We start from the raw sequence: 57,671 nt of genomic DNA on the forward strand, positions 1-57,671 counted from the left end.
GGCGTGACCATGAAGCAGGTGTGGGTGAACAGATCGGCCTGGGCGGTCACCGCGTCGACCACCCGCGGCGCGGCGTTACCGATCGTCGTGACGGCGATGCCTGAACCGAGGTCGATCAGCCTGTTGCCGTCGATGTCCTCCAGGATGCCCCCGGCGGCACGGGCTGCGTAGACGGGCATCGTCGTGCCGACACCGCGGGCGACCGCGGAATTCTTGCGTTCGATCAGCGCCGAGGACTTCGGTCCGGGGATGGCGGTGGCGAGATGGCGGCTCTGTTCGACGGCAGGCACGGCTGACTCCTGTGGCGTTACGGGTGAAAACATCAACTCAGACGCGATCGAACTTCGAATCGCGTCGGTTCCACCCCATTGTGTCACGGTTTCCGTCGGTCCGGGCCGGGTTGTCCGGGTGACCGGCAAATCGGGGGAGCCGATAGTGGCACACTGGTGTGCCGTACCCGCTGACAACTGCGAAGGACAGCAGCTCCATGGATCTCGTCGTATTCCTGCCCCTCTTCATCATTCTGGGCGCCTTCATGTTCTTCGCATCGCGCCGGCAGAAGAAGGCCATGCAGGCCACGATCGATCTGCACGAGTCGCTGACCGTCGGTGACCGGGTGCACACCACCTCAGGTCTGCAGGGCACCATCGCCGGGATCACCGACGACTACGTCGACCTGGAGATCGCCCCCGGTGTGGTGACCACCTGGATGAAGCTGGCCATTCGCGATCGCATCGAAGACCTCGACGACGATGATGACGACGCCGATGACAACGAGACGTTCGAAGGCCAATCCGGCGCCGTCGAACTCACCGACCGCCCGACACCCAAGACTGACAGCAACTGAGCCAGGGTCACCGCGTACCCTCCCGGTAGCGCAGTCCCTGTCAACGCCGTCCTTAATCGTTTCGAGGAGACCCAAGAACCGTGGCTTCGTCTTCGGCGCCGGTCCACCCTGCCCGCTATCTCTCGCTCTTCCTGGCACTCCTCGTCGGTGTGTATCTGCTGGTCTTTCTGACCGGCGATAAGAAACCCGAGCCCAAGCTGGGTATCGACCTGCAAGGTGGCACCCGCGTCACACTCACCGCTCGTACCCCCGACGGGTCGCGTCCCACCCGCGATGCCCTGATCCAGGCGCAGGAGATCATCAGCTCGCGCGTCGACGGACTCGGCGTCTCCGGCTCCGAGGTCGTGATCGACGGTGACAACCTGGTCATCACGGTCCCCGGGAACGACGGAACCGAGGCCCGCAGCCTCGGCCAGACCGCACGCCTCTACATCCGTCCGGTGATCCACGCGATGCCCGCCCAGCCGGCCGCTGATCAGGCGCCCGCCGAGGGCGCGCCGCAGGGACTGCCACCAGGTGGTCAGATCCCGGGAATGCCGCCCGGTATGGATCCCGGTGGCATGCCGCCGTTGATCGCGCCGGCCGAGCCCGAGGCGCCGGTCCGGACGCCGGGTCAGCCCGGATCTCCTGCCGCTCCGCCGGCGGCCCAGCCGCGGCCATACCCGCTGGAACCGGCACCCTCGCCGACCCCGTCACCGACCCCCGCACCCTCGCCGTCACCCTCACCGGCTCCCGGCGCGCCACCGTCGCAGGCGCCCGGTGCGCCCAACGAGGACGCCTCGCTGGCCCAGCGAATCGCCGATGAGAAGCAGCTGCGCCAGAGCACCGACCAGAGCATCCAGCTGTTGGCGCTGCAGTTCCAGGCCACCCGGTGCAATGAGGACGACGTGCTGGCCGGTAACGACGACCCGAACCTGCCACTGGTCACCTGCTCGACCGATCACAAGACGGTCTTCCTGCTGGACAAGTCGATCATGAGCGGCGAGGAGATCCAGACCGCCGGTTCCGGTCTGGACCAGCAGCGCGGCGATTACGTCGTCGACGTCGAGTTCAAAAGCGGTGGCTCGAAGATCTGGGCCGATTTCACCGCGGCCAACGTCGGTACCCAGACGGCCTTCACGCTCGACTCGCAGGTGGTCAGCGCCCCCGAGATCCAGGAGGCGATCCCCGGCGGACGCACCCAGATCACCGGTCAGTTCACCGATTCCTCGGCCCGCGAACTGGCCAACGTCCTCAAGTACGGCTCGCTGCCTCTGTCGTTCGAATCCTCGGAGGCCGAGACCGTCTCGGCGACACTCGGTTTGACCTCGCTGAAGGCCGGCCTAATCGCTGGTGCCGTCGGCCTGGCGCTGGTGCTGCTGTACTCGCTGCTGTACTACCGGGTGCTCGGCCTGCTGACCGCCCTGTCGCTGATCCTGGCCGGCGCCATGGTCTACGCCCTGTTGGTGCTGCTCGGTAGATGGATCAACTACACCCTCGATCTGGCCGGTATCGCCGGTCTGATCATCGGTATAGGCACGACCGCAGACTCGTTCGTGGTGTTCTTCGAGCGCATCAAGGACGAGATCCGCGAGGGCCGCTCTTACCGGTCGGCCGTGCCGCGTGGCTGGGCCCGTGCCCGTAAGACGATCCTCTCCGGTAACGCGGTGACCTTCTTGGCCGCCGCGGTGCTCTACATCCTGGCCGTCGGCCAGGTGAAGGGTTTCGCGTTCACCCTGGGCCTGACCACGATCCTCGACGTGCTGGTGGTGTTCCTGGTGACCTGGCCACTGGTGTACCTGTCATCGAAGTCCACGACGCTGGCGAAACCGGCGTTCAACGGTCTCGGTGCCGTCCAGCAGATCGCCCGCGAACGGCGTGCCGCGCCCACGACAGGACGGGGTTAGTCAGATGTCGGCCAAGCATTCCTCCCCGGAGGCCCTCGACACCGAAACGGTCGCCGGATCGGCTCAGCAGCACGGCTTCTTCGTGCGCCTCTACACCGGTACCGGAGCCTTCGAGGTCATCGGTAAGCGCAAGCTGTGGTACGCCGTCAGTGGTGTGATCGTCGGGATCTCGCTGCTGGCCATGCTGATCCGCGGGTTCGCCTTCGGTATCGACTTCGAGGGCGGCACCAAGATCTCCATGCCGGTCGACGGCGCCAAGGGTCAGGCCACCACCGAGCAGGTCGAGACCGTCTTCGGTGAGGCCATGGGCGGTGCCCCCGAGACCGTCGTCATCGTCGGCAGCGGGCCGTCGGCCACCGTGCAGATCCGCACCGAGACCCTCAGCAACGAGGACACCGAGAAGGTGCGCGCGGCGTTGTTCGACGCGTTCGCACCCAAGGGCACCGACGGCCAGCCCAGCATCCAGGCCATCAGCGACTCGGCGGTCTCATCGACCTGGGGCGGCCAGATCACCCAGAAGGCGCTGATCGCACTCGTGGTGTTCCTGGTGCTGGTGTCGATCTACATCACCGTGCGCTACGAGCGATATATGGCGCTGGCGGCCCTGGCGGCGATGTTCTTCGACCTGATCGTCACCGCAGGCGTGTACGCGCTGGTGGGCTTCGAGGTCACGCCGGCGACCGTGATCGGTCTGCTCACCATCCTCGGCTTCTCGATCTATGACACCGTCATCGTGTTCGACAAGGTCGAGGAGAACACCGAGGGCTTCGAACACACCACCCGTCGAACATTCGCCGAACAGGCCAACCTGGCGGTCAACCAGACTTTCATGCGGTCGATCAACACCAGTCTGATCTCGGCGCTGCCGATCATCGCGCTGATGGTCATCGCCGTCTGGCTGCTCGGGGTGGGCACCCTGCAGGACCTTGCGCTGGTGCAGCTGGTCGGTGTTCTCGTCGGCACCTACTCGTCGATCTACTTCGCCACACCGCTGCTGGTGACCCTGCGTGAGCGCACCGATGTGGTGCGCAACCACACCCGCAAGGTCATGCGCAGGCGCGCGGCGGTGGCGGCCAAGTCCGAGGGTGCCGCCGAGCTCGACGATGACGATGCGGCACAGGATCTGACGGCCGAAGCCGTCGAGTTCAGCACCCCGGCCGGTCCGGCACCCGACAAGCCGGCGCCCGGTGCCAAACCGCTGCGGCCCAACCGACCGTCGGGCAAACGGCGGACATAGTGCCGAGCGTGCGAGGCGCCCGACTGACTGTGCCGAGCGTGCGAGGCGCCCGACTGACTGTGCCGAGCGTGCGAGGCGCCCGACTGACTGTGCCGAGCGTGCGAGGCGCCCGCCGTGCAGTGGCCGCTCTGACCATGTCGGCGGCGCTGGTCCTGGCCGGTTGCTCGGCAGGTTCCGACGGTGTCATCGACTACGCCGTCGACGGCACGTTGATCAGCTACAACACCAACACCGTCAGCGGTGCGGCCTCCGGCGGCCCGCAGGCGTTCGCCCGCGTGCTGACCGGATTCACCTATCGCGGTCCCGACGGGCAGACGGTCAGCGACCGGGACTACGGCACCGTGGCCGTGGTCGGCCGCGCACCGCTGATCCTGGACTACGAGATCAATGCGGCCGCCGTGTATTCCGACGGCAAGCCGATCACCTGTGACGACATGGTGTTGACCTGGGCCGCGCAGTCCGGGCGATTCCCGTTGTTCAACGCGGCCAGCACCGCGGGCTACCGCGATATCGCGACCGTCGACTGCGTCCCCGGACAGAAGAAGGCCCGGGTGACGTTCAATCCGGACCGCGGGATCGTCGATTACGGTTCGCTTTTCGGCGCGACCGCCCTGCTGCCCGCCCATGTGCTCGGCGATCAGCTCGGGCTGGGGGAGGCCGGGGTCACCCGCGCCATCCAGAATCAGGATCTCCCGGCGGTCGACCGCATCGCCGCGGCGTGGAACGCCAGCTGGAATCTCGGTCCCGACACCGACATCAAGCTGTTGCCCTCTTCCGGGCCCTACAAGGTGGAGTCCATCACCGACCAGGGCGCGGTCGTGCTGACGGCCAACGACAAGTGGTGGGGCGCGAAGCCGGTGACCCCGCGGGTGACGGTGTGGCCGCGCGGGGCCGATATCCAGGACCGGATCAACGACGGCACCTTCGACATCGTCGATATCGCGGCCGGCTCGTCGGGCATCATCAACCTGCCCGCGGGTTACACCCGCACCGACACCCCGTCGGCGGGTATCGAGCAGCTGATCTTCTCCGCGCAGGGCCTGATGGCCGCGCCGCCGAACCGTCGCGCGCTGGCGTTGTGCACCCCGCGCGAGAGCATCGCCCGCAATGCCCAGGTACCGGTGGCCAACGCGCGGCTGAACCCGACCGCCGAGGACGCCCTGTCGGCGGCCGAGAGTGCCGTCGCGGCAGGACAGTTCGTGGCTCCCGATATCGAGGGCGCCCGGGTGGCGCTGAACAATCAACCGCTGACCGTGCGCATTGGGTATCAGAGCCCGAACCCGCGGCTGGCCGCCACGGTGGGCGCCATCGCGCAGGCGTGCGGACCGGCGGGGATCACCGTCACCGATGCCGCGGGAGAGGGTGTGGGCCCGCAGAGCTTGCTCGACAATTCGATCGACGTTCTCATCGGCAGCACCGGCGGCGCCGTGGGCAGCGGTTCCACCGGTTCGAGCTCGCTGGATGCCTACGATCTGCACACCGGTAACGGCAACAACCTCTCCGGGTACAGCAACGAGCGCATCGACGGCATCATCGACGCGCTGGTGGTGACCGCCGACCCCAAGGAGCAGTCCCGGCTGTTGGGGGAGAGCGGCCCCATCCTCTGGGCGGACGTGCCGACCCTTCCGCTGTACCGTCAGCAGCGGACCCTGCTGACGGCCAAATCGGTGGGCGCCGTGAGCAGCAACCCGACCCGCTGGGGAGCAGGATGGAACATGGACCGATGGACGCTCTCGTGAGTGATGCTGCGGCACTGATCAACCGGCTGACCCGCGAGGTGGATGACTTCCCGAGCCCGGGTGTGCAGTTCAAGGACCTCACCCCGGTGCTTGCCGATCCGCAGGGTCTGGTGGTGCTGACCGACGCGCTGGCCGAGGCCGCCGAGGGCGCCGACCTGATCGCCGGTGTCGACGCCCGCGGGTTCCTGCTCGGTGCTGCGGTGGCACTGCGCCGCGGTACCGGGGTGCTGGCGGTGCGCAAGGGCGGCAAGCTGCCGCCACCAGTACACAGTGTGTCCTACGACCTGGAGTACGGGTCGGCGACGCTGGAGATCCCGGCCGACGGTATCGATCTGGCCGGTCGCAGCGTTCTGGTGATCGATGATGTGCTGGCCACCGGCGGCACGCTGGTCGCCGCGGCCCAGGTGCTGGAGCAGGCCGGGGCCCGGGTGATTGGTGCGGCCGTGGTGCTGGAGCTGGTGGGTCTCAACGGGCGCTCCGCGATCCAACCACTACCGGTCACCAGTCTCATCACGGGCTGAGAGATATCCTCGAAGTCTTGACGATGGCGAGGAGGTGAACGTGGCCGGCGACGACAACGTTGCGAGCGGCACCGGGCAGGTGGTCCAGACTCCGCCGTCGACCGAGGCCGCTGCCGCGGACACCGCGAAGATCAGCGCCTCGCGCCGGGTGCGGGCCCGGCTGGCCCGGCGGATGACCGCCCAGCGCAGCCCCGTGAACCCGGTGCTCGAACCGCTGGTGGCGGTGCACCGGCAGTTCCACCCGAAGGCCGACCTGGCCATCTTGCAACGCGCCTACGATGTTGCCGAACAGCGCCATGCCGACCAGATGCGCCGCTCCGGTGATCCCTACATCACCCACCCGCTGGCCGTGGCGAACATCCTCGCCGAACTCGGCATGGACACCACCACGCTGGTGGCCGCCCTCCTGCATGACACCGTGGAGGACACCGGATACTCACTCGACGAGCTCACCAACGATTTCGGCAGCGAGGTCGGACACCTCGTCGACGGGGTGACCAAGCTCGACAAGGTCGCCCTCGGCAGCGCCGCGGAGGGCGAGACCATCCGAAAGATGATCATCGCCATGGCCCGCGATCCGCGGGTGTTGGTGATCAAGGTCGCCGACCGGCTGCACAACATGCGCACCATGCGTTTCCTGCCGCCGGAGAAGCAGGCCCGCAAGGCCCGCGAGACGCTGGAAGTCATTGCCCCGCTGGCACATCGGTTGGGCATGGCGACCGTCAAATGGGAGCTCGAGGATCTGTCGTTCGCGATCCTGCACCCCAAGCGGTACGAGGAGATCGTCCGACTGGTGGCCGACCGGGCACCGTCGCGGGACACCTACCTGGCCCGGGTACGCGCCGAGATCGGCTCATCGCTGGCGGCCATGAAGATCAGCGCCACCGTCGAGGGTAGGCCCAAGCACTACTGGTCGATCTATCAGAAGATGATCGTCAAGGGTCGCGACTTCGACGATATCCACGACCTGGTCGGCGTCCGAATCCTGTGTGACGATATGCGCGACTGCTATGCCGCCGTCGGTGTGGTGCATTCGCTGTGGCAGCCGATGGCGGGCCGGTTCAAGGATTACATCGCCCAACCGCGTTACGGGGTATACCAGTCGCTGCACACCACGGTGATCGGCCCGGAGGGCAAGCCGCTGGAGGTGCAGATCCGCACCAACGATATGCATGACACCGCCGAATTCGGCATCGCGGCGCACTGGCGGTACAAGGAAGCCAAGGGGCGCAACGGCGTACCGGGTGGGCACACCGCCGCCGAGATCGACGAGATGGCGTGGATGCGTCAACTTCTCGATTGGCAACGGGAAGCCGCCGACCCCGGTGAGTTCCTGGAGTCGTTGCGTTACGACCTTGCGGTGCAAGAGATTTTCGTCTTCACCCCCAAGGGTGATGTCATCACCCTGCCGACCGGATCGACACCGGTGGACTTCGCCTACGCCGTGCACACCGAGGTCGGGCACCGCTGTATCGGGGCGCGGGTCAACCATCGCCTCGTCGCGCTGGAGCGCAAGCTCGAAAATGGCGATCAGGTCGAGGTTTTCACCTCCAAGGCCGCCAATGCCGGCCCGTCGCGGGACTGGCAGACCTTCGTCGTGTCGCCGCGGGCGAAGGCCAAGATTCGGCAGTGGTTCGCGAAGGAGCGTCGCGAGGAGGCGCTCGAGGCCGGTAAGGAAGCGATCGTCCGGGAGGTCCGCCGCGGCGGACTTCCGCTGCAGCGGTTGATGAGTGCGGACTCCATGACGACGCTGGCCCGCGAACTGCACTACGCCGACGTCTCCGCGCTCTACACCGCGGTGGGCGAGGGCCACACCTCGGCCCGACACGTCGTGCAGCGACTTCTCGCCCAGTTCGGTGGTGACGAAGAGGCCGAGGACGAGATCGCCGAGCGGTCGACGCCGGCCACCATGCCGGTGCGCCACCGCACCAGCGATGACGTCGGGGTATCGGTGCCCGGCGCGGTCGGGGTGTTGACGAAGCTGGCCAAGTGCTGCACGCCGGTACCCGGCGACGTCATCATGGGCTTCGTCACCCGCGGCGGCGGGGTCAGCGTGCACCGCACCGACTGCACCAATGCCGAATCGCTCCAGGAGCAGTCCGAGCGCATCATCGAGGTGCAGTGGGCGCCCTCGCCGTCCTCGGTGTTCCTGGTGGCCATCCAGGTCGAGGCGCTGGACCGGCACCGCCTGCTCTCCGATGTCACCCGTGTGCTCGCCGACGAGAAGGTCAACATCCTGTCGGCGTCGGTGACGACCTCCAACGACCGGGTCGCGATCAGCCGGTTCACCTTCGAGATGGGCGATCCCAAGCACCTCGGGCATGTGCTCAACGTGGTGCGCAATGTCGAGGGTGTCTACGACGTGTACCGGGTGACTTCTGCGGCGTGAGCCGCGGTCCGGCTTGGGCGGCGTGAGCCGCGGTCCGGCTTGGGCGGCGTGAGCCGCGGTCCGGCTTGGGCGGCGTGAGCCGCGGTCCGGCTTGGGCGGCGTGAGCCGGGTTACTGCACCACGACAGCTTCGATGGTCACCGTGGTCGCCGGTTCGCCGTCGTCACCGCCGTCGGCGACCCCGTCTGCCGCAATCTCGTCGAGCACCTTGAGCCCGCTGGGATCGATGGTGCCGAACACCGTGTACGTCGGCGGTAGCTGGGAGTCCTTGTACACCAGGAAGAACTGGCTGCCGTTGGTGCCCGCCCCGGCATTGGCCATGGCCAACGTGCCGCGCGGGTACAGCATGGGAGCGCGGATGGCGGGGTCGGTCAGCCGGAACTGGTTGGTCGGGTACTCGTTGGGAAATCGGTAGCCGGGTCCGCCGTCGCCGGTACCGGTGGGATCGCCGCACTGCAGCACCCCGAGCGTGTCGCTGGTGGTCAATCGGTGGCAGGTGGTGTCGTCGAAGAAGCCCTGCGCGGACAGGCTTGCGAAATTGTTGACCGTGCAGGGCGCCTTGCCGTTGTCGAGCTGCAGGCCGATATAGCCGCGGTCGGTGCTGATCTCGGCCTCGATCGTCGCCGGTGTCGTGGGGACCCGGCCCATCAGTGGCGGATCCACCGGTTTGGCGGCTTTTTCCGGGGTCGGCAGGTATTGGCAGTTGGAGCCGAGCGTCGCCGGCGCCTTGAACTCCGGAAGCGGCTCGACGACGCCGGGGCTGGCCGTGTAACCCGGTCCGGACGGGTTGTAGTGGCGGATGTCCTCCACGACCGCGCGGGTTGCCACGATGGCCACGATCAGCACCAGCACCCCGAAGGCGGTCAGCAGGTAGCCGAGCACCAGCCCGGCGATGGCCATGCCGCGGCCCTCGTCACCGCTGCGTTTGATCTGGTACAGCGAGATGTGCCCGAACACGATCCCCAGCGGAGCGACCAGGATCCCGCAGATCAGCGCCGCCACCGCCAGTGAGTTGGTCGGCCTCCGCCCCGGCGGGAAACCGTTCGGCCCCGGCGGGAAACCGTTCGGCGCCGGCGGATACCCGTACTGCGTTGACGGGTAGCCGTACGGCGGCGGGACGCTCATCGGATCGGTCGGTTGCTCAGTCGACCGCGATGGACTTGACCATCACCTTGGTGGCGGGTTCCCCGTCCTGTCCACCACCGGCGACCCCACCCGCGGCGATCTTGTCCAGGGTGGCCAGTCCGGTCTCGTCGATGGTGCCGAACACGGTGTAACCCGGGGGCAGCTGGGAGTCCTTGTACACCAGGAAGAACTGGCTGCCGTTGGTGCCCGCGCCGGCGTTGGCCATGGCGAGCGTGCCACGCGGGTACAGCACGGGCTGCTGCAGTGCCGGGTTGTCGGGCTGGTACTGGTTGGTCGGGTACTCGTTGGCGAACTGGTAGCCCGGCCCGCCGGTCCCTTGCCCGGTCGGGTCGCCGCACTGCAGCACCGAAAGGCTGTCGCTGGTGGTCAGCCGGTGGCACGGGGTGTCGTTGAAGTAGCCCTGCTGGGCCAGGCTGGCGAAGCTGTTGGTGGTGCAGGGTGCCTGTGCGTTGTTCAGCTCCAGACCGATATTGCCCTGGTCGGTGGACATGCTGACGCTGACCTGGGTCTCGTCCATCGGGATGGCGCCGGTCCGCGGCGGATTGACCGGCTTGCTGGCCTTCCCGGCCGCCGGGTACTGGCAGTTCTGGCCGAGTCCGGCCGGGGCGACGAAGGCGGGCAGCTTGCCGTCGGCGGCGGGCTGCGGGGCGTTGGGGTCGACCGTCGTGGTGGTGGACGCCGAGGCCGTCGTGTCGGAATCCTTGGTGGTGATCACGACCGTGGCCACCACGGCGCCGATGACGACGACCGCGCCCACCGCCGAGGCGACGATGGTGAGCAGTCGCTGCCGCTTGGCCTGTGCGGCCCGTCGCTCCAGCTGCCGCTCGAGCTTGCGCTTGGCCGCTGCCCTTCGCTGTTCGTTGGTCGGCACCGCCGCTGTCCTCCTCATTCGCCGAACACGTCGGCAACGAGTGTGCCAGGCGTTTCTGAGTGTCGGCCGTGCGACCCGCGCGAATACCGGTCCGCCGAGTGGGCATGGGAAACTGACCGGGTGCTGATCACCGGATTCCCGACGGGGGTGCTGGCGTGCAACTGCTACGTGTTCGCAGCGCACGCGGGGGCCGATGCCGTCATCGTCGACCCCGGCCAGTCGGCGTCGGCGCGGCTGCAGCGCATCCTTGACGAGCATCGGCTCACCCCGGCCGCGGTGCTGCTGACCCACGGCCACATCGACCACATGTGGTCGGCACAGAAGGTGGCCGACCGGTACGGCTGCCCGGTGTACATCCATCCCGCCGACCGGGCCATGCTCACCGACCCGGTGCAGGGACTGACCAGCGGCGGGTTGTGGGGGACGCTGGGTCGGCTGACGCTGGGCGCGGTGTTCTCCGAGCCCCGCCAGCTCGTCGAACTGCGCACCGACGGGCAGGTGCTGGACCTAGGCGGCATCCGGGTGAGCGTCGACCACACACCCGGTCACACCCGTGGATCGGTGTGCTTTCGCACCCCCGGTCAGGTGTTCACCGGTGACACCCTGTTCCAGGGGTCGGTGGGGCGTACCGACCTGCCCGGTGGCAGCGGCAATTCCCTGATCGACTCGATCATGACCAAACTGATGGTGCTCGACGACGACACCGTGGTACTCCCGGGCCACGGCCCGAGATCCACGATCGGCATCGAACGCCGCACCAACCCATTTCTCGAAGGCCTGGTTCTGTGACTGATTTCCGCGCCCCCAAGGGTGTGCCCGACTACTTCCCGCCCGACTCGGCGGCGTTCGTCGCCGTGCGTGATGGTTTGCTCGGGGCGGCCCGTCGGGCCGGCTACGGCGATATCGAGTTGCCGATCTTCGAGGAGACCGCGTTGTTCGCGCGCGGCGTCGGAGAGTCCACCGATGTGGTGAGCAAGGAGATGTACACCTTCGCCGACCGCGGTGACAGGTCGGTCACGTTGCGTCCGGAAGGCACCGCAGGGGTGATGCGAGCCGTCATCGAGCACGGTCTGGACCGCGGGGCGCTGCCGGTGAAACTCTGCTACTCGGGGCCGTTCTTCCGGTACGAGCGTCCGCAGGCGGGCCGGTACCGGCAGCTGCAGCAGGTCGGTGTGGAGGCCATCGGTATCGACGATCCGGCGCTGGATGCCGAGGTGATCGCCGTTGCCGACGCCGGATTCCGCGCACTGGGTCTGGACGGCTTCCGGCTGGAGATCACCTCCCTCGGTGATGACACCTGCCGCCCGCAGTACCGGGAGTTGTTGCAGGACTTCCTTTTCAAACTTGATCTCGACGAGGAGACCCGCCAGCGCGCCCGGTTGAACCCGCTGCGGGTGCTCGATGACAAGCGACCGCATGTGCGGGAGATGACCGCCGACGCCCCGGTGATGCTCGACCACCTCTCCGATGGGGCAAAGGCGCACTTCGAGACCGTACTGGCCCACCTGGACGCGCTCGGCGTGCCCTATGTGGTCAATCCGCGGATGGTGCGCGGCTTGGATTACTACACCAAGACCACGTTCGAGTTCGTGCACGACGGGCTGGGCGCACAGTCCGGTATCGGCGGTGGCGGTCGCTATGACGGCCTCATGAGTCAGCTTGGCGGGCAGGACCTTTCCGGAATCGGCTTCGGACTGGGTGTGGACCGCACGCTGTTGGCGTTGCGTGCCGAGGGCAAGACGGTCGGTGCCACCAACCGGGTCGACGTGTTCGGGGTCCCGCTGGGTGAGGCGGCCAAGTTGGAGTTGGCGAAGCTGGCAGCGGCGCTGCGCGCCAACGGTGTCCGGGTGGATCTGGCCTACGGGGACCGCAGTCTCAAGGCGTCCATGAAGGGCGCCGACCGCTCCGGTGCGCGACTGGCGCTGGTGGCGGGCGACCGTGACATCGAGGCGGGCACGGTCGGAGTGAAGGACCTGTCCAATGGCGAGCAGACTGATATCGCCGTCGATGCCGTGGTGGCCGAGGTGCTCTCCCGGCTGGGCTGACTCACCGGCCGAACACCGCGCTGTTGAGCACCGCGTCGAGGTCACCTAATCCGCCGCCGAACGGGTTGGCGCGCTTGAGCACATCGGTTCCGTACGGGGTGGTGACCACAAGTTTCGGGGAGCTGGACGTCAGCTGCATGCGGCGGTGGATGCTGATTCGGTCCAGCGGAATGAGCAGCCCGGTCACATCGCGGTAGGTGCGCCGGTCGCGGTCGAACACCGCGACCGGGGCGAAGGTGTCCAATGGAGCGCTGCGCGCGGTCCGAAGTGTGCGCAGGATTGCGTACAGGCCCGCGCCGGTGGCCAGTCCGACTGAGCACATAGCCGCGCCGATGATGCGAGGCACACCGATCGGTGTGAACAACACCAGTGCGCCGAACCCGCCGAACACCAGTGTGACGATCAGCAGGACGAAGGCGGCGATCTCGGCCGCGCCGTTGCCGCGATCGATGACGATGACATCCATGCCGTCCTCGGCCACCACCAGACCGCCGTGCTCGGCGATGATCCGCATCATGGGCACACTCTAGGGTCGGGGGATGCGAGTTCTGGTGCAACGGGTGAGGTCGGCGCGGGTGACCGTCGAGGGTACGACGGTGGGGGAGATCAACCCCACCGGTCAGGGGTTGCTCGCACTGGTCGGCATCACCCACACCGACGATGCGGCGCTGGCCGCGAAGATGGCCGAAAAGCTGTGGCGGTTACGCATTCTCGCTGACGAGGCCGCAGCGGCCGATGTCGACGCGCCGATCCTGGTGGTCAGCCAGTTCACGCTGTACGCCAACACCGTCAAGGGCCGGCGACCGTCGTGGAACGCGGCCGCGCCGCGTCCGGTGGCCGAACCGCTGATCGACGCCTTCACCGCCGCGCTGCGCGAGCTGGGCGCCCGTGTCAGCACGGGGGTGTTCGGCGCCGATATGCAGGTCGAGCTGATCAACGACGGTCCGGTGACGGTGCTGCTGGAACTGGATGCGTGATCCTGAACGGCAACCTCAGATGGCCATCGCCGCGCGCACCTCGGCCTCCGAGGACGACCCGCCGGCGCCGCTGGAGGTGACCCGGCCGGACTCGAGGATGTAGTAGCGCTGCGCGGATTCCAGCGCGAAACCGATGTGTTGTTCCACTAGCAGCACCCCGAGGTCACCCCGTTGGGTCAGCGCGGTGATGGCCTGCTCGATCTCGTGGACGACCGAGGGCTGGATGCCTTCGGTGGGCTCGTCGAGGATCAGGCATTTCGGTGTGGTGATGAGTGCGCGGGCGATCGCAAGCTGTTGACGCTGGCCGCCGGAGAGCAGCCCGGCGCGACGGCCCAACAGTTCCTTGAGTGCCGGGAACAGGTCCAGTTGTTCGTCGATGAGTGCCTTGCCGTTCTTACGGCCGTCGGCGACCACCTGCAGATTCTCGGCGGTGGTGAGCTGGCCGAAAGATTGCTGGCCTTGGGGCACATAGGCGATGCCGCGCGCGACACGGGCGCTCGGGCGCAGCTTGGTGATGTCCTCACCGTCGAACCGCACCGTGCCGGCACTGCATTTGAGCAAGCCGACGGCGGCCCGCAACAGCGTCGTCTTGCCTGCGCCGTTGTGTCCCATCACGGCAGCCACACCGTCGGAGGGCACCTCCAGGGACACCCCGTGGATGACCTCCGAGCGGCCGTAACCGGTACGGACGTCGACGAGTTCGAGCATCAGGATTCCTCTTTCAATTCATCGGGCACGCCCTCGGTGCCTGCCGCCGCGGTGCCCAGATAGACCTCCTGCACCTTGGGGTTGGCCTGGACCTCGGCGACCGAACCCTCGGCGATCACCTGGCCCCGGGCCAGCACCGTCACCGAGGTCGCGAACGCCCGCATGAAGTCCATATCGTGCTCGACCACGACGACGGTGCGCTCACCGCCGATGCGCCGCAACAGATTGCCGGTCTCCTCGCGCTCCTCGTGGCTCATCCCGGCCACCGGCTCGTCCAGCAACAGCACCTCGGCGTTCTGCACCAGCAGCATGCCGATCTCCAACCATTGTTTCTGGCCGTGTGCGAGCACCCCGGCCGGCTTGTCCGCCAGCGCGGTCAATCCCGTTGTCTCCAGGGCTTCTTCGATGGCGGGTAGGACACCCGCACGACGGCGTAGCAGGGTCCACGCCGAGCGACCCGCTCCCGCCGCGATATCGAGGTTCTGCAGCACGGTCAGCTGCTCGAAGACCGTCGCGGTCTGGAAGGTGCGGCCCACGCCGTTACGGGCGATCTGGTGGACCTTCTTGCCCAGCAGTTCCACCCCGGACTTGCTCACCGACCCGGTGGCCGGCACCAGGCCGGTGATCGCATCGATGACGGTCGTCTTGCCGGCGCCATTGGGTCCGATCAGAAACCGCAGGTCACCCTGGAACAGGGTCAGGTCGACATCGCTGACGGCCTTGAAACCGTCGAAATCGACTGTCAAGCCCCGTACTTCCAGGTACTGGGTGCCCATGCCGACGTTGCCGCCTGCGGCGGGCTCGGGATGGTCATCGGTCACGGTGATGCTCATGTGCTGGCTCCGGCCTTCTCGGATTCCGGTTCGGGATCGGGGTCAGGCACCGACACCGGGTCCGGCGCGTTGTCGCCCGGGGTGCCCTTTCTCTTGCGCCGCAGGAACACGGCCAGTCCGGCCAGACCCGCCGGGAAGAACCCGACGACCAGGATGAACAGCAGGCCCTGCCCGTAGATCCACCCCGAGGGGTATTGCTCGGAGAACAGGGTCTGCGCCCACGCCACACCGATGGCGCCGAGCACCGGTCCCAGCAGCGTGGTCCGTCCGCCGATGGCCACCCCGATCAGGAAGGCGATGGAGGGCAGGATGCCCACCTGCGACGGGCTGATGAAGCCCACGATGGGCGCGAACAGCGCCCCGGCGATGCTGGCGAACAGCGCGGCGGTCGTGTACGCCACGACCTTGATGTTCGCCGGGTCGTAGCCGAGGAACCGGACCCGCTCTTCGCCGTCGCGCACCGCAACCAGCAACTCGCCATAGCGGCTCTGCATCAACTGCCGCACCACGGCGACGACCACCAGCAGGGTGCCCGCCGCGATGAAGTACAGCATCTGCTTGTTGGCCGGGTCGGCTAGGCGGAAGCCGAAGAATGTCCGGAACCCGTTGAGCCCGTTGGATCCACCGAGGCTCATCTGACCGACGAGCAGGATGGCCAACGCAGCCGCAAGGGCCTGGGACAGGATCGCGAAATAGGCTCCCTTGACCCGGCGCTTGAACACGCCCAGTCCGAGCACCGCGGCGATGGCGGTCGGGATCAGCACGATCGACACCAGGGTCACCACGGGAGAGGCGAACGGCGCCCAGAATCCAGGCAGTTCACGAACGCCCTGGATCTGCATGAAGTCCGGCACGCTGTTGCCCGCGAACTGGGCATCGGCGATCTTGAGGTGCATCCCCATGATGTAGCCGCCGATGCCGAAGAACACCCCTTGCCCGAGCACCAGCATGCCGCCACGGCCCCAGGCCAGCCCGATCCCGACGGCCACGATGGCGTAGCACAGGAACTGTCCGAGCAGGCCGAGCCGGAAGGTCGACAGCGCCGCGGGCGCCACACCGAACAGCAGTACCGCAGCTACACCGAAACCGGCCCATGTCTGCCAGCGTCCAAGGATCGTTCTCACACCAAACTCCTTGTCCGGACGGTGAACAGGCCCTGTGGGCGGGCCTGCAGGAAGATCACGATGATGACGAACAGGATCACCTTGGCCAGCGATGCCGTGGTGTTGTACTCGATCACCGAGTTCAGGAAGCCGATGCCGAACGCGGCGATCACCGTTCCCTTGATCTGGCCGAGGCCACCGACAACGACCACCAGGAACGCATCGATCAGATAGGCCTGACCGATCGTCGGACTGGTGGAGCCGATCAGCGTCAGCGCCACACCCGCGACGCCGGCCAGACCCGACCCGATGAAGAAGGTCGTGATATCGGTCTTGCGTGACGAGATGCCACTGGTCTCGGCGAGATCGCGATTCTGCACCACCGCCCTGATCCGCCGGCCCATCGGGCTGGCCTTGAGCGCGACGGCCAGCGCGGTGACGCACGCGACGGCCAGCACCAGGATGAAGATGCGGGTCTTGGGCACGACGGCACCGAAGATCTCGAAGCCGCCGGACAACCAGGACGGGGCGATGACGTTGACCGCCGGCGCGCCGAAGATGTCACGCGCCAGCTGCTGCAGGACGAGTCCCACGCCGAAGGTCACCAGCAGGGTGTCCAACGGCCGGTGGTACATCCGCTGGATCAGGGTGACTTCCAGTAGGACACCGAACAATCCGCCGATGACGAAGCCGACGATCAGCGAGATGATCAGCGAAACACCGGCATTGGAGATGATCTGCTGCACGACGAATGTCGTGTAACAACCGGCCATGATGAATTCGCCATGCGCCATGTTGATGACGCCCATCTGACCGAACGTGAGGGACAGGCCGAGTGCAGCCAGCAACAGGATCGAGCCGAGGCTCAATCCTGTTGCCAGCTGTCCGATGAGGACATCCATACCGTTATTACCCGGACAGCCCGGCGGCCCACGGGTAGGACTTCAGGTACGGGTCCGGCTCGATGGGCGCGGGAGATTCCCACACGGTGTAGATCAGGCCGTCGGGCTTGATCTCACCGATGCGGGCGGTCTTGGTGATGTGGTTGTTCTCACCGTCGATGGTGACCTTGCCTTCGGGGGCATCGAAGCTCACGCCACCGGCGTTGTCCTGAATTGCCTTGACGTCGAACGACCCTGCCTTCTCGACGGTGTTCTTCCACAGGTGCACCGAGACGTAGGCGGCCTCCATCGGATCGGAGGTGGGCTTGTTCGCGCCGTACGCCTTCTTGTATGCGGCGACGAACGCATCGTTCACCGGGGTGTCGATGGTCTGGTAGTAGTTCCACGCCGTCAGCTGATCGGTGATGTTCTGCACCCCGATACCGCCGACCTCTTCCTCGGCGATGGACACCGAGACCACCGGCATCGCCTGCGGGGTAAGTCCGACGTTCTTGTACTCACGGAAGAAGGCGACGTTCGAATCGCCGTTGAGGGTGTTGAACACCGCATCGGCGTCCGCGGTCCGGACCTTGTTGATGATCGTCGAGAAGTCCGTCGAGCCCAACGGCGTGTAATCCTCGCCCTTGATCTCGATGCCGTTGGCCGCGGCGTATGCCTTGATGATGCGGTTGGCAGTCTGGGGGAAGACGTAGTCGCTACCGACCAGGTAGAGCGATTTGGTGCCCTTTTCCTTCAGATAGTCCAACGCGGGGACGATCTGCTGGTTGGTGGTCGCTCCGGTGTAGAAGATATTGGGGGAGGACTCCAAGCCCTCGTACTGCACCGGGTAGTAGAGCAGCGAGTTGTTGTCTTCGAACACCGGCAGCATGGCCTTGCGGCTCGAGGACGTCCACCCACCGAAGACGGCCGCCACGCAGTCACTGTTGATCAACTTCTGCGCCTTCTCGGCGAACACCGTCGGTTCCGAGGCGCCGTCCTCGCCCACCAGCTGGATCTGCTTACCGAGAACGCCACCGGCGGCGTTGATCTCGTCGACGGCCAGTTTGATGGAATCACGCACGGTGACCTCGGAGATGGCCATGGTGCCCGACAGCGAGTTCAGCGAGCCGACCTTGATGGTGTCACCGGAGGTGTCCACGCAGGATGCTGCGGCACTGCCACCCTCGTCGGTGGCCTTGCTACCACAGGCCGAGAGCAGCATCGAGGCGGTGACCACGACGCTTCCCGCTAACAGAAATGATCGCTTGGACGACGGTCGGAGGTGTGCCATCAACGGCCTTTCGTTCGAGTTCGGCTGCATGAGCGGAACTTTCGGACCCGTGTGGGTGTCGAATCGGCACGTTATGGGCGCTACGTTTCTGTGAAATTTCTGTATGTGACGAACAAATTAACCTCTTGCTCACACCCTGTTTTCTCGCGTCGGGCCGCGTCTGGGCGGCTGGTGTAACGATCCGGTAGCGTCCGGCGATGTGTTGGTCATGCGAAAAGCTACGAGCAAGATCGGTGCAGCAGCGGGCGCGGCCGCACTCCTGGCGGGTGCTGCTCTGGCATTCGGGCCGGCGGCCGCCCATGCCGAGCCGGAGGGCCAGTTGGTGCGCTACACCCTGACCTCGGGGGCGCCCTATCAATTCCAGGTGTTCTATCTGACGGCGCAGCCGCCCAATATGGGCGCCTACAACGCCGATGCCTACGCATACGCCAAGCGGGAGACGATCACCGTCGGGCCGGGGGCCCCGTGGGTCTTCGAGACCACGCTCGCCGATCCCCAGTGGGCGATCCTGCAGGTCAGCAGCACCACCAAGGGCAGCGTCGGCGCGCCGAACGCACATTGCGACATCGTGGCGGGTGACCAGGTCATCGCGGCCGCGGACAATCCCTACAGCCCGATCTGCCAGGGCACTCAGTGGTAGTTCGCTGACCGCTTGACAAACCCCATCGAACAATTGTTCGATGGGATCATGCGGTGGGACGGACAGGGGGTGCGGGTCGACGACGGCGCATTGCCCGGTCTGGCCCGTCTCGGTTTCGTGCGCAGCGTGCGAACCCCGGAGTTCGACGGGATCACCTTCCACGAGATCTTGTGCAAATCGGCGCTCAACAAGGTGCCCGATGCCGCCATGCTGCCGTTCCGCTACACCGTCAACGGCTATCGCGGCTGCGCGCACGCCTGCCGCTACTGTTTCGCCAGGACCACCCACGAGTACCTCGACTTCGATGCGGGCGCGGAGTTCGACACCGAGATCGTCGTCAAGACCAACGTGGCCGAGGTGCTCGCGCGGGAACTGCGGCGCAGGTCGTGGACCCGGGAACCGGTGGCGCTCGGGACCAACACCGATCCGTACCAGCGTGCCGAGGGGCGTTACCGGTTGATGCCGGGCATCCTGAGCGCGCTCGCCGAATCCGGAACGCCGTTCTCGATCTTGACCAAGGGCACCCTGCTGCGCCGTGATCTGCCGCTGATCGCCGAGGCGGCTCACGACGGCCCCGGTGCGCGGGTCTCGATCTCGTTGGCGATCGGTGATCCGGAGCTGCAGCGGTCGATCGAGCCCGGCACGCCGTCGCCGCAAGCCCGGCTGGCGTTGATCTCCGCGGTTCGAGATGCCGGGTTGGATTGCCATGTCATGGTGGCGCCGGTGTTGCCGCGGCTGACCGATTCCGCGGAACATCTCGATGCGCTGTTACGCCAGATCGCCGAGGCCGGCGCTACCAGTGCGACTGTCTTCGGCCTGCATCTGCGGGGCTCGACGCGCGGGTGGTTCATGCAATGGCTGGAGCACACCCATCCCGAGCATGCCACCGAATATCGGCGGTTGTACCGGCGCGGCGCCTATCTGCCGCCGGACTATCGCGACGAACTCCGTACCAGGGCGGCCCCGCTGCTGGCCCGGTACGGCCTGACCGGGCGGTCGGCGCGTGTCGCAATGTCGGCACCGCCGTCGCCGGCCCGCGCCGGTGCCGTTTCCTCCGAAGTCGCGGCACCGGCGCACCCCACCCTGTTCTGACATTCCCGCCCGCACGGCGCCGACCAGCAGTTTTCGCGGACAGATGGGCTTGTCGGGGCCGCGAGTATCATAGAACACATGTTCGAATACTCGGTATTGCGGGGGCTCAGCGACGAGGCGCTGACGTCCGCGATCACCGCCGAGACGCAGGCCGAATCGGCGGCCGCCGCCCGCCGATTGGCGTTGATCGCCGAGGCCACTGCCCGCTGGTGCGATGACGAGGACGAACAGTCCGCATCGAGGTTGATCGACGGCTGGGCGCAGGCCAAGGGCCAGATCGGCGCGGCCTGCAACCTCGGCCCGCACGCTGCAAGCACCCAGATGCGTATCGGGGTCGCGCTGCGTGAGCGGCTTCCGCAGACCGCGGCCGTCTTCGGTACCGGGGCGATCTCGGCCAAGGTGATCGGTGCGATCACCTGGCGCACCCATCTGGTCACCGACCCCGACGCACTCGCCTCGATCGATACCGGGATCGCCCAGAACGCTCACGGGTTCGGCATGCTGTCGGAGAACGCGTTGATCGCGGCCGTCGACTTCTGGGTCCACAAATACGATCCGCTGGCGGTCATCCGGTCCAAGGCTGCGGCCAGGGACCGTTATGTGGAGTTCGGTGACCGCGATGACCCTGACGGTGTCGTGTCGTTCTGGGGGCGCATGCGTGCCACCGACGCAAAGATCACCGAGGCCCGCGCCGACGAGTTGGCCGATGGTGTCTGCGACAACGATCCCCGCACGAAACGGGAACGCCGCGCCGATGCCATCGCCGCGCTGGCAGCCGGCTCCGACCGGCTGACCTGCCTGTGCGGGGATCCCGCGTGCGCCGGTTCGGGAAAAGACCCGCGTGCGGGTGCGGTCACCATCTACGTGCTCACCGGCCACCAGCCCGACATTGGCGAGGGCTCCGAACCCGCGGCGGGGCCCGATGGCGGGCCCGAGTCGGGATCGGTCGGACCCGATCGCGGGCCGAGCGACGGATTCGACGAGGACCATTCGGCCGATGAGCCGGCCGCAGAACCCGCGGCTGCGGAAGCCACGCCCCCGGCCGCACCGGCGGCGCGGTCCACCCCGCCCGGTGCCGGGGCCGGCATCTGCCTGGACGGCGCCATCATCCCCGCCCACCTGCTCACCGAACTCGTCAACACCGGCGCCACAGTCCGGCCCATCAGCAGCCCCGCAAATCTCGGCGCCGAGAACCGATACCGGCCCTCCGTCAAACTCAGCGCCTTCGTCCGGATGACTTCGATGACGTGTGCCTTCCCGGGGTGCGGGCGCCCCGCCCACCGAGCCGACCTCGACCACATCACCCCCTGGCCCGCCGGAGCCACGCATCCGGGAAACCTGAGGCCCTACTGCCGCGAACATCACCTCATCAAGACCCTGAAGATCGGCTGGACCCCCACCGCCCACGCGGACGGCTCGACGACCTGGACCGCACCCACCGGCCACGCATACACCACGAGGCCCCTGGGTCCAGTTCTGTTTCCACGCAACGCGTTTGATGTCGAGATTCCGCGAACCCGGCACATGAGCCTCATCGACCACGGCGACCGCGAGCCGACCTTGCCCGTCCGACAACGCACCCGAAAACAGGACCGCGAATACCGCATCAACGCCGCACGCGCCCGCAACGCCGTCGAAATCGCCCTCGATGGCGACCAGCCGCCCTATTGACGCAGTCCCCGTAGCACCGCGCGAGCCACCGGGCTCGGCTCACCGGCTTCCAGGTCGAGTTCGCCAATGGGCTCCAGCGGCGGCTGCGCCATGAAGCGCGGCACGCTGCCGCGGTGCGCGGTGCCGGTGTGTACGAGGAACGGATGGCACAGGTACACATCGCCGATGCGGCCGGTGGCCGCGATGACGGAACAGTCCGCGGTCGCCGGAACGACCTGCTCGCAGACTGACATCCAGGGAGCCCCGTCAGGGCCATGGCGCGCCAGCACCGCGGGCACCGACAGGTGGGAGCCAACCCGGATCTTCGTCGGTGCGTCATCCGGGCCGACATCGGAGAACAGGAACAGCATCAGTAAGGCGCGACCGCGCGAGCGCAGGCTCAGTCGCATGCCGTCCGCGGCGTAGAAAGATGCTTCGACATGCCAGCCCGCGTCACGGGCCGGTTCGGAGCTCGGGAAGCGCAGCGGGAAGGTGCCCAACCCCAGTCGGGGCTGCCACCGGCCGGGCCCGACCAAGGCGTTGTAGGCGGTGTGCAGTGCGTCGGTGTTGGCAGCGGCGGTGAACTCCGGCGTGGTCATGCTGGTCACCCGCACCAGCGATTCGCTCCATGTGCTCGGGTCGGCTGGGTTCAACCCGATGGTCTGCCACAGCTGCTGCTGGCAGCGCAGGCCGAGATCGCGGTCGAAGGCCGACTCGATCTTGACGAAGCCGTTGGCGATGAACCGGTCGACATCAAGCATGAGGCCATGGTGACCGGTCCGGTGCGGGAGGTACAACCTGTTTTATGGCGATGGGCCGTCGCCGTAGCCTTGAGCCGTGACTCGACCCGCTCGGCGGCCCGACCGACGTACCCTCGCGACCACGGCGACGATCTTGGAGGCCGCCCAACGGCTGTTCGCCGAGCGCGGCTTTCATGCGGTCACCATGGATGCCATCGCAGAGGAGGCCGCGGTGGCAGTCGGCTCGATCTATCACCACTTCGGCAACAAGGACAGCCTGTATCTGGCGCTGGTGGAGCGCGCCCTGGAGATCAACGAACAGGTGATGGCGCAGGCCTACACCGCGGATCGCACGCCGGTGGAACAGTTGATCGCCGCGAGCGACGCCTACTGCCGGTTCAATCTGGAGAATCCGGGCCACTTCCGCATGGTTGCCCTGCGGACGGTCGATATGCCGCCGGGCGAGCTGGCCGGCGAGGTTGAACAGCGCATCGCCGACAAGGTGGAAGCACTCGTCGGCGATGTCGCCGATGCCCTGCGTCGTGCCGATGCCGCCGGTCAGATCAGCTGTCCGGATCCCGGCCGAACGTCGGTGTTCTTGTGGTCGGCGTGGAACGGGGTGCTGGGCTCGCGCTGGCGACCGGACCGGCTCGCCCTCGATGATGCCGAGCTGGAGCGTGTGCTTGCGATCGGCAGGGACATCGTGATCCGCGGTCTTCGTACCGAATAGATTTCTTGTAGTAGCGTTCAATTTTGTAGTACCGTTCGAAACATGGTGCTGGCGGCAGCGGTGCAATTGGATGCGAAGCTCGCTGATGTGGCAGCCAATCTCGTTGCCTGCCAACGGCTTGCCGATGAAGCGGGCAACGCCGGAGCGAAAGTCATCGCGCTGCCCGAGTTCTTCACCACGGGAATCGGCTTCCTTCGTGAGCTGGTCGACGCGGCGTTGCCGGCCGACGGCCCGGCGGCTCAGCTGCTCTGCGATCTGGCGCGCAAGCATGACGCGATGGTCGGTGGTTCGTTCCTGTGCCGGGACGCGGACGGTCATATCCGCAACGCGTATCTGCTCGCCGATCCCAGCGGCATCGTCGGGCGACATGACAAGGATCTGCCCACGATGTGGGAGAACGCCATCTACACCGGCGGCAACGACGATGGCGTGTTGACCTGCGGCGAGCTTTCGGTAGGTGCCGCCGTGTGCTGGGAGCTGATGCGCACCAATACCGTCCGCCGGATGCGCGGCAGGGTGGATCTCGCCATGACGGGTTCGGGGTGGTGGTCGATCCCGCCCTGGCCGCCGCGGCGCCTGTTCGACCGGCTCGAGAAGGCCAATGCCGCTACCGCGCGGCGGGCGGCAACCGATTTCGCGCGCTATATCGGTGCGCCGGTCGTGCACGCCGCGCAGGTCGGCGCACTCGAGTGCCCGATGCCATGGCTGCCGGTCCGGTATCGCGGCCACTTCGAGGGCAATGCGTTGATCACCGACGCCGCCGGGACCGTGCTGGCGCAGCGCTCCCGCGCCGACGGCGAAGGTGTTGTGCTGGCCGATATCACGCTCGGTCGGGTCACTCCGGTCGACGTTGCACCACAACGTTTCTGGCTGCACCGTCGAGGTGTCCTGCCAGCGGCGGTGTGGCATTACCAACGTCTGCACGGGCAGCGCTGGTATGAGAGGAATGCGGTGAATCGATGAGCGTACTGGTGCAGATCGGACTGTTCGAGCTCGCCTTCGGAGCGCTGCTCGGCTGGGCCGTTGCGGGCAACCTGTTGGCGCCCGAGGCGATGAAGAGGCTGGGGATCGTCAGCCCGCGGCGCATCATGCAGGCCCACCTGGACTACATCATGATGGGTGTGATCCTGATCGCGGTCGGTCTGGCCGTGCCGCAGCTGGCGGCATGGGTTGCCACCCTCGTGGTGCTCGGGACCCTGCTGAACCCGACGCTGTTCCTGCCGATGGCGTTCAACGAGAAAGTCACGAGCACAACGACGTTCAAGATTGTCAGCCTGGTGTCGTTCGTGGCGACGAGTGTCGGTCTCGTCGGCGCCGCGGTCAGTGCGCTCTGAGCTGGATGCTCAGACGGCCCGGCGCTGCGCGACTGGTGGCGGTCGTCGGGTGAATCGATAGTCCTGCAGCGGTCCCCGTCGAGCGAACCACCGTGCGGCCGTGATGGTCTGTGGTCGGTGATAGACCGTCTCGCGACGTGAGTTGACGAAGTAGGTGCGCAGACCCGGATTGCACTCGGTGAAATACAGATGCGCGGTTCTCCCGCGGCGAGCCATCGTTTCGTTCCAGCGTGCGAACGCCTCATCGGTCACCGCGGCGACCTGGTCGGACCGGCCTCGGGCGTGGGCGATCACCCGCACGGCGTGCCGGGCCATCGTCTCGACGAAATCGCACCAGGCGAACCCGACGAAACCGGTGGGGCCGACGATCTCCCACCTGTTCGGCAGCCGAGGGTGTGCGGTGCCCGCGTAGCTCCGCATGCCGTGGGTTCGATAGAACTCGGCCAGGTCGAATCCGTCGGTGCCCATGATCGTTGACCGACGGTATGTTTCGGGGTCGGTCCACAGCTCGTAGCCGGTGGCGGCGACCAACAGGTCGACCGGGCGTTCGACGCCGTCGACGGTGCGGATGCCCTCGGCGGTGATGCGCTCGATCGGTGTGGTGATCAACCGGGTATTCGGATTGTTCAGTGCCCGGAAGAACGCACTGGAGATCACCGGACGTTTGGCCACGATGCCGTAGTGGGGGATCAGTGCCGTGCGCGTCGCTGGATCGCGCACGGTGAACCGCAGCAGCAGTCGGTAGAGCGTCCGGCAGTAGCCGTCGTACAGCGGGATCAGCCGTGTCAAGACCCGGTCGGGGAGCCGCGAGAAGACGTGCACGATCGGCGCGAGCATCGCCACGTCCATCAGCACCCGGCCGGCGACGTTCACCGCCGGGAGCACCCCGGGCACGCGCAGGATCCGGCGTATCGGTGCGGACAGGTCGAAGTCGATCTTGGGTAGCACCCACGCCGGGGTTCGCTGGTAGACGTCCAACCGGTCGGCCTCGGCCGACAGGGCGGCGGCGATCTGGATACCGCTGGAACCCGTGCCGATCACCGCGATCCGCTTGCCCTTAGTGTCGTAGGTGTCGTCCCAGGCATCGGGCCGTAGCAGCGTTCCGGTGAAGTCCTCGACGCCGTCTATGTCGAGGCTCGGTTTGGCATTGACATATCCGCCCACCGAACTGATCAGGAAGCGTGCGGTCAGGTCGGGCCTGTCGCGCATGCTCAGCTGCCACAACCCGGCGTCGTCGTTCCAGCGCTGCCGCGTCACCTCGGCGTCGGCGATCAGGTGCCGGTACAGATCCATCCCGCGAGCGGTGTCTTGCAGGTAGCGGTAGATCTCGGGACCGGGGGCGAACAACCGCGACCAGTCGGGGTTGGGCGCGAACGACAGCTGATACCACAGGCTGGGAATATCGACGGCCAGCCCGGGATAGTGGTTGTCACGCCAGGTTCCACCGAAATCGCCACCGCGCTCGATGATGACGAAATCGGTGATGCCATGCTTGCGCAGCTGATGCGCGGCCGCGATCCCACCGGGACCCGCCCCGATGATGGCCACCTCGTGATCGGGTTGGCTCATGTGCCCGACGCGGGGGCTCCGGTCGAGACGTCCCAGGCGTGATGGACGATATCGTGCAGGTGATACACGGCGATGGTGGCGACCGTGAATTCGCTTCCATTGCTGCGTAACCCGCGTCGATCCCAGCCGTCGGCGGGCACCGAGTCGTACCGGTCGGCCACGGCGTCGGCGGCGGCACGCAGCTCGGCGGCGACCACCGAGGGATCCTGGGCGCCGTAGTTGTCCTCGACCGCCGTGAGGTCCTGGTCCCAGTTCGGGAACTGCGGATCGGTCCGGCTCAGCATCAGCTCAACGCGATGATCGAAGATGCGGTGCACATCGCGGATGTGGCAACCGTATTCGAGGTGCGACCATACGCCCGGCGCCGGGCGGCTGCGCACCCCGCGCCGAGCGAGCCGGGTCACCCAATCCGCCGCATCACGGCGGATGAGTCCTGCGACGGTGGTCGGATGCACCGTCGCAGAATCGAATCCGCAGTCCGGGCAGGGCCGGTGCAGCACCCATGTCCAGTCTTTGGTGTCGGGCTGGATATCGGTCAACGCAGCGCACCCGGGGCGAAGGTGTCGCACTTGTCGGGTGCACCGGTCTGGTAGCCGGTGGTGAACCACTGCTGGCGCTGTTCCGATGAGCCGTGCGTCCAGGATTCCGGGCTGACCCTGCCGGTGGCCGCCTCCTGGATACGGTCGTCACCGACAGCGGAGGCGGCCGACAGAGCGTCGGCAATATCCTTGTCGCTCAACGGCTGTAGGAAGGTCACATCGGTACCCTCCTGTTTGGTGGTTGCCGCGTAGTGGGCCCATACTCCGGCGTAGCAGTCGGCCTGCAGTTCGGTGCGCACGCCGCCGCCGGTCGGGCCGGTCGGGTCCTGCTGGGCGCGCCCCAACACCCCAAGCAGGTTCTGCACGTGGTGGCCGAACTCGTGGGCCACCACATACTCCTGCGCGAACGGCCCACCGCTGGAACCGAACCGGTCGCGCAGCACGTCGAAGAAATCGGTGTCGAAGTACGCGGTCTCGTCGGCGGGGCAGTAGAACGGGCCCACCTCGCTGGTCGCGCCGCCGCATCCGGTGTTGACCGACCCGGTGAACAACCGAACCTGCGGGCGGCGGTACTCGGGAAGCAACTGGGTCCAGACCGCATCCACGGAGTTGCCGGTCGCCACCACCCGGCACTGCACCTTCTCGTTGGCGTCGGCGCCGGTGCGGCACTGGGTGAGATCGAAGCCGGGGGCCGAGACCCCCTGGGTGTCCATGCCTGCACCCTGATCCTGGGGCAACACGCTGCTGGGATCGACACCCAGGAACAGCGCCACCACCACGAGCAACAGCCCGCCCATGCCACCGCCGAGCGCGATCCGACGACCGCCCCCGCCGCCGCGGCCGCTGCTGGAAGACGTGCTCGTGTCGATCTGCATGCCCTCGTTGAAGGTCATCGTCCCCACCCATCTGACGTGTCGGCGCCGTCTCGTGTTCAGACCGGGCTCAGCTTTGCACACTACGATTCAGCCGTGCCCTCTGTCGCCGAACTGTCGACGATCGTGCCCACCGTCCAAGGCCTGCTGCGCGGTACCACCGAGGGCGGTGTCGGGGTGTGGCGCGGTGTCGCCTACGCCGAGCAGCCGGTGGGGGACCGGCGTTTCCTGGGTCCCCAGCCGCTGCGCCCCTGGGAGGGTGTGCGCGACGCCGTCGATCACGGCCCCCTGCCGCCGCAGGGCCGATCCTTCGTCGGTGGCGGCCGCGACGACCCGAAGATCCGCGACGAGGCCTGCCTAACGGTCACCGTGTGGTCACCCGACGTCTCGGCGTCGCTACCGGTCATGGTGTGGATCCCGGGCGGGGCGTTCGTCTACGGCGCGGGCCAATTGCAGCTCTACAACGGCTCGCGGCTGGCCGCCAACGGCAACGTCGTCGTCGTCAACGTCACATATCGGCTGGGCGTCTTCGGCGGGTTCGAACTCGGTGACCTCGGACCAGGATTCGACGACAACCTGTGCCTGCGTGATCAGATCGCGGCGCTGCAATGGATACGGCAGAACATCGGCTCCTTCGGTGGGAACCCAGACCAGGTGACCGTGTTCGGTGAATCGGCCGGCGCCACCTCGGTGTTGGCGCTGCTGGCCAGCCCGGCGGCCACCGGGCTGTTCGACCGGGCGATCGCGCAGAGCCCGGCGTTGCCGCTCATCGCCGATCGGGAGGCGCGGGCGCGGCAATCGCACGCCTTTCTGGCCGAGCTCGGTGTCGAGGCGCACGAGGTCAAGGCGCTGCCGCAGCGCCGGTTGCGCCGAGCCGCGGGCACGCTGCAGCTGCACAGCGTCGCGCACACCCCGACGCTGGCCTACGGGTTGACCCACGGCGTCGATCTGCTACCGCAGCACCCGATCGAAGCGGCCCGCCGCGGCACGGTCGCTCCCATCCCGCTCATCATCGGCACCAACAGCCACGAGGCCTCGATGTTCGCCTGGGGTAAACCGCCCATGCTGCCCACGACGGCTGCCGCTGTCGAGGGCTTCTTCGCCCGCTGGGCGCCGGATGCCCGCGACCGGGTGCTGGCCGCCTATCCGGGCTTCCCGCGTCGCCGGGCGTTGGTCGACTTCGGTTCCGATGCGATGTTCGGCGCACCCACCTGGGCCTTCGTCGACGCCTACAGTGCCGATGCCCCGACCCACATGTACCGGTTCGACCACACCACCTGGACGCTCAAGGCGCTGGGGCTCGGAGCCACCCACGGCAGCGAGATCGTGCACATCCAGCACAGCTACAGCTCGTATCTGGGCCGCAAGCTCCATCCGCTGGGGCGCCGGGTGCAACCGTCGGTGGGCAGGCGCATGCAGCGCACCTGGCTGGATTTCGCCACCGACGGGCTCAGCGAGTGGCCGCGCTTCGACATCCGGGACAGGCAGACCCGGGTGATCCGGTCCACCCGGGATGTCACCATCGCCGATCCGGACGCGGTGCGCCGGGAAGCTTGGGAAGGCGTCTACTAGTACCGGGCGTCGGTGTAGCGCCGCAGGTTGTGCAGGAAGCGCTGGAACATCCAGGCCATCACCGGTCGGCCGGCGGCCATCCCGAGGCGGGCGGCGGTTCCGTTGGGTCTCATCGCCATCACCCAGGTCAGGTGGCAACCCTGGTCGGTCGGCACGATCCAGTAGTCCTCGGCGAAGGCGGCGATACTCTTGGTCGAGGCTTGGTTGAAGCGAAACGCCATGTGGCTGTGCGGTTCCCAGGCCAGGAACTCCTCGTCGCCGACGATGCCGCCGCGCATCGTGACGGTGCGGGTGGTGCCGATGTCATAGGGCTGCGGGCTGGTCCATTCGACCTTGGTGATGACCGAGGCCCACTGCGGCCAGGATTGCGCGTCGGAGAGCACCTCGAACAACTGCTCACCGGTGATGGCCAGATCCACGGTGCTGACGAACCGGAACGGCGCATCGGAGATGAAGTCCAGGTCCACACGCTCACACGGATACATCGCCACCAGCCGACCTTAACCGGGACGGCGTCGACCCGGTGAGGGAGGCGTCTCTAGACTGAGCAGTCGTCATCCCACCCAGACATCAGGAGTTTTTCGTGCTGCGCAGTCACCCCGCCGGTTCGTTGCGGTCCACCGATGCCGGTCAGACCGTGACCTTGGCGGGCTGGGTGGCGCGCCGACGCGATCACGGCGGCGTCATCTTCATCGACCTGCGGGATGCGTCCGGGGTGGCGCAGGTGGTGTTCCGGGATGCGACCGTCCTCGAACAGGCCCACCGGTTGCGTGCCGAGTACTGCGTCTCGGTCACCGGCGTGGTCGAGGTGCGCCCGGAGGGTAATGCCAACGCCGAGATCCCGACCGGTGACATCGAGGTGAACGCCACCGAGTTGACGGTGCTGGGGGAGAGCGCGCCGCTGCCGTTCCAGCTGGACGAGACCGCCGGCGAGGAGGCCCGACTCAAGTATCGCTATCTCGATCTGCGCCGCGAGGGTCCCGGCAACGCAATCCGGCTGCGCTCCAAGGTCAATGCCGCCGCCCGCGGCGTGCTTGCCGAACACGACTTCGTCGAGATCGAGACCCCTACGCTGACGCGCTCCACGCCGGAGGGGGCACGGGATTTCCTGGTGCCGGCGCGGCTGCAACCCGGCAGCTTCTACGCCTTGCCGCAGAGTCCGCAGCTGTTCAAGCAGCTGCTGATGGTCGCGGGCATGGAGCGCTATTACCAGATCGCGCGGTGCTATCGCGACGAGGACTTCCGCGCCGACCGCCAGCCCGAGTTCACCCAGTTGGACATGGAGCTCAGCTTCGTCGAGGCCGATGACGTCATCGCGATCTCCGAGCAGGTGTTGCGCGCGGTGTGGTCGACGATCGGCTACGACCTGCCGACGCCGCTACCGCGGATCACCTACGCCGAGGCCATGCGTCGGTTCGGTTCCGACAAGCCCGATCTGCGCTTCGGTGTCGAACTGGTCGAGTGCACCGAGTACTTCGCCGACACCAGCTTCCGGGTGTTCCAGGCTCCCTATGTCGGTGCCGTGGTGATGGACGGCGGCGCCTCGCAGCCGCGCCGCACGTTGGACGGCTGGCAGGAATTCGCCAAACAGCGCGGGCACAAGGGTCTGGCCTACGTGCTGATCGGCGAGGACGGCACGCTCACCGGACCGGTGGCCAAGAATCTGTCCGACGCCGAGCGCGACGGGCTGGCGGCCCATGTCGGCGCCAAGCCCGGTGACTGCGTGTTCTTCGCCGCGGGTACCGCCAAGGGTGCCCGCGCGCTGCTGGGCGCGACACGCATCGAGATCGCCAAACGCCTCGACCTGATCGACCCGGCGGCGTGGGCGTTCACCTGGGTGGTCGATTGGCCGCTTTTCGAGCCCGCCGACGACGCCACCGCCTCCGGTGACGTCGCCGTTGGTTCCGGCGCCTGGACCGCCGTGCACCACGCGTTCACCGCACCGCAGCCCGGCTCTGTGGACACCTTCGATTCCGACCCGGGGTCCGCGCTGGCCAACGCCTACGACATCGTGTGCAACGGCAATGAGATCGGTGGTGGGTCCATCCGTATCCACCGGCGCGATGTGCAGGAACGGGTGTTCGCGATGATGGGGATCGATCACGACGAGGCCACCGACAAATTCGGATTCCTGTTGGACGCCTTTACCTTCGGCGCTCCGCCGCACGGTGGTATCGCCTTCGGCTGGGACCGCATCGTGGCGCTGCTTGCCGGCACCGACTCGATCCGCGACGTGATCGCGTTCCCCAAGTCCGGTGGTGGCGTGGACCCGCTGACCGACGCTCCCGCGCCGATCACCGAGCTGCAGCGCAAGGAAGCGGGAATAGACGCCAAGCCGGAGAAGCTGGACTCGAAATGACAGATGACATCGACAAGGACCGGATGGTGTCCGACGCCGCGGCGTTGAGCGACTTCAACCGCCAGATCGTCGAGGAGTTCCGTGCCAACGCGGGTAAGGTCGGCGGCCCGTTCGAGGGCAGCACGCTGGTCCTGCTGCACACCGTCGGCGCCAAGTCCGGCCAACCGCGCCTCTCGCCGTTGGCCTACCTGGAGATCGACGGCAGGGCGTTGGTCGTCGGTTCGTACGCCGGTGCGCCGAAGGACCCTGCCTGGGTGCACAACCTGCGGGCCAACCCGAGCGCGCGGATCGAGATCGGTACCGACGTCTACGACGTCACCGCACGTGAACTACCCGCCGATGAGCGGGATGCGACGTATCCGAAGATCGTCGACAAGGCACCGGTGTTCGCCGAGTACCAGGCCAAGACGTCGCGGGCGATCCCGCTGTTCGAACTCGTCAGGGCCTAGTACCGGCGAGGCGTCACAGCCGCTCGAAGATGGTGGCGTTGGCCATCCCGCCGCCCTCACACATCGTCTGCAGCCCATAGCGTGCAACGCGCTGCTTGAGGGCATGAACCAGGGTCGTCGTGATGCGGGCTCCACTGGCACCGAGCGGATGTCCGATCGCGATGGCACCGCCGTTGACGTTCACCTTCGCCAGGTCCGCACCCACATCCATGGCCCAGCTCAGCACCACCGGAGCGAAGGCCTCGTTGACCTCGAACAGGTCGATGTCCGACAGCGCCAGCCCCGCTTTGTGCAGGACCTTCTCGGTCGCGGGGATGACGCCGGTCAGCATGTAGAGCGGATCGGAGCCGACGACGGTGGTGGTGTGCACCCGGGCCAGCGGGGTCAGGCCCAGCCGGCGCGCGGTCGCCCCGCTGGTGATCATCACCGCGGCGCTGCCGTCGGACAACGGTGAGGAGTTGCCCGGGGTGATGTTCCAGCCGATCTGGCCGAAACGCGCCGCGTAGGACTCGGAGAAGAATGCCGGGCGCAGGCCCGCCAGGGTCTGCACGCTGGTGCCGGGGCGGATGATCTCGTCGGTGTTCAGGCCGGCGATGGGGGCAAGCTCGTCGTCGAACAGCCCGTCCTTGGTGGCGCGGGCGGCCTTCTCGTGGCTGGCGGCGGAGAACTCGTCGAGCTGGGTGCGTGACAGTTGCCATTTCGCCGCGATCAGCTCCGCGCTGATGCCTTGGGGGACAAGCCCGTCGGGATAGCGTTCGGCCATGCCGCGGCCTAACGGATCGCTGCCGGGCAGGACCGAGGATCCCATCGGCACCCGCGACATCGACTCCACCCCGGCGGCGATCACGATGTCATAGGCACCCGCCAGGACGCCCTGGGCGGCGAAGCTGATGGCCTGCTGGCTGCTGCCGCACTGGCGGTCGACCGTGGTGCCGGGCACCGTCTCCGGGAAGCCCGCGCCCAGCAGGGCGTTACGAGCGATGTTGACCGCCTGATCGCCCACCTGGGTGACGGCACCGGCGATCACATCGTCAACCAAAGCCGGGTCGACACCGGTGCGGGTGATGAGCTCGCGAAGGCTGTGCGCCAACAGATCTGCTGGCAATACGCCGTGCAGCGCGCCGCCCGGCTTGCCCTTGCCGATGGGGGTGCGCACCGCGCCGACGATGACCGCATCGCGGTCGGAGTAGTCACTCATGTTGTCTCCTGACGGGCTGGGTATTTCTTTCGTTACCCTGATATCAACGCCCGCCATGGATGATTCCGACGCGCCGGCCGGCGTGATCTGCGCGACAGTCGCCGCGATTTCGGTATCGACAAACGCGCGCAAGAAATTATCGGGAACGTTAAAATTTTGCCGTTCACACGTGCAGGGGGGCCCACACGTGCCGGACACACTATGGCGAGAAAGGGCCCCGGCATACATGAGCCTTCCGGCTGACAACACGCTGGCGTATATGGATCAGGGTTCCTACCTGGCGCTTCGGGCGCTGGGTAGGGGACCGGTCATCCAGTATGTCTGGATCTACGAACGCGGTGTCGACATGGACGGGTTGCGGCGCTTCCAGCGCAATCTGGCCCGCACCCTGCTCGGCCGCAGGCTGGAACGTTCGTCCATCCCGCTGGGGCGCCACCACTGGGTGCCCTGCGGGGAGTCCGCCGATATCGAGATCGCCGCCACCGAACGGCGCCGCGACGAGGTCTGGGATTTCGTGGCGGAGCGCGGCAATGTCCCGGTCGACCCGGAGCACGGCCCACCCTGGCATCTGGCCGTCCAACCGCTGGCCGAGGGCGGATCGGTGGTCACGCTGGTGGTGTCCCACACCGTCGCCGACGCGGCCGCCCTCATCGAGTCGATCACCCATGCCGTCAACGGCACCGGTCGCGACCTCGCCTATCCCGCGCCGCGATGCTCGAGTCGCAGGCAGGCGTTGCGTCGGGATCTCACGGTGACCGCACGGTCGGTCCGTGAGGTGCCCGCCGCCGTGTTCGGCGCGGCACGGCTGGCCCGCGCGCAGTCCGGCGACCTGTCCGAGTCGGCCAAGGCGGTCCCGGTCGCGGCGTCCCGCAGGCACGGCGAGCGGCCGGTCGATCTGCCGACGGTCTCGGTGCGCGTCGACGCCGACGAATGGGATGCACGAGCGAAAGCGCTTGGCGGAAGCAGCAATGTGCTGCTGGCCGGTGTCGCCGCGCGAGTCGGGGCGGCCATCGGCCGCGTCGACGATTCCGGTCGCGTGATGCTGTCCCTGCCGGTGAGCGAACGTGTCGAGGGTGATACCAGGGGCAATGCGCTCAATACCATCACCGTGATGGCCGACCCGCAGCTCGCCCATGGCGACCTGCGGCCGATCCGCAGCGGTATCAAGGCGGCCCTTGTCGAGTTGGCTGCGACCCGCGAGCAGCTGCTGGCGCCGTTGCCGCTGGCGCCCTACACTCCCAAATTCCTGTTGCGCCGGCTGGAGAAGCTGGTCCTCAAGGTGGGTAAGCCGATCGGCTCGTCCAACAGCGGCGTGCTTCCCGACGAAGTGAACCGCCCGGACGGAACTCCCGCGGACATGTTCGTCGCGCATTCGCCGGAACCGGGCATCACCGCAGCCGATCTGGATCGGATGGGTGGTCGTTTGCTGCTGGCCGCCGGAACCGTCGGCGGCGCGGTGTGTATCTCGGTCACCTCCTGGGAGCCGGGTGCGCCCAACACCAAGGAGGCCCTGATGCAGGCCGTCAAGGAGGCCTTCTACGATTTCGACCTCGTGGTGACCATGGAGTAGGCCGCGCTGCGCGCCGACCCGCCTTGTGGTGGGATTCGGTGATGGGTATCAAAGTGGCGCTGGAACATCGGACCAGCTACACGTTCGACCGGTTGGTGGACATCCACCCGCATGTCGTCCGTCTCCGTCCGGCACCGCATTCGCGTACTCCCATCGAGGCCTACTCCCTGCAGGTCGAACCGGCTGACCACTTCATCAACTGGCAGCAGGATGCGTTCGGAAACTTCCTGGCCCGCCTGGTGTTCCCCGACCGCGCGCGCAGCCTGACCATCACCGTCGGGTTGATCGCCGACCTGAAGGTCATCAACCCGTTCGACTTCTTCATCGAGGAATGGGCCGAGCACTTCCCGTTCCGCTACCCCAAGGAGCTGCTGGCCGATCTCGAACCCTATCTGCGCCCGGTCGACGAGTCCGAAGAGGGTTCCGGCCCTGGCGAACTCGTCCGGAAATGGGTGAAGAACCTCACCATCGCCGAGGGCACCCGCACCATCGACTTCCTGGTCAACCTCAATGCGGCCGTGCGCGCCGATGTCGGCTACAGCGTGCGGATGGAACCCGGTGTGCAGACCCCGGACCATACGCTGCGCACCGGGATCGGCTCATGCCGCGACTCGGCCTGGTTGCTGGTCTCCATCCTGCGCCAGCTCGGGTTGGCCGCGCGGTTCGTCTCGGGGTACCTGGTGCAGCTGGCCTCCGATGTCGAGGCCCTCGACGGCCCGTCGGGACCCGCGGCCGATTTCACCGACCTGCATGCCTGGACCGAGGTGTTCATCCCCGGTGCCGGGTGGATCGGATTGGACCCCACCTCGGCACTGTTCGCCGGGGAGGGCCACATCCCGCTGTCGGCCACCCCACACCCGGAATCGGCCGCGCCCATCACCGGGGCCATCGGGCCGGCCGAGGCCACCCTGGATTTCAGCAACGTGGTGACCCGCATCCACGAGGACCCCCGCGTCACTCTGCCCTATACCGAGCAGTCCTGGGCAGCCATAAACGCACTCGGCGAACAGGTCGACGCGCGGCTGGCGGCCGGTGATGTCCGGCTCACCGTCGGCGGTGAACCCACCTTCGTCTCGGTGGACAACCAGACCGATCCGGAGTGGACCACCGCCGCGGACGGGCCGCACAAGCGCGAGCGCGCGTCGGTGCTCGCCGAACGGTTGCGCCGGGTCTGGGCACCCAACGGACTGGTGCAACGCAGCCAGGGGAAGTGGTATCCGGGAGAGCCGTTGCCGCGCTGGCAGATCGGACTGCTGTGGCGCACCGACGGGGAACCGCTGTGGAACGACCCGGCCCTGCTGGCCGATCCGTGGGCCGACCCCAAGCCCGATCCGGCGCCCGAGGGGGCCGATGCCCAGCTGTTGGCCGCCGTCGCCGACGGGTTGACCCTGCCCGCCCGACAGGTGCGGCCCGCATACGAGGACCCGCTGAGCCGGCTCGCCGGCGCCGTCCGCCAACCCGCCGGTGACCCGGTCGAGGAAGCCGACGATCTTGCGAACGACGACCCGGCCCGCCGGGCTGCGCTGCTGGCCAGGCTCGACGAGCCCGTCGTCGAGCCGGCCGCCCACGTCCTGCCGTTGCACCGCCGAGCCGACGATTCCGGTTGGGCGAGTGCGGATTGGACCTTGCGGCGCGGCCGGATCGTTTTGCTGGAAGGTGATTCGCCCGCCGGTCTGCGGTTGCCGCTGAACTCGATCAGCTGGCGGCCCCCGCAGCCGACCTTCGCCACCGATCCGCTGGGCCCACGCGGCGGACTGGCCCGCGGGCCGGCCCGCCAGGCCCAAGCGCCGGTCGAGGACGCCGAGACCGCACCGCCGACGGCGCTGGTCGCCGAGATCCGCGACGGACTGCTGTACGTTTTCCTGCCGCCCACCGATGCCCTCGAGCATTTCGTCGACCTGGTCGCCCGGGTCGAGGCGGCGGCCGCGGCCATCGAGACCCCGGTGGTCATCGAGGGTTACGGGCCCCCCGACGACGGACGGCTGACGTCGATGTCGGTGACCCCGGACCCCGGTGTCATCGAAGTCAACGTCGCGCCGACACGCAGTTTCGCCGAACAGCGGGCACAACTGGAGACGCTCTACAACGAGGCGCGGCTGGCGCGGCTGTCCACCGAATCCTTCGACGTGGACGGCAGCCACGGCGGTACCGGCGGCGGGAACCACATCACCCTCGGCGGGGTCACGCCGGCGGACTCGCCGCTGCTGCGCAGGCCCGATCTGTTGGTCTCGCTGCTGACCTACTGGCAGCGTCACCCAGCGCTGTCGTATCTGTTCGCCGGGCGATTCATCGGCACCACCTCGCAGGCGCCGCGTGTCGACGAGGGCCGCAGCGAAGCGCTCTACGAACTGGAGATCGCGTTCGCCGAGATCGACCGGCTGGCCCAGGAGGGTGCCGCGCAAGCCTGGGTCACCGATCGGGCGCTCCGGCACCTGCTGACCGATATCACCGGTAACACCCACCGCGCCGAGTTCTGCATCGACAAGCTCTACAGCCCGGACAGCCCGCGTGGTCGGTTGGGGCTGCTGGAACTGCGCGGGTTCGAGATGCCGCCGCACTATCAGATGGCGATGGTGCAGTCGCTACTGGTGCGGGCGCTGGTCGCGCGATTCTGGGACGAGCCGCTGCGCGCCCCGCTGATCCGCCACGGGGCGAACCTGCACGGCAGATACCTGTTACCGCACTTCCTCATTCACGATATCGCCGATGTCGCCGCCGACCTGCGTGAGCACGGAATCGACTTCGACACCAGCTGGCTGGACCCGTTCACCGAGTTCCGTTTTCCGCGCATCGGCACCGCGGTGTTCGACGGCGTGGAGATCGAACTGCGCGGCGCCATCGAACCGTGGAATGTCCTCGGCGAGGAGTCCACCGCGGGCGGTACCGCCCGCTATGTCGACTCCTCGGTGGAGCGCGTCCAGGTGCGCCTGGTGGGCGCGGACCGCAATCGTTATATCGTCACCGTCAACGGTCATCCGGTGCCGCTGCTGGCGACCGACAAGGCCGATATCCAGGTCGGTGGTGTTCGCTACCGCGCCTGGCAGCCGCCCAGCGCCCTGCACCCGACCATCACCGTCGACGGACCGCTGCGCTTCGAACTGGTCGACGCCGTCTCGGGAGTGTCCCGCGGTGGCTGCACCTATCACATCGCGCACCCGGGCGGCCGTTCCTATGAGCGTCCGCCGATCAACGCGGTGGAGGCCGAATCGCGCCGGGGGCGCCGGTTCGAGGCGACCGGATTCACCCCGGGCCGGGTCGATCTGGCCGCTCTGCGGGAGAAGCAGGCGCGCCAATCCACCGATATGGGCGCGCCAGGGATTCTGGACCTCCGCCGGGTGCGTACCGTGCTGCGGTGATGGTTGTACAAACAGAGATGACGGCACGCGCCGAGGACGTGCTCGCCGGTTACCGGAGCCGCCGCGCCCAACAGGCGTTGTTCGACGTCCGAGGCACCGTCGGCAACGGATTCGACGAGTTCGTCGACGCCGCGGGCGCCATCCGGCCCGCCTGGCAGGAGCTGGCCGAATGCGTGGCCGAGCGGGGGCGCGACGGGCTGGACCGGTTGCGGGTGACCGTGCGCAACCTCGTCGACGATGACGGCATCACCTACGTGCACGTCGACAAGAGCGCCGCGGACACCGCCCCGGACGGCGGCGTCGCCGAGCCGTGGCATCTGGACGCGCTGCCGCTGCTGATCTCCACCGCCGACTGGGACGCCCTGGAAGCCGGGCTTGTGCAGCGGTCGCGGCTGCTCGACGCCGTGCTCACCGACCTCTACAGCGCGCGAGTCTCCCTCACCAGCGGGGTGCTGCCCCCGCAACTGCTCTTCGCCCACCCCGCGTATGTGCGGGCCGCCCACGGTATCGAGGTTCCCGGCAAGCATCAGCTGTTCCTGCACGGTTGTGATGTCAGCCGGGCCGCCGACGGCAGCTTCCGGGCCAACGCCGACTGGACGCAGGCGCCCTCGGGAGCCGGCTACGCACTCGCGGGTCGTCGGGTCATCGCCCACGCCGCCCCGGACCTCTATGAGCGCATCGCCCCGCGGCCGGCCTCGCCGTGGGCGCAGGCGCTTCGCCTGGCGCTCATCGACGCGGCACCCGAGGCCGCCGACGAACCCGTGGTGGTCGTGCTCAGTCCGGGTGCGCAATCCGAGACGGCTTTCGACCAGGCCTATCTGGCAAGCGTTCTCGGTTTCCCGCTGGTGGAGAGTGCCGACCTGGTGGTGCGCGACGGGAAGCTGTGGATGCGGTCGCTGGGCACCCTCAAACGCGTCGACGTGGTGCTGCGCCGAGTGGATGCCGACTATGTCGACCCGCTGGATTTGCGTGCCGATTCCCGCCTCGGTGTGGTCGGGCTGGTCGAGGTACTACGCCGCGGCGCCGCGACCGTCGTCAACACCCTCGGCAGCGGCATCCTGGAAAGCCCGGGGCTGATGCGCTTCCTGCCCGAGTTGGCCGAACTGCTGACCGGTGAGACCCCACTGTTGGCGTCCCCGCAGATGTACTGGGGCGGAATCGATGTGGAGCGTTCTCATCTGCTGACGCAGCTGTCGCGGTTGCTCATCAAACCGGTCACCGGTGGCAAGACGATCGTCGGTCCGGCGTTATCGGTGTCGGCCCGCGAACAGCTCGCCGCCCGCATCGCCGCGAACCCGTGGCAGTGGGTCGGCCAGGAACTGCCGGAATTCTCTTCGGCACCCACCGATTTCCTTCCCGGCGGGGTGTCCGCGGCAGATGTCGGCATGCGCCTGTTCACCGTGGCCCAACGAGGCGGCTACGCCCCCATGATGGGCGGGCTCGGTTTCCTGCCCGCTCCCGGTAACGCCGCCTACACCCTGGATACCGTTGCGGCCAAGGATGTCTGGGTCCGCACCCCGGACCGCGCCAAGGCGGTGCCGACACCCTCGGTCGACCTGCCGGTCATGACGCCGAGTCCCACCAGGGCGGTCAGCTCGCCGCGCGTGTTGTCGGACTTCTTCTGGCTGGGCCGTTACGCCGAGCGCGCCGAGAACATGGCGCGGTTGCTCACCGTCACCCGCGAGCGCTATCACGAGTACCGGTACCGCCAGGACATGGCCGAAAGCCAGTGTGTGCCGGTCCTGTTGGCCGCCATCGGAGTGATCACCGGCACGGACACGGGTTCCGGTGGTGACGATCACGAGGCCATCGCGATCGCGCCGAGCACACTGTGGTCGCTGACTGCGGACCGGCGTCGCCCGGGATCGCTGGCCCAGTCGGTCGAGCGGCTCGGGCTGGCAGCACGTGGCGTGCGCGACCAGATGTCGAACGACACCTGGATGGTGCTGGCCGGCGTGGAGCGGGCGGTCGGATCCCGAGCCCGTCAGCCGGAGTCCCAGGCCGCCGGTGACGCCTACCTGCTGACCGCCCACACCCAGACGCTGGCGGGCATGCTCGCCCTGTCCGGGATGGCGGCCGAATCGATGGTCCAGGATGTCGGCTGGACGGTGATGGACATTGGCAAGCGCATCGAACGCAGTCTCGGGCTCACCGCGTTGCTGCGCGCGACCATGACGGCGGTACGGGCACCCGGAGCCGAACAGGCCGTCACCGAATCGATGCTGGTGGCCTGTGAGTCATCGGTCATCTACCGCCGCCGGATGCTGGGCAAGGTCAGCATCGCCGCCGTGGCGGATCTGGTGCTCTTCGACGCCGAGAACCCGCGCTCGCTGATCTATCAGTTCGACCGGCTGCATCAGGGGCTGCGTCGGCTGCCGTCGTCGTCGGGTTCATCACGACCGGAACGGCTGGCCGACGAGATCACCGCGCGGCTGCGTCGTGTCGATCCGGACGATCTGGAGACCGTCGCCGCCGACGGCACCCGTGCCGAACTGGCCGACCTGCTCGACGGCCTGCACACCGATCTTCGCGAGCTGTCCAGCTTGATCACCGCCGCGCATCTGTCGCTGCCGACCGGCATGCAACCGTTGTGGGGGCCGGACGAGCGGAGGCGGCTACCGTGACGCACACAGGCACCCGACGCTATGCGATCACCCACCGCACCACCTACCGGTACTCCGACGATGTCACCGGCTCGTACGGCCGCGGTTACCTGACGCCCCGCGAACTGCCGGGCCAGCGGCGGCTGTCCCACGAACTGCTGATCGAGCCGGAGGCCGCCGACAGTTCGATCAGTCGGGACGCCTACGGCAACACCAGTTCCTACTTCCACGTCACCGAGCCGCATCGCACCCTCACCGTCACGGGTCACTCGCTGGTGGAGGTCGACCCGCCGGCGCCGGAACTCTACGAGGGGGGCGCTGCGCGCGCACCGTGGGAGATATCGCGACCCGTCGGACCCGACGGTGCGCTGGCGTGCGAGTTCACCCTGGATCTTGCGCCGCCGGAGATCACCGATGAGGTCCGCGCCTACGCGGCACCCAGTTTCGTTCCGGAGCGGCCGCTGATCGAGGTCCTGCGTGACCTCAACTCGCGGATCTTCCGCGATTTCACCTACCGGTCGGGTTCGACGACCATCTCGACGGGGGTGGCCGAGGTGTTGGAGGCCCGCGAGGGGGTCTGTCAGGACTTCGCCCGCCTGGCCATCGCGTGCTTGCGGGCCAACGGCCTGGCCGCCAGCTATGTGTCCGGGTATCTGGCCACCGACCCGCCGCCGGGCAAGGAACGCATGATCGGCGTCGATGCCACCCACGCCTGGGCATCGGTGTGGACGCCGCAGAACCAATGGCTGGGGCTGGACCCCACCAATGACCAGCTGGTCGACGAACGGTATGTGGTGGTCGGCTTCGGCAGGGATTATGCCGACGTGCCGCCGCTGCGTGGGATCATCTACACCGAATCGGAGAGTAGCGTTATCGAAGTCTCAGTCGATGTAGCGCCGAACTGACTCCCAGGTGGTTTAGGCGCGCGCCGCAGCGGGCACCAGCTAGCGGCCGTGCGAACAGGGGAGAGCGTGCATGCGGGATTTCAATTGTCCGAAGTGTGGACAGCGATTGGCGTTCGAGAACTCCAAATGTCTGTCCTGCGGCTCGTCGTTGGGCTTCTCGCTCGACGATATGGCCCTGCTGGTCATCGCCAGCGGTGACGAGAGCGAGCACGCCGGGGCGGTCGACGAGCACAACTATGCGTTGTGCGCCAATCTTTATGCCGCCGAATGTAACTGGTTGGTCAAGGTCGGGGAGGGCTCCGGGCTGTGCGCATCATGCGCGTTGACAAGGACTCGGCCCGCCGATTCGGACACCGTGGCGATGGCCGCCTTCGCCGCTGCCGAGCGCGCCAAACGCCGGATGATCGCCGAGCTGACCGAGCTGAAGCTGCCCGTGGTGGGCCGCGAGGACGATCCGCAGTACGGATTGGCCTTCGACCTGCTCTCCAGCGAGTTCGAGAAGGTTTTCACCGGCCACGCCGACGGAGTGATCACCCTCGACCTCGCCGAGGGTGATGATGTGCACCGCGAGCAGCTGCGGGTGTCCATGGAGGAGCCTTACCGCACCCTCCTCGGTCATTTCCGGCACGAAATCGGCCACTATTACTTCTATCGGCTGGTCAGCCCGGTCCCGGAGTACCTGGAACGGTTCAACGAGCTGTTCGGCGATCCCGACCTGGACTATCAGGCTGCGCTGGACCGGCATTACAGCGAGGGCGCGCCTGAGGGCTGGAAGAACGATTACGTGTCCTCTTATGCCACCATGCATCCGGCCGAGGACTGGGCCGAGACGTTCGCCCACTACCTGCACATCCGGGACACCCTGGACACCGCCGCGGCGTTCGGATTGGCTCCCGCCGGGGCGACGTTCGACCGACGGGTGTTGGGCCCTAGCGGTTTCGACACCATCATCGAGATGTGGCTGCCGCTGACGTGGGCGCTGAACATGGTGAATCGATCGATGGGACGCGATGATCTGTACCCGTTCGTGCTGCCGCCGGCCGTCCTGGAGAAGATGCGGTTCATCCACACCGTGATCGACGAGATCACCTCGTCGCCGGACAAGCTGGCAGCGGTCGGCGGCGAGGCCTAACGGTCGAGCAGGCTGCGGCGTACCGGCGGTTACGGTCGCTGTTGCTTGACCGAAATCCGCGGCGGTGCCGGTCGGGCGGTCGCGCGGGCTAGCTGGTGGTGTCGGGAATGCCGGCTTTCTTGGCGGTTCGATCAGCGAGGTCCAGTAGTCGTCGAATTCTGCCTGCGACGGCATCTTTGGTCATGGGTGGATCGGCGCGGCGGCCCAGTTCACTCAATGCGAGGTCGGGATGGGCCAGGCGTAGTGCTGCGGCGGCTTTGAGATGGGCGGGTGCGGTGTCACCGAGTATCTGCTTCGCACGCCGCACCCGTGCGGTGGACTCGGCTGCCGCCTCGGCCGCCCGCCTGGTATTTGCCGACTCCAACGTAGGGCTTCGTCCGACTCCGTTATGAAAGTGCTGATGGTGGTGGCGATTCGCCCATAGGGCGCTTGTTTCGGGAGCGCCGATTCGCGCCAGCAGCGCGGTGACGGCCTCGTCGTTGCGCAGGACGACGCAGTCACGGCCGCGGACTTCACGCCGCTGCGCGGTGATCCCCAGGCGGCGTGCGACGCCGGCCAGTGCTATCGCCGCTTCCGGGCCGGGGCTGTAGACGGTCAGTCCCCGGCGATGTCCGGTCGACGCCAGGTGGCTGGTGGCGAGAATCGCACCGCGCCAAGCCGCTTCCAACTCCTCGTGCGCGCCTCCGACGATCCACGGAGGTATCCCGCTGACCGGTCGGCCGCGGTGGTCGATCAGTCCGGTTTGCCGGGCGAGGTTCTCGGCGTGAATGAGGCGCAGGAGATAGCGGTTGGCGCTGCCTGTGCTGGTGTGCGCCATGTTCAGTGTCGGTGCGGCGCCGCACAGGTGAAAGATGTTGCTGCGTAGACGTTGGGCAGTGGGGAAGTGATCGACTTCGGCGTCGAGGACGATCGTGTTGCTGATGATGGCAAGTCCGCCGGTGAGCCGTAGCATCACCGCAACTTCGGCCCGGCGGGCCTTGGCCGTTCCCGGCGCAGCGGAGCTGAGCTCGTCCTTGGCCAGGGTCGCCGGTTGTCTTGAGATCGATACGTCGCGGCCGCCGTGTGCATTCAGGCCAGGTGGCCCGCCGGCGGAATCGCCATGATGGCCAGGTTGATTCGCGGCGTGGGCGGCAACCAGTCGCGCAGTCCGGGATTTCACCGTGCCGTCGGGGGCCGGTCCTTCGGGAACCAGGGGCTGCGTCATCAGGTGCAATCCTTTCCGCTCGATCCGGTTGGCGGAACGGCTCGGGTCCAAACGGATCCAGCTATACGGGGGCCGCTGCGTGGCTGGAGAGGCCATGGAGCTGCTGGTCTGGTGAGTCGATCGGCTGCAGCGAGCATGTAACCCCGGGTGGAATCACTCTACATACCGGTTGACATGTCAGTCAGTTATATGTGAACGTGACGCTGCACACGTGCTGAACTGGTCTACGGGGGTGCCGGGCCGTGTGTAGCAAACGGGGGTTTGTGCGTGTTGCTCATCAGTACGGTCAGGTGGCGAATCTGGCTGTTGTGGCGTGAGCAAAGTACCTGTCACCGAGGGGTGCGTCAGCCTTGCCGTAGCGTACAGAACGTGACTGTAAGGGAGCGCTCCGGTTGGAAAGCGCAGGTTATAGTTTGGTTTGCCTCGACTCTGGTGTTTGCTCTGCTCGTATTTGTCAACTCGTTGCCGCCCGTCTCTCTCGCCGAGGACGGAACCTACAGAGTCGGTGACTGCTTCCGCTGCAACCCTGTCTCCGGTACGTGGCAGACCCACGGCGGGGTCACGGCGAACTGTGTATGGATGGTGCGCACGGAGGAGAACGACGTTGTTGACCACGGCGAGTTCGCCCCGGGTGAGAGGGGACGTGTAGTGCTCCAAGTAGGTGAATACTTCACGACAGTTGGTTGTCAGCCCTGGGTGTTGGTCGGCTGATCGGTCAGCTCGGCATTGTTGTGTGCTGCCGTGCCGACCCGCGCGTTGCCTTGGTGGCTCCGGCCCATGTGGTCCCGCCGTTTCAGCGATACACAGCAACGGTTTTGATGTTTCTCCGAGTGTCTTTGCTGCGGTTGGTGAACCGTGTGGCCGGCTGTTCGGCGCTGCCTGTTCAATTCAGGCGTAGGTATGTCTGTCCGCGCGGGGACAGCCGATAGCCGGTCCCCAGACTGATGGTCAGCCCGAGCCCTTTCAGCTGTCTGACCCTGCGCTTGAACCGCGCTGTGTCGGTGCCGACCCGCGCGGCCAGATCCGGTGCCCGGACACCTTCGTTGTCGCCGATCAATTGCAGATACGTCCGGGTCCAGGGTTCGGTGGCCGTATCCCAGCGGTCCAGCCGCGCGCCGATCTCGGCGATCTCGTCGGCGTTCGGTATGCCCTCGGCCAGCGCAGGACGCTCGTCCGGAGCCAGATAGGAGACCCCGATCAGATACGTGTGTGCGGCGGTGCGCCCTTCCAGTTCTGCCTGCGCGGTGGCGGCGTCGGGGTAGCCGGCCGCACGGGCCTGCGCCGGTGTCACCCGGTGACCGGCCGGGTATTCGTCGACCGAGTCGATCTGCACGATCCCGGCCTGGGTCCGCTGAGTGCCGCCGGTCTTGACGCGTGGCCGGTCCCATTTGCGCAGCACCAGGGTGATGGTGCCGGCCGCGATACCGTCTGCTGTCGCACGATTGAGCAACACATCTCGATGCTATGACGGCGGCATGTCGTATCGACGGGTCCGTGGCGGGGCTTTCTAGGATCGCCCGCGTGACTGATCGATACGGCTCCGACATCCTGTCCCGAAACCCGCACACGCCCAAGCGCGTTCGCTCCGTCGAACACCCAGCCGAGCGCGGGCTGGTGGTCGAGGACCCGTCCAGCGGTTTCGTCGGCGCGGTGGTGCGTATCGAGAACAACCGGGTGGACCTGGAGGACCGCAACGGCCGGATCCGCTCCTTCCCGCTGGGCCCCGGCTTCCTCGTCGAGGGCAAGCCGGTGATTCTGACCGTGCCCAAGCGTGCCCCCGCCGCGCCGGCCCGCACCGCATCCGGTTCGGTGGCGGTCGCCGGTGCAAAGGCACGCGTTGCCCTGGCGAGCCGGATCTATGTCGAGGGCCGCCACGACGCCGAACTCGTCGAGCAGGTGTGGGGTGCGGACCTGCGCATCGAGGGTGTCGTCGTCGAATACCTGGGTGGGGTGGACGATCTTGCCGGGATCGTCACCGAATTCCAGCCCGGGCCCGGGCGCAAGCTCGGCGTGCTCGTCGACCACTTGGTGGCGGGCTCCAAGGAATCGCGGATCGCCGCCGAAGCGATGCGTGCGAGTTCCGGCGATCACGTGCTGGTGGTCGGGCACCCGTACATCGACATCTGGCAGGCAGTCAAACCCGAACGGCTGGGCCTCAAGCAGTGGCCGGTGATCCCACGCGGTATCGACTGGAAACACGGTATCTGCGACGCCCTGGGCTGGCCGCATGCCACCCAGGCCGATATCGCCGGCGCGTGGCAGCGCATCCGCGGCCGCGTGCGGGACTGGAACGATCTGGAACCGGCACTGATCGGGCGGGTCGAGGAGCTGATCGACTTCGTGACCGCTTAGCGTTGAGGGGTGGCCGACAGTCTGTTCGACATGCCAGGAGACTCTTCTCCGGGTGATGCGCTGCCGACCGCTGCGAGCCCGCTCGCCGTCCGGATGCGCCCGGCCACCCTCGATGATGTGGTGGGTCAGCAGCACCTGCTCAAACCGGGGTCGCCGCTGCGCCGCCTGGTGGAGGGGTCCGGCGCGGCCAGCGTCATCCTGTACGGCCCGCCCGGTACCGGTAAGACCACGCTGGCCTCGCTGATCTCCGGAGCCACCGGCCGTCGGTTCGAGGCGCTCTCGGCGCTGTCCGCTGGGGTCAAGGAGGTGCGCGCGGTCATCGAGGAGGCCCGTCGCGCCGCGATCCGCGGACAGCAGACGGTGCTGTTCATCGACGAGGTGCACAGGTTCTCCAAGACCCAGCAGGACGCCCTGCTGGCGGCGGTGGAGAACAGGGTGGTGCTGCTGGTGGCGGCGACCACCGAGAACCCGTCCTTCTCCGTGGTGGCGCCGCTGTTGTCGAGATCGCTGATCCTGCAGCTGCAACCGCTGGACGCCGACGATATCCGCACCGTGTTGCAGCGCGCGGCAACCGACGAGCGGGGCTTGGCGGGCAGGGTCGCACTCGACGACGACGCCCTCGAGCTGTTGGTCACGCTGTCGGCCGGTGATGCCCGCCGGGCGTTGACTGCGCTGGAGGTGGCCAGCGAAACCGGTGAGCGCATCACCGTCGAGGTTGTCGAGCAATCCCTGGATCAGGCCGCGGTGCGCTACGACCGTGACGGCGACCAGCACTATGACGTCGTCAGCGCCTTCATCAAATCGGTGCGTGGCTCCGACGTCGACGCCGCGCTGCACTATCTGGCCCGGATGCTGACCGCGGGGGAGGACCCGCGCTTCATCGCCCGGCGGCTGATGATCCTGGCCAGTGAGGACATCGGGATGGCGGATCCGAGCGCGTTGCCGACCGCGGTCGCCGCAGCACAGACCGTGCAATTGATCGGTATGCCCGAGGCGCAGCTGACGCTCGCGCACGCCACCGTGCACCTTGCCACCGCGCCGAAGTCGAACGCGGTGACCACGGCGCTGGGGGCGGCGATGGGCGACATCCGGGCGGGCAAGGCAGGGTTGGTGCCCGCGCATCTGCGCGACGGGCACTATGCCGGAGCCCAGAAGCTCGGCAACGCGGTGGGCTACAAGTACGCCCACGACGCTGCGGGGGGCGTTGCTTCACAACAATATCCACCCGATGAACTGGTGGGCGTGGACTACTACCGGCCCACCGGGTACGGCGCCGAACGCGAGATCGCGACCCGGTTGGAGAAGTTGCGCGCAATCATCCGGAGGAAACGCTGATGAAGACCCACCTGGCTCGATCTGGACACCTCGCGTCGACGGATCGTCGACCTCACCGATGAGGTCGCACGGTTCTGCGCGGGCAGAGGCGACGGACTGTGCAACGTCTTCGTCCCGCACGCCACCGCGGGCATCGCCGTCATCGAAACCGGAGCGGGCTCCGATGCGGACCTGATCGACACGCTGGAACGCCTGCTGCCGCGCGACGATCGCTACCGCCATGCGCACGGTTCACCCGGCCACGGTGCCGATCATGTGCTCCCGGGCCTGGTCTCACCGTCGGTGACGGTGCCGGTGGGCGACGGCACGCCATTGCTGGGAACCTGGCAGAGCATCGTCCTGGTGGACCTGAACAGGGACAACCCGCGCCGGTCGGTGCGGCTGAGCTTCGTGTCGGGCTGAAGATTCCGACCGGTAACCAAACGGTACTGTGGTGCGGTCGTTGTATTCGCAGGTTGGACCAAAGGACAGCAGCACGTGCAGACACACGAGATCAGGAAACGCTTCCTCGATCATTTCGTGAAAGCGGGACATACCGAGGTGCCCAGCGCCTCGGTGATCCTCGACGATCCGAACCTGCTGTTCGTCAACGCCGGCATGGTGCAGTTCGTACCGTTCTTCCTCGGCCAGCGCACGCCGCCCTGGGACCGGGCCACCAGCGTGCAGAAGTGCATCCGCACCCCGGATATCGAAGAAGTCGGTATCACCACCCGGCACAACACCTTCTTCCAGATGGCCGGCAACTTCAGCTTCGGCGATTACTTCAAGAAGGGCGCCATCGAGCTGGCCTGGACGCTGCTGACCAACCCGGTCTCCGAGGGTGGTTACGGCTTCGACCCGGAGCGCCTGTGGGCGACGGTCTACCTCGATGACGACGAGGCCATCGAACTGTGGCAGGAGGTTGCGGGGCTGCCGCTCGAGCGCATCCAGCGCCGCGGCATGGCCGACAACTACTGGTCGATGGGCATCCCCGGACCCTGTGGGCCGTGCTCGGAGATCTACTACGACCGCGGACCCGAGTACGGCGTCGACGGCGGGCCGGAGGCCAACGAGGACCGCTACATCGAGATCTGGAATCTCGTGTTCATGCAGAACGAGCGCGGCGAGGGGACGTCGAAGGACAACTTCGAGATCCTCGGGCCGCTGCCGCGCAAGAACATCGACACCGGCATGGGTGTCGAGCGCATCGCCTGCCTGCTGCAGGGCGTGGACAACGTCTACGAAACCGATCTGGTGCGACCCGTCATCGACAAGGTGGCCCAGTACGCGCCCCGCGGCTACAGCCAGGGCAACCACACCGACGATGTCCGCTACCGCATCATCGGCGACCACAGCCGCACCGCGGCCATCATCATCGGCGACGGTGTCAGCCCCGGTAACGAGGGCCGCGGCTACGTGCTGCGCCGGCTGCTGCGCCGGATCATCCGCGCGGCCAAGCTGCTCGGTGTCGAGCAGCCCATCATGAGCGAGCTGATGGTCACCGTGCGTGACGAGATGGGACCGTCCTACCCCGAACTCGTCACCGACTTCGACCGCATTCACCGCATCGCGGTGGCCGAGGAGACGGCGTTCAACCGGACCCTGGCCTCGGGATCGCGGTTGTTCGACGATGCTGCCGAGGCGACCCGCAGCGCCGGCAAGTCCACGCTCTCGGGCGTCGACGCCTTCACGCTGCACGACACCTACGGCTTCCCGATCGAGCTCACCCTCGAGATGGCCGCCGAAGCGGGTCTCACTGTGGACGAAGAGGGTTTCCGCGGCCTGATGGCCGAGCAGCGGCAACGGGCCAAGGCCGACGCCGCTGCCCGCAAGCAGGCCCACACCGACCTGTCCGCGTACCGCGACCTTGTCGACGGCGGACCCACCGAGTTCACCGGCTTCGACGAATTGTCCACCGAGGCACGTATTCTCGGCATCTTCGTCGACGGCACCCGGGTCCCTGTGGTCAGTCACGGCGGCGCGGACGGGACCGTCGAGCTGATCCTGGATCGGACCCCGTTCTACGCCGAATCCGGTGGTCAGATCGCCGATGAGGGCACCATCACCGGCACCGGATCGTCGGAGACCGCCAAGGCAACGGTCACCGATGTGCAGAAGATCGCGAAAACGCTATGGGCACATCGCGTCCGGGTCGAATCGGGTGAGTTCGTCGAGGGTGACACCATCGTCGCCGAGGTGGATCCGACGTGGCGGCACGGCGCGACCCAGGGTCACTCGGGAACCCACATGGTGCATGCGGCGCTGCGAGAGGTGTTGGGGCCCAACGCCGTACAGGCAGGCTCGTTGAACCGGCCGGGCTACCTGCGATTCGACTTCAACTGGCAGGGAGCGCTGTCGGAGGCCCAGCGCACCCAGATCGAAGAGGTCGCCAACGAGGCCGTGCAGGCCGACTATGCGGTCAACACCTTCAACACCGGACTCGACCAGGCCAAGGCGATGGGCGCGATGGCACTGTTCGGTGAGAACTACCCAGACGAGGTCCGGGTGGTCGAGATCGGTGGGCCGTTCTCGCTGGAGCTGTGCGGCGGAACGCATGTGCGCAGCTCGGCGCAGATCGGTCCGGTGACACTGCTCGGGGAGTCCTCGGTGGGCTCCGGCGTGCGGCGCGTCGAGGCCTATGTGGGCCTGGAGTCCTTCCGGCACCTGTCCAAGGAACGCGCGCTGATGGCCGGGCTGGCCTCGTCGCTGAAGGTACCGTCCGAGGAGGTTCCGGCCCGGGTGGCCAATCTCGTCGAGCGACTGCGCGCCGCCGAGAAGGAACTCGACAAGGTGCGTCTTGCCAACGCTCGCGCCGCCGCGGCAAATGCCGCCGCCGGTGCGGAGACGGTCGGTAAGGTCCGTCTGGTGGCGCAGCGGATGGCGGGCGGGGTCTCGGCCGGCGACCTGCGCAGCCTGGTCGGCGACATCAAGGGCAAGCTGGGCTCCGAGCCCGGTGTGGTCGCCCTGATCGCCGAGGCGGAGGGCGACAGCGTGCCGTTCGTCGTCGCGGTGAACGCGGGCGCGCAGGATCTGGGTCTGAAGGCCGGCGACCTGGTCAAGGTGCTTGGCGGTCCGGTCAACGGCCGTGGGGGTGGGAAGGCCGATCTGGCCCAGGGTTCCGGTAAGGGGGCGGCGGGTATCGACGCGGCGTTGGCCGCGCTACGCGCAGAGATCGCCCGGAGCTAGCCTGTGCCACTGGACGTCGACCGCAGCCCCGACCGGCCCGGTCCCGATGACCCGGGACGCGGCCGGCGGCTCGGGGTCGATGTCGGCACCGTGCGCATCGGCGTGGCAGGCAGCGATCCCGACGGGATCCTGGCCACCCCGCTGGAGACCGTCAAACGGGATCGCACCGGACGCCACCTGCGCCGCTTGGTGGCGCTGGTGCAGGAAAACGATGCCGTCGAGGTCATCGTCGGGTTGCCGCGCACGCTGGCCGACCGCTCCGGATCGTCGGCCCAGGACGCCGTCGAGATGGCCGACAAACTTGCCGAGCTGATCGCACCGGTACCGGTGCGGCTGGCTGATGAACGACTGACCACGGTGAGTGCACAGCGCGCGCTCCGCGATGCCGGAGTGCGCGCCAAGAACCAGCGGGCCATGGTCGATCAGGTTGCGGCAGTGGGGATTCTGCAGACCTGGTTGGACCAGCGCCGGTCCGCATTAAGGGTGGCCGATGAGTGACCAGTGGGATTCGCAATGGAATACCGACCGCCATGAGCCGATCGCCGTCGGGCCGCCGCGTCGCCGGATGAACCGCGCCGAGCGCGCGCGGGCGCGACGGATGGCGCGCCGCCGGCGGAACTACACGATTTTCGCGGTGGCAACGCTCGTGGTGGTCGTCGTCGGTGCGGTGTTCGTCGGATCGCGGATGTGGCACAACATGTTCGGAAGCGGTGGTGACTTCGCCGGCGACGGTGTCGACGATGTCGTCATCGAGGTGCACAGCGGAGACACCACCACCGCCATCGGCCAGACCCTGCAACAACGCAATGTCGTGTCGTCCTCGAAGACCTTCGTCGAGGCGGCTGCCACCAACCCGGCGATCGCGGCCATCCAGCCCGGCTTTTACAAGGTCCGTACCGAGATCCCCGCCGCCAACGCCGTCGAACGGCTCGCTGATCCGGCCAATCGTGTCGGCCAGCTCGTCATCCCCGAGGGTCGCCAGCTCGACGACGTCGCCGACGTCAAGACCGACGCGGTGACCGAGGGCATCCTGACGCTCATCTCCCAGGCCTCGTGCGTGGATCTCAACGGCACCAGGGAATGCGTCTCCGCAGAGGACCTCAAACGCGCCGCAGGCAGCGCTGATCCCGCCACTCTCGCCGTCCCGCCGTGGGCGAACCCAGGCCTGGAGGCCATGGGCGACGACCATCGCCGTCTGGAAGGCCTGATCGCCGCGGGTAGCTGGAATGTCGACCCCTCGGGATCGCCGGAGAGCATCCTGGCCGGACTGATCCGATCGAGCACGGCGATGTATGAGGCGAATGGATTGCTCGATGCGGCCACCACCGCCAACATCACCCCCTACCAGGTGCTCGTGGTGGCATCACTGGTCCAGCGCGAATCCAAGCCCCAGGACTTCGCCAAGGTCGCCAGGGTCATCTACAACCGGCTCGCCGAGAACCGGAAGCTGGAGTTCGACTCCACGGTCAACTATTCGTTGGACCGCACCGAGGTGGCCACCACCGACGCCGACCGGGCGCGGATCACGCCGTGGAACACCTACGCCTCGCTGGGCCTGCCCAAGACGCCGATCTGCTCACCGGGAGCACCGGCGGTCGTCGCTGCGGAGAACCCGGCGATCGGGGACTGGCTGTACTTCGTCACCATCGACCTGCAGGGCACCACCAACTTCACCCGCGACTACGACGAGCACCTGGCCAATATCGACATCGCCAGGCGCAACGGTGTGCTCGACAGTGCCCGATAGGCGGCCCGCCGCCGTGCCCGATGGGCGGCCCGCCGCCGTGCCCGATGGGCGGCCCGCCGCCGTGCCCGATGGGCGGCCCGATGTCCGGCGGGCCGCGGTGTTGGGTTCCCCGATCTCGCATTCGCGCTCACCCGATATCCACCTGGCCGCCTACCGGGCGCTGGGACTGACGTCCTGGACCTATGACCGCATCGAATGCACTGCCGACCAATTGCCGGGACTGGTCGCCGGGCTCGGCCCCGAATGGGTCGGCCTCTCGGTCACCAAACCCGGCAAGTTCGCCGCACTGGCCACCGCCACCGAACGCACCGAACGCGCCGCACTGGTCGGCTCGGCCAACACTCTGGTGCGTACCGACACCGGGTGGCGCGCCGACAACACTGATATCGACGGCGTCATCGGCGCACTGGCCGACCATGTCGATACGCCACAACGCGCGGCGGTGCTGGGCTCCGGTGGCACCGCCCCGGCCGCGGTAGCCGCGCTGGTGAGCCTAGGTGTGCGCCACATCGCCGTGTTGGCCCGCGACCAGGCCAAGGCTGCCGAACCGGTGGCCATCGGACGGCAACTCGGCGCCGATACCGAATGGGTCGAGCTGGGCCATCCGATGGCAGAGCTGGATGTCGCGGTGAACACGCTGCCCGCCGAGGTCGCAGCGCGGTACGCCGACGCGATCGCGTCGGTGCCGGTACTGCTCGACGCCATCTACGACCCGTGGCCCACACCGTTGGCCGAGGCAGTGCGCACTGCCGGGGGCCGGGTGGTCAGCGGCCTGCAGATGCTGCTGCATCAGGCCGTCGCGCAGGTCGAGCAGTTCACCGGCATGACGGCCCCGCAAGAGGTGATGAGAGCGGCCCTCGAGCGGCTCTAGCCTCGACATATGGGGTGGGTCGCGGTGGGCGTGTGGTTGACCGCGCTGACCGTCTACGACCTGCGGCAGCGACGCCTGCCCAATGTGTTGACGCTGCCCGGCGCGATGGTGGTGCTGGGCGCGGCGGCATATTGCGACCGCGGCATGCCCGCTCTCGCCGGGGCGCTCGCGCTGTTCGGGATCTACCTCATCATCCATCTGGCGGTGCCCGGCCACCTCGGTGCCGGCGACGTCAAGCTCGCGCTCGGTCTCGGGGCGCTGACGGGCGCCTTCGGTACGGATGTGTGGGCATTGGCCGCGTTGGCCGCGCCGCTGCTCACCGCGATCTGGGCGCTGATCGCCCGGATGTTCGGCCGCGCCGGTCCGGTCGCGCACGGGCCGGCCATGTGCATCGCGAGCGCGGGGGCGGTGGTGTTGGCGGTCGGCTGGTGAACCGACCGCTATGGATGACGTGACCCGAGTTCGCCGAACCGGTCCCTGGCGATGGTTGCCCCGATGAGGTTCAGCAATGTCACGGCGTTGCGCATGCTCACCGTCTGATCGGCCTCCAGCTCGGCCAGTGTGTACACCGAACCGATACCCGCGGACTGCGTTTCGGCGGATCCGACCGTCGATCGGCCGGCGACGGCCACCACGGGGACGCCACGGGCGTGCGCCTGCCTGGCCACCCCGACCGGCCCTTTGCCGCGCAGCGACTGTTCGTCGAGGGAACCTTCGCCCACAATGACCAACGCAGCGCCGTCGAGCAACGCGGGGAAACCGCCCAGTTCGAGCAGTAGGTCGATACCGGGCGCGACGCGGGCTCCGAGCAAAGCGGCCATCGCAAACGCGATCCCACCCGCCGCACCCATCCCCGGTGCACCCCGCCGGTCCTGCCCGGTGTGCGCGGTGACGATATCCGCCCAGTGCACCAGCGCTCGGTCCAGAGAGCGCGCGGTTTCGGGGTCGGCGCCCTTCTGCGGGCCGTAGACGTGCGCGGCACCGTCCGGTCCGGTGAGGGGATTGTCGACATCGCACGCGACCACCAGCTCGACATCGCGGAGCCCCCGATCGACACCGCTGAGGTCGATGCTGCGGATGTGCGGAAGCTCGGCTGCGCTCGGATACACCGGGTCGTCGTACTCGTCCAAGAGACGGGCCCCGAGACCGACCAGCAGACCGGCCCCGCCGTCGGTGGTGGCGCTGCCGCCGATCCCAAGAACGATGCGGTCCACTCCGCGTGCCAGAGCGTCGCGTAATGCCATACCGACGCCCAGGCTGGTGGCGATCCGCGCCGTGGCGCGGTTCGGCCCGCAGCCCCGGAGCAGGCCCAATCCACAGGCAGTGGCGGCCTCGATCACCGCGGTGCGTCCGGACCGCGCATAGACCATCTCGACCGGTCGGCCCAGCGGGTCGACCGCGGCACAGGTGACGGGGGAGAAGCCGGCGGTCATCAGCATGTCCACCGTTCCCTCCCCGCCGTCGGCGATGGGGAACGGCACGACCGGCCGCGATGTCGCCGACCGGAGACCGTCGGTTAATGCCGCGGCCGCGCCCGCGGCCGAGACGGAGCCTTTGAACTTGTCCGGCGCCACCACCAGATGGCCGTCAGAGTTGTTGTGCGCCAACATCTTCACACTGCCCAACGGTAGGGGTGTCGAATCTCGATAAGCAACGTTAAGCGTGCGTGGGCGCGCAAGGCGCGGACGTTCAGTGTCCGTTCCCGGGATCCTTCGGCGAATCGGGCGGATGGAGGCGAGCGGGGCTTAACGTTGCTTAACGTTTGATCTGGCGTTGTAATGGGCGCCACAGCGCATCGACGAGGCGGCAGGAGGGTCAGTGGACGATATCGGCGTATCCGCGACCGTCGCCCGAGCTGTCTCGGCGGCCGCGGTGGCCCGCGCGTGCGGCGTATCGAAGGCCACTGTCAGCTATGTGATGAACGGCCAGCCCGGGGTTTCCGCCGAGACCAGAAGACGGGTCATCAAAGTCGCCGGTGAACTCGGCTATCGGCCGGCGGCGGGCCCGCGTCCGGACCCGCTCCTGACACGCGTGGTGGGACTGATCCTTCCCAATCTGGGCAACCCCATGTACACCGGCTGGGCAGAACGCATCATTTCGGTGACCCGCGAACAGGGCTTCGACGTCTTCGTCGCGACCACCGACGACGATCCCGACACGCTGGCGCAGGTTGCGGGCACCCTGGCCGCCCGCAACGTCGACGGGGTGATCATCGCCGCGCTCCTCCGCGAGGATCTGCGAGCGCTACGGACTTTGCGCCAGAAGCGGATTCCGTTCGTCTGCTTATCGCGAAGTGCCGATCAGTTGCATGGTGACTATGTCGGAATCGACTTCGACGCGGCCGCCACCCTGTTGATGGAACATGTGCTGGAGCATGGCTATCGAGAGCTCGCCACCGTCATCGGCCCGCGTACCTCCACCGCCTCGCTCATCCGCGAAGAGGCTTTCGTACGCACTGCGGAGGCGGCCGGGGTGTCGGTGCGCGGCGCCCGCAAGGTCAGCACCCGGCTCGACAGCGCCGGCGGTCGGGCCGCTGCCCGCGCGCTGTTGGATGGCCCCCGTCCGCCGGAGGCGGTGGTGTGTGGATCTGACGAGATCGCGATCGGGGTCATGGAGCATGCGATGTCGATGGGCCTGCGGATCCCCGAGGATCTGGCCGTCGTCGGCGGTGACGGGCTGCCGCACAGTCGGTCCGCCCTGATCAACCTCACCACCGTCATCCAGCCGATCAACGTGATGGCCGAACGGTCCTTCGAACTGCTGTTGGACCAGATCATCCGTCCACGTTCCACCTACCACCACGTGATCTGTGAACACCGTCTGCACATCGGCCGGACCTGCGGATGTCCGCCGGCCCGGCGGCGCGGCGTGCCTGACTGACTGACTGACGACCGGCCGGGACAACCCGCAGCGATAACGCAACGTGCGGCCACTTCGGCCGTGCGTGGATTCACCATGCCGTCCCACCGCGGCCGGCCCCTACGAAGGAGATGACGATATGTCTGCACCCCAACGCAATCGGCGCGTGCTCGATTTCACCGGCCGACGCGTGGTGGTCACCGCCGGCGCGGCCGGTATCGGACTTGCGATCGCGACCACGATGAAGGCCCACGGCGCCGACGTCTTCGTCACCGACGTCAACCCGGAGGCCGTGCGGGCCGCCGGAGAAGCCGGTCTGGCTGCCGCGGTCAGCGATGTCTGCCGAGAAGACGATGTCAGGCAGCTCATGCGTTCTGTGGAGGCCGAATTCGGTGGTCTGGACGTGCTGATCAACAACGCCGGCGTGGCAGGACCGACGGGTCGGGTCGACTCCCTGGAAATCGAGGACTGGAAGACGACCTTCGATGTCAACGTCCACGGACAGTTCCTCTGCGTCAAACACGCACTGCCGCTTCTCGAACGGTCGGACGACCCGTCGATCATCAATATGTCCTCGGCCGCCGGCCGATTGGGTATGGCCGGGCGCAGTCCGTATTCGGCGTCGAAGTGGGCGGTGATCGGCTTCACCAAATCGCTGGCGATCGAGCTCGGTGCGTCCGGGATCCGAGCAAACGCCATCTGTCCCGGCGCGGTCGACGGCCCACGTATCGAGCAGGTCATCGAAGCGAAGGCCGCGATGCTGGACCGGCCGGTGGACGAGGTTGCCGCGCTGTATCGCGGTCAATCATCGCTGGGACGGCTGATCGACGCCGCCGATATCGCCGATATGGCCCTGTTCCTGGCCAGCCCGTTGGCCAGGAACATCAACGGCCAGGCCATGGCCGTCGACGGCAACACCGAGAAACTCTTCTGAAAGTCAACGCCGACAAGAGAAGTCCGAAGAACGGAGAACAATCGATGCCCAAGACGAGAAAAGTCATCATCACCAGCGCGGTGACCGGTGCGATACACACCCCCAGCATGTCACCGCATCTGCCGGTGACGGCCGACGAGATCGCCGACGCCGCCATCGGAGCGGCCCGGGCCGGAGCGGCGATCGTCCATATGCACGCTCGCTCACCGCATGACGGCCGACCCTCGCAGGATCCCAAGGATTTCGAGCCGATTCTGGCCAAACTGAAGGCCAATACCAACGCGGTCATCAACATCACCACCGGCGGGTCTCCGCATATGACCGTGGAGGAGCGGATGCGCCCGGTCGCCACCTTCGCGCCGGAACTGGCGTCGTTGAACATGGGGTCGATGAACTTCGGTCTCTACCCCATGCTGGAGCG

52 protein-coding genes (2 of these 52 cut by a window edge) are annotated in these 57,671 nt (G+C 67.3%); 34 read left to right on the forward strand and 18 right to left on the reverse strand.

Going from position 1 to position 57,671, the window contains the following annotated elements:
- Window positions 1-290, reverse strand: the beginning of a protein-coding gene (gabT, locus tag PGN27_RS25335) for a 4-aminobutyrate--2-oxoglutarate transaminase (RefSeq protein ID WP_335328580.1). The gene continues 1,054 nt to the left of window position 1, outside the view; the window shows 290 of its 1,344 coding nt (coding positions 1-290); the start codon lies at window positions 288-290; its stop codon lies beyond the left edge, outside the window.
- A gap of 197 nt (window positions 291-487) precedes the next feature.
- On the opposite strand from gabT, the gene yajC reads away from it, so the two are divergent.
- The 6 genes from yajC to PGN27_RS25365 all read left to right on the forward strand — a co-directional run bounded on the left by yajC (window position 488) and on the right by PGN27_RS25365 (window position 8,619).
- The gene (gene yajC / locus PGN27_RS25340) at window positions 488-847 is read left to right on the forward strand and encodes a preprotein translocase subunit YajC (protein WP_036461558.1); all 360 of its coding nucleotides are present in this window, start codon (window positions 488-490) and stop codon (window positions 845-847) included.
- A gap of 80 nt (window positions 848-927) precedes the next feature.
- Window positions 928-2,733 (forward strand): protein translocase subunit SecD, encoded by a 1,806-nt coding sequence (gene secD, locus PGN27_RS25345; protein WP_335328581.1) that lies wholly within the window; start codon window positions 928-930, stop codon window positions 2,731-2,733.
- Window positions 2,734-2,737: 4 nt separating this feature from the next.
- Window positions 2,738-3,970 (forward strand): protein translocase subunit SecF, encoded by a 1,233-nt coding sequence (gene secF / locus PGN27_RS25350; protein ID WP_335328582.1) that lies wholly within the window; start codon window positions 2,738-2,740, stop codon window positions 3,968-3,970.
- Window positions 3,971-4,104: 134 nt separating this feature from the next.
- Complete coding sequence (locus tag PGN27_RS25355) at window positions 4,105-5,709, forward strand: ABC transporter substrate-binding protein (RefSeq protein ID WP_335328858.1); 1,605 nt, start codon at window positions 4,105-4,107, stop codon at window positions 5,707-5,709.
- Window positions 5,694-6,230, forward strand: coding sequence for an adenine phosphoribosyltransferase (locus tag PGN27_RS25360; RefSeq protein ID WP_418888643.1), 537 nt, complete (start codon window positions 5,694-5,696; stop codon window positions 6,228-6,230). Before PGN27_RS25355 ends, PGN27_RS25360 begins: the two co-directional genes overlap by 16 nt.
- 79 nt (window positions 6,231-6,309) lie before the next feature.
- The gene (locus PGN27_RS25365) at window positions 6,310-8,619 is read left to right on the forward strand and encodes a RelA/SpoT family protein (RefSeq protein WP_335328860.1); all 2,310 of its coding nucleotides are present in this window, start codon (window positions 6,310-6,312) and stop codon (window positions 8,617-8,619) included.
- Window positions 8,620-8,729: 110 nt separating this feature from the next.
- On the opposite strand, the gene PGN27_RS25370 is transcribed toward PGN27_RS25365, so the two are convergent.
- Window positions 8,730-9,743 carry a peptidylprolyl isomerase gene (locus PGN27_RS25370; protein WP_335328583.1) on the reverse strand — a complete coding sequence of 338 codons (1,014 nt, stop codon included), beginning with the start codon at window positions 9,741-9,743 and terminating at the stop codon, window positions 8,730-8,732.
- Window positions 9,744-9,759: 16 nt separating this feature from the next.
- Window positions 9,760-10,635 (reverse strand): peptidylprolyl isomerase, encoded by an 876-nt coding sequence (locus PGN27_RS25375; protein ID WP_335328584.1) that lies wholly within the window; start codon window positions 10,633-10,635, stop codon window positions 9,760-9,762.
- 120 nt (window positions 10,636-10,755) lie between these two features.
- On the opposite strand from PGN27_RS25375, the gene PGN27_RS25380 reads away from it, so the two are divergent.
- Complete coding sequence (locus PGN27_RS25380) at window positions 10,756-11,424, forward strand: MBL fold metallo-hydrolase (protein ID WP_335328585.1); 669 nt, start codon at window positions 10,756-10,758, stop codon at window positions 11,422-11,424.
- On the forward strand, window positions 11,421-12,680 hold the full coding sequence (gene hisS / locus PGN27_RS25385; protein ID WP_335328587.1) for a histidine--tRNA ligase: 1,260 nt from the start codon (window positions 11,421-11,423) through the stop codon (window positions 12,678-12,680). Before PGN27_RS25380 ends, hisS begins: the two co-directional genes overlap by 4 nt.
- A 1-nt stretch (window position 12,681) precedes the next feature.
- Here the strand turns inward: hisS and PGN27_RS25390 are convergent, their stop codons facing one another.
- Window positions 12,682-13,197, reverse strand: coding sequence for a hypothetical protein (locus PGN27_RS25390; RefSeq protein ID WP_335328588.1), 516 nt, complete (start codon window positions 13,195-13,197; stop codon window positions 12,682-12,684).
- Window positions 13,198-13,219: 22 nt separating this feature from the next.
- On the opposite strand from PGN27_RS25390, the gene dtd reads away from it, so the two are divergent.
- Window positions 13,220-13,657 carry a D-aminoacyl-tRNA deacylase gene (dtd, locus tag PGN27_RS25395; protein ID WP_335328589.1) on the forward strand — a complete coding sequence of 146 codons (438 nt, stop codon included), beginning with the start codon at window positions 13,220-13,222 and terminating at the stop codon, window positions 13,655-13,657.
- Window positions 13,658-13,672: 15 nt separating this feature from the next.
- Here dtd and urtE read toward each other — a convergent pair whose 3' ends face one another.
- Genes urtE through urtA form a run of 5 tightly spaced genes read right to left on the reverse strand, consistent with a single transcriptional unit; the run spans window position 13,673 to window position 18,473 of the window.
- The gene (urtE, locus tag PGN27_RS25400) at window positions 13,673-14,365 is read right to left on the reverse strand and encodes an urea ABC transporter ATP-binding subunit UrtE (RefSeq protein ID WP_335328590.1); all 693 of its coding nucleotides are present in this window, start codon (window positions 14,363-14,365) and stop codon (window positions 13,673-13,675) included.
- Window positions 14,365-15,198 (reverse strand): urea ABC transporter ATP-binding protein UrtD, encoded by an 834-nt coding sequence (gene urtD / locus PGN27_RS25405; protein ID WP_335328591.1) that lies wholly within the window; start codon window positions 15,196-15,198, stop codon window positions 14,365-14,367. Before urtD ends, urtE begins: the two co-directional genes overlap by 1 nt.
- A complete protein-coding gene (gene urtC / locus PGN27_RS25410; RefSeq protein WP_335328592.1) occupies window positions 15,195-16,322 on the reverse strand; it encodes an urea ABC transporter permease subunit UrtC in 1,128 nt (375 codons plus the stop codon). Before urtC ends, urtD begins: the two co-directional genes overlap by 4 nt.
- Window positions 16,319-17,203: an urea ABC transporter permease subunit UrtB gene (gene urtB / locus PGN27_RS25415; protein WP_019511293.1), complete on the reverse strand. Its 885-nt coding sequence runs from the start codon at window positions 17,201-17,203 to the stop codon at window positions 16,319-16,321. The genes urtC and urtB overlap by 4 nt, the downstream gene beginning before the upstream one ends.
- A gap of 7 nt (window positions 17,204-17,210) precedes the next feature.
- A complete protein-coding gene (urtA, locus tag PGN27_RS25420; protein WP_335328593.1) occupies window positions 17,211-18,473 on the reverse strand; it encodes an urea ABC transporter substrate-binding protein in 1,263 nt (420 codons plus the stop codon).
- Between the two features lie 208 nt (window positions 18,474-18,681).
- Between urtA and PGN27_RS25425 the strand changes: the two genes are divergently transcribed.
- The 3 genes from PGN27_RS25425 to PGN27_RS25435 all read left to right on the forward strand — a co-directional run bounded on the left by PGN27_RS25425 (window position 18,682) and on the right by PGN27_RS25435 (window position 21,876).
- Window positions 18,682-19,113, forward strand: a complete 432-nt coding sequence (locus PGN27_RS25425) for an Rv2576c family protein (protein WP_335328594.1) — start codon at window positions 18,682-18,684, stop codon at window positions 19,111-19,113.
- Between the two features lie 48 nt (window positions 19,114-19,161).
- Window positions 19,162-20,205, forward strand: coding sequence for an Rv2578c family radical SAM protein (locus PGN27_RS25430; RefSeq protein ID WP_335328595.1), 1,044 nt, complete (start codon window positions 19,162-19,164; stop codon window positions 20,203-20,205).
- A 78-nt stretch (window positions 20,206-20,283) separates the two neighbouring features.
- Complete coding sequence (locus PGN27_RS25435) at window positions 20,284-21,876, forward strand: HNH endonuclease signature motif containing protein (protein WP_335328596.1); 1,593 nt, start codon at window positions 20,284-20,286, stop codon at window positions 21,874-21,876.
- Here PGN27_RS25435 and PGN27_RS25440 read toward each other — a convergent pair.
- Window positions 21,870-22,616 carry a phytanoyl-CoA dioxygenase family protein gene (locus PGN27_RS25440; RefSeq protein WP_335328597.1) on the reverse strand — a complete coding sequence of 249 codons (747 nt, stop codon included), beginning with the start codon at window positions 22,614-22,616 and terminating at the stop codon, window positions 21,870-21,872. The two genes, PGN27_RS25435 and PGN27_RS25440, sit on opposite strands and share 7 nt — an antisense overlap.
- Window positions 22,617-22,692: 76 nt before the next feature.
- On the opposite strand from PGN27_RS25440, the gene PGN27_RS25445 reads away from it, so the two are divergent.
- The 3 genes from PGN27_RS25445 to PGN27_RS25455 are packed head-to-tail and all read left to right on the forward strand — an operon-like array spanning window position 22,693 to window position 24,659.
- Window positions 22,693-23,325, forward strand: a complete 633-nt coding sequence (locus tag PGN27_RS25445) for a TetR/AcrR family transcriptional regulator (RefSeq protein ID WP_335328598.1) — start codon at window positions 22,693-22,695, stop codon at window positions 23,323-23,325.
- A gap of 42 nt (window positions 23,326-23,367) precedes the next feature.
- Window positions 23,368-24,288 (forward strand): carbon-nitrogen hydrolase family protein, encoded by a 921-nt coding sequence (locus tag PGN27_RS25450; protein ID WP_335328599.1) that lies wholly within the window; start codon window positions 23,368-23,370, stop codon window positions 24,286-24,288.
- The gene (locus PGN27_RS25455; RefSeq protein WP_335328600.1) at window positions 24,285-24,659 is read left to right on the forward strand and encodes a hypothetical protein; all 375 of its coding nucleotides are present in this window, start codon (window positions 24,285-24,287) and stop codon (window positions 24,657-24,659) included. Before PGN27_RS25450 ends, PGN27_RS25455 begins: the two co-directional genes overlap by 4 nt.
- Before the next feature lie 9 nt (window positions 24,660-24,668).
- Here the strand turns inward: PGN27_RS25455 and PGN27_RS25460 are convergent, their stop codons facing one another.
- Genes PGN27_RS25460 through ypfJ form a run of 3 tightly spaced genes read right to left on the reverse strand, consistent with a single transcriptional unit; the run spans window position 24,669 to window position 27,660 of the window.
- The gene (locus PGN27_RS25460) at window positions 24,669-26,228 is read right to left on the reverse strand and encodes a flavin-containing monooxygenase (protein WP_335328601.1); all 1,560 of its coding nucleotides are present in this window, start codon (window positions 26,226-26,228) and stop codon (window positions 24,669-24,671) included.
- On the reverse strand, window positions 26,225-26,767 hold the full coding sequence (locus tag PGN27_RS25465) for a DinB family protein (protein ID WP_335328602.1): 543 nt from the start codon (window positions 26,765-26,767) through the stop codon (window positions 26,225-26,227). The genes PGN27_RS25460 and PGN27_RS25465 overlap by 4 nt, the downstream gene beginning before the upstream one ends.
- Entirely contained in the window at window positions 26,764-27,660 is an 897-nt protein-coding gene (gene ypfJ, locus PGN27_RS25470; protein WP_335328603.1) for a KPN_02809 family neutral zinc metallopeptidase, read from the reverse strand. The genes PGN27_RS25465 and ypfJ overlap by 4 nt, the downstream gene beginning before the upstream one ends.
- A gap of 75 nt (window positions 27,661-27,735) precedes the next feature.
- Between ypfJ and PGN27_RS25475 the strand changes: the two genes are divergently transcribed.
- The gene (locus tag PGN27_RS25475) at window positions 27,736-29,211 is read left to right on the forward strand and encodes a carboxylesterase/lipase family protein (protein ID WP_335328604.1); all 1,476 of its coding nucleotides are present in this window, start codon (window positions 27,736-27,738) and stop codon (window positions 29,209-29,211) included.
- Here PGN27_RS25475 and PGN27_RS25480 read toward each other — a convergent pair.
- Window positions 29,208-29,696, reverse strand: coding sequence for an SRPBCC family protein (locus PGN27_RS25480; RefSeq protein ID WP_335328861.1), 489 nt, complete (start codon window positions 29,694-29,696; stop codon window positions 29,208-29,210). The two genes, PGN27_RS25475 and PGN27_RS25480, sit on opposite strands and share 4 nt — an antisense overlap.
- A gap of 98 nt (window positions 29,697-29,794) precedes the next feature.
- Between PGN27_RS25480 and aspS the strand changes: the two genes are divergently transcribed.
- On the forward strand, window positions 29,795-31,570 hold the full coding sequence (aspS, locus tag PGN27_RS25485; RefSeq protein ID WP_335328605.1) for an aspartate--tRNA ligase: 1,776 nt from the start codon (window positions 29,795-29,797) through the stop codon (window positions 31,568-31,570).
- Window positions 31,567-32,019, forward strand: a complete 453-nt coding sequence (locus tag PGN27_RS25490; protein WP_335328606.1) for a nitroreductase family deazaflavin-dependent oxidoreductase — start codon at window positions 31,567-31,569, stop codon at window positions 32,017-32,019. The genes aspS and PGN27_RS25490 overlap by 4 nt, the downstream gene beginning before the upstream one ends.
- 13 nt (window positions 32,020-32,032) lie before the next feature.
- Here PGN27_RS25490 and PGN27_RS25495 read toward each other — a convergent pair whose 3' ends face one another.
- On the reverse strand, window positions 32,033-33,217 hold the full coding sequence (locus PGN27_RS25495; protein ID WP_335328607.1) for a thiolase family protein: 1,185 nt from the start codon (window positions 33,215-33,217) through the stop codon (window positions 32,033-32,035).
- Window positions 33,218-33,443: 226 nt separating this feature from the next.
- Between PGN27_RS25495 and PGN27_RS25500 the strand changes: the two genes are divergently transcribed.
- The 5 genes from PGN27_RS25500 (at window position 33,444) to PGN27_RS25520 (ending at window position 42,783) form a co-directional block, all read left to right on the forward strand.
- Window positions 33,444-34,787, forward strand: coding sequence for a hypothetical protein (locus PGN27_RS25500; RefSeq protein WP_335328608.1), 1,344 nt, complete (start codon window positions 33,444-33,446; stop codon window positions 34,785-34,787).
- Window positions 34,788-34,828: 41 nt separating this feature from the next.
- Window positions 34,829-38,143, forward strand: a complete 3,315-nt coding sequence (locus PGN27_RS25505; RefSeq protein WP_335328609.1) for a transglutaminase family protein — start codon at window positions 34,829-34,831, stop codon at window positions 38,141-38,143.
- Window positions 38,143-40,767: a circularly permuted type 2 ATP-grasp protein gene (locus tag PGN27_RS25510; protein WP_335328610.1), complete on the forward strand. Its 2,625-nt coding sequence runs from the start codon at window positions 38,143-38,145 to the stop codon at window positions 40,765-40,767. The genes PGN27_RS25505 and PGN27_RS25510 overlap by 1 nt, the downstream gene beginning before the upstream one ends.
- Complete coding sequence (locus tag PGN27_RS25515) at window positions 40,764-41,651, forward strand: transglutaminase family protein (protein ID WP_335328611.1); 888 nt, start codon at window positions 40,764-40,766, stop codon at window positions 41,649-41,651. The genes PGN27_RS25510 and PGN27_RS25515 overlap by 4 nt, the downstream gene beginning before the upstream one ends.
- A 70-nt stretch (window positions 41,652-41,721) precedes the next feature.
- Window positions 41,722-42,783, forward strand: coding sequence for a zinc-binding metallopeptidase family protein (locus PGN27_RS25520; RefSeq protein WP_335328612.1), 1,062 nt, complete (start codon window positions 41,722-41,724; stop codon window positions 42,781-42,783).
- 88 nt (window positions 42,784-42,871) lie between these two features.
- Here the strand turns inward: PGN27_RS25520 and whiA are convergent, their stop codons facing one another.
- Complete coding sequence (gene whiA, locus PGN27_RS25525) at window positions 42,872-43,987, reverse strand: DNA-binding protein WhiA (RefSeq protein ID WP_335328613.1); 1,116 nt, start codon at window positions 43,985-43,987, stop codon at window positions 42,872-42,874.
- An 883-nt stretch (window positions 43,988-44,870) separates the two neighbouring features.
- Complete coding sequence (locus PGN27_RS25530) at window positions 44,871-45,440, reverse strand: hypothetical protein (protein WP_335328614.1); 570 nt, start codon at window positions 45,438-45,440, stop codon at window positions 44,871-44,873.
- Window positions 45,441-45,508: 68 nt separating this feature from the next.
- On the opposite strand from PGN27_RS25530, the gene PGN27_RS25535 reads away from it, so the two are divergent.
- The 8 genes from PGN27_RS25535 to PGN27_RS25570 all read left to right on the forward strand — a co-directional run bounded on the left by PGN27_RS25535 (window position 45,509) and on the right by PGN27_RS25570 (window position 53,889).
- A complete protein-coding gene (locus PGN27_RS25535; RefSeq protein WP_335328615.1) occupies window positions 45,509-46,339 on the forward strand; it encodes a DUF3097 domain-containing protein in 831 nt (276 codons plus the stop codon).
- 9 nt (window positions 46,340-46,348) lie between these two features.
- Window positions 46,349-47,674, forward strand: coding sequence for a replication-associated recombination protein A (locus PGN27_RS25540; RefSeq protein ID WP_335328616.1), 1,326 nt, complete (start codon window positions 46,349-46,351; stop codon window positions 47,672-47,674).
- 21 nt (window positions 47,675-47,695) lie between these two features.
- Window positions 47,696-48,076: a secondary thiamine-phosphate synthase enzyme YjbQ gene (locus tag PGN27_RS25545; RefSeq protein WP_335328862.1), complete on the forward strand. Its 381-nt coding sequence runs from the start codon at window positions 47,696-47,698 to the stop codon at window positions 48,074-48,076.
- Window positions 48,077-48,151: 75 nt separating this feature from the next.
- Window positions 48,152-50,839: an alanine--tRNA ligase gene (gene alaS, locus PGN27_RS25550; protein WP_335328617.1), complete on the forward strand. Its 2,688-nt coding sequence runs from the start codon at window positions 48,152-48,154 to the stop codon at window positions 50,837-50,839.
- Window positions 50,840-50,842: 3 nt separating this feature from the next.
- A complete protein-coding gene (gene ruvX / locus PGN27_RS25555; RefSeq protein WP_335328618.1) occupies window positions 50,843-51,337 on the forward strand; it encodes a Holliday junction resolvase RuvX in 495 nt (164 codons plus the stop codon).
- On the forward strand, window positions 51,330-52,586 hold the full coding sequence (locus tag PGN27_RS25560) for an endolytic transglycosylase MltG (RefSeq protein WP_335328619.1): 1,257 nt from the start codon (window positions 51,330-51,332) through the stop codon (window positions 52,584-52,586). Before ruvX ends, PGN27_RS25560 begins: the two co-directional genes overlap by 8 nt.
- Before the next feature lie 37 nt (window positions 52,587-52,623).
- Window positions 52,624-53,457, forward strand: a complete 834-nt coding sequence (locus PGN27_RS25565; RefSeq protein ID WP_335328863.1) for a shikimate dehydrogenase — start codon at window positions 52,624-52,626, stop codon at window positions 53,455-53,457.
- Window positions 53,458-53,466: 9 nt separating this feature from the next.
- Complete coding sequence (locus tag PGN27_RS25570) at window positions 53,467-53,889, forward strand: prepilin peptidase (protein WP_335328620.1); 423 nt, start codon at window positions 53,467-53,469, stop codon at window positions 53,887-53,889.
- Window positions 53,890-53,897: 8 nt separating this feature from the next.
- Here the strand turns inward: PGN27_RS25570 and PGN27_RS25575 are convergent, their stop codons facing one another.
- A complete protein-coding gene (locus tag PGN27_RS25575; protein WP_335328864.1) occupies window positions 53,898-55,067 on the reverse strand; it encodes a glycerate kinase in 1,170 nt (389 codons plus the stop codon).
- Between the two features lie 208 nt (window positions 55,068-55,275).
- Here PGN27_RS25575 and PGN27_RS25580 point away from each other — a divergent pair, with 208 nt between their 5' ends.
- From PGN27_RS25580 to kce, 3 genes are all read left to right on the forward strand, one after another.
- A complete protein-coding gene (locus PGN27_RS25580) occupies window positions 55,276-56,337 on the forward strand; it encodes a LacI family DNA-binding transcriptional regulator (protein ID WP_335328621.1) in 1,062 nt (353 codons plus the stop codon).
- A 118-nt stretch (window positions 56,338-56,455) separates the two neighbouring features.
- On the forward strand, window positions 56,456-57,250 hold the full coding sequence (locus PGN27_RS25585) for an SDR family oxidoreductase (protein WP_335328622.1): 795 nt from the start codon (window positions 56,456-56,458) through the stop codon (window positions 57,248-57,250).
- A gap of 44 nt (window positions 57,251-57,294) precedes the next feature.
- Window positions 57,295-57,671, forward strand: the 5' end (the start) of a protein-coding gene (gene kce / locus PGN27_RS25590; protein WP_335328623.1) for a 3,5-dioxohexanoate:acetyl-CoA acetone transferase. Its footprint extends 556 nt past the window's final position; only the first 377 of its 933 coding nucleotides appear in the window; it begins with the start codon at window positions 57,295-57,297; the stop codon falls past the right edge of the window.

Source organism: Mycolicibacterium neoaurum, from assembly GCF_036946495.1.
Classification (GTDB): domain Bacteria; phylum Actinomycetota; class Actinomycetes; order Mycobacteriales; family Mycobacteriaceae; genus Mycobacterium; species Mycobacterium neoaurum_B.

What these genes read in the sequence shown, in the direction of transcription:
- yajC (WP_036461558.1), top strand. Translation starts at nt 488, where the DNA reads ATGGATCTCGTCGTATTCCTGCCCCTCTTCATCATTCTGGGCGCCTTC.
- secF (WP_335328582.1), top strand. Translation starts at nt 2,738, where the DNA reads ATGTCGGCCAAGCATTCCTCCCCGGAGGCCCTCGACACCGAAACGGTC.
- PGN27_RS25355 (WP_335328858.1), top strand. Translation starts at nt 4,105, where the DNA reads ATGTCGGCGGCGCTGGTCCTGGCCGGTTGCTCGGCAGGTTCCGACGGT.
- PGN27_RS25360 (WP_418888643.1), top strand. Translation starts at nt 5,694, where the DNA reads ATGGACGCTCTCGTGAGTGATGCTGCGGCACTGATCAACCGGCTGACC.
- PGN27_RS25370 (WP_335328583.1), bottom strand. Translation starts at nt 9,743, where the DNA reads ATGAGCGTCCCGCCGCCGTACGGCTACCCGTCAACGCAGTACGGGTAT.
- PGN27_RS25390 (WP_335328588.1), bottom strand. Translation starts at nt 13,197, where the DNA reads ATGATGCGGATCATCGCCGAGCACGGCGGTCTGGTGGTGGCCGAGGAC.
- dtd (WP_335328589.1), top strand. Translation starts at nt 13,220, where the DNA reads ATGCGAGTTCTGGTGCAACGGGTGAGGTCGGCGCGGGTGACCGTCGAG.
- urtE (WP_335328590.1), bottom strand. Translation starts at nt 14,365, where the DNA reads ATGCTCGAACTCGTCGACGTCCGTACCGGTTACGGCCGCTCGGAGGTC.
- urtD (WP_335328591.1), bottom strand. Translation starts at nt 15,198, where the DNA reads ATGAGCATCACCGTGACCGATGACCATCCCGAGCCCGCCGCAGGCGGC.
- urtB (WP_019511293.1), bottom strand. Translation starts at nt 17,203, where the DNA reads ATGGATGTCCTCATCGGACAGCTGGCAACAGGATTGAGCCTCGGCTCG.
- urtA (WP_335328593.1), bottom strand. Translation starts at nt 18,473, where the DNA reads ATGGCACACCTCCGACCGTCGTCCAAGCGATCATTTCTGTTAGCGGGA.
- PGN27_RS25425 (WP_335328594.1), top strand. Translation starts at nt 18,682, where the DNA reads ATGCGAAAAGCTACGAGCAAGATCGGTGCAGCAGCGGGCGCGGCCGCA.
- PGN27_RS25430 (WP_335328595.1), top strand. Translation starts at nt 19,162, where the DNA reads ATGCGGTGGGACGGACAGGGGGTGCGGGTCGACGACGGCGCATTGCCC.
- PGN27_RS25435 (WP_335328596.1), top strand. Translation starts at nt 20,284, where the DNA reads ATGTTCGAATACTCGGTATTGCGGGGGCTCAGCGACGAGGCGCTGACG.
- PGN27_RS25440 (WP_335328597.1), bottom strand. Translation starts at nt 22,616, where the DNA reads ATGCTTGATGTCGACCGGTTCATCGCCAACGGCTTCGTCAAGATCGAG.
- PGN27_RS25450 (WP_335328599.1), top strand. Translation starts at nt 23,368, where the DNA reads ATGGTGCTGGCGGCAGCGGTGCAATTGGATGCGAAGCTCGCTGATGTG.
- PGN27_RS25455 (WP_335328600.1), top strand. Translation starts at nt 24,285, where the DNA reads ATGAGCGTACTGGTGCAGATCGGACTGTTCGAGCTCGCCTTCGGAGCG.
- PGN27_RS25460 (WP_335328601.1), bottom strand. Translation starts at nt 26,228, where the DNA reads ATGAGCCAACCCGATCACGAGGTGGCCATCATCGGGGCGGGTCCCGGT.
- ypfJ (WP_335328603.1), bottom strand. Translation starts at nt 27,660, where the DNA reads ATGACCTTCAACGAGGGCATGCAGATCGACACGAGCACGTCTTCCAGC.
- PGN27_RS25480 (WP_335328861.1), bottom strand. Translation starts at nt 29,696, where the DNA reads ATGTATCCGTGTGAGCGTGTGGACCTGGACTTCATCTCCGATGCGCCG.
- PGN27_RS25490 (WP_335328606.1), top strand. Translation starts at nt 31,567, where the DNA reads ATGACAGATGACATCGACAAGGACCGGATGGTGTCCGACGCCGCGGCG.
- PGN27_RS25495 (WP_335328607.1), bottom strand. Translation starts at nt 33,217, where the DNA reads ATGAGTGACTACTCCGACCGCGATGCGGTCATCGTCGGCGCGGTGCGC.
- PGN27_RS25500 (WP_335328608.1), top strand. Translation starts at nt 33,444, where the DNA reads ATGAGCCTTCCGGCTGACAACACGCTGGCGTATATGGATCAGGGTTCC.
- PGN27_RS25505 (WP_335328609.1), top strand. Translation starts at nt 34,829, where the DNA reads ATGGGTATCAAAGTGGCGCTGGAACATCGGACCAGCTACACGTTCGAC.
- PGN27_RS25510 (WP_335328610.1), top strand. Translation starts at nt 38,143, where the DNA reads ATGGTTGTACAAACAGAGATGACGGCACGCGCCGAGGACGTGCTCGCC.
- PGN27_RS25520 (WP_335328612.1), top strand. Translation starts at nt 41,722, where the DNA reads ATGCGGGATTTCAATTGTCCGAAGTGTGGACAGCGATTGGCGTTCGAG.
- whiA (WP_335328613.1), bottom strand. Translation starts at nt 43,987, where the DNA reads ATGACGCAGCCCCTGGTTCCCGAAGGACCGGCCCCCGACGGCACGGTG.
- PGN27_RS25560 (WP_335328619.1), top strand. Translation starts at nt 51,330, where the DNA reads ATGAGTGACCAGTGGGATTCGCAATGGAATACCGACCGCCATGAGCCG.
- PGN27_RS25570 (WP_335328620.1), top strand. Translation starts at nt 53,467, where the DNA reads ATGGGGTGGGTCGCGGTGGGCGTGTGGTTGACCGCGCTGACCGTCTAC.
- PGN27_RS25575 (WP_335328864.1), bottom strand. Translation starts at nt 55,067, where the DNA reads ATGTTGGCGCACAACAACTCTGACGGCCATCTGGTGGTGGCGCCGGAC.
- PGN27_RS25585 (WP_335328622.1), top strand. Translation starts at nt 56,456, where the DNA reads ATGTCTGCACCCCAACGCAATCGGCGCGTGCTCGATTTCACCGGCCGA.